Raw genomic sequence first — 57671 nt, 5'->3', positions numbered from 1 at the left:
GGGCGGCAGTTTAGAAGGATTTATTTTTATGATGAATCAAAAAGCGTCTGAACTAGGAATGGAGAATACGAATTTTCAAAATCCGCATGGACTCGATGATCATAAACATCATTATTCATCAGCCTATGACATGGCCATCTTAACAAAATACGCCATGGAGCATAAACAATATCAAAAAATTGCAGGCACGACTTTCTATAAAGCAAAAACGATGGAAGGCTATTGGAAAAATAAAAACAAGCTGGTCACCGGATTATACAAATATTCAACTGGTGGGAAAACGGGATATACGAAGCTTGCAAAACGCACACTTGTCTCTACAGCTGCCAAAGGGGATGCGGCACTGATCGCTGTGACCATTAATGCGCCAGATGATTGGAAGGATCATATCTCTATGTTTGAATATGCATTTGATCATTATAAAACGTACGTACTTGCTGAAAAAGGAAGACTCGCTTCATTAAAAGGAACCTTTTACGAAAAAAAAGCATTTATCAAACGTGATGTGGACTATTTTTTAAATGAAGATGAGAAAAAGCTAGTAGAAATTGAAACGGAAATGCTTACTCCTCAAAAGAAGTGGAAAAAAAACGCCGAAGCCATCCCTGATGTTGTAGGGAAAATGACGTTTTTATTAGATGGTCAGGTGATCGAGCAAGTACCGATTTTTTATGAAAATAAACGAAATCGAATGCCTCAAAAAAGCTTCCAAGAAATGTTTAAGTCTGTCTTTCAGACATCTATAGGCGGCTCTTCATGGTCAATCTAATTTGGGTATTCCTCACTGTCATCGGTCTTGTGTATGCGATGTTCAACGGAACGATGGAGGAAGTAAACGAAGCTGTATTTAAGGGATCAAAGGAAGCAGTGACCATTTCAATTGGTCTGATTAGTGTCCTCGTTTTTTGGCTCGGGCTGATGAAGATTGCAGAAGAGGCAGGCTTGTTACATTTCTTTAGTAAATTGTGCCGTCCCTTTATTTCAAAGCTATTTCCGGATATTCCGCCTAACCATCCTGCGATGGGATATATTTTGTCCAATCTGATGGCGAATTTCTTTGGTCTCGGGAATGCCGCTACACCGCTTGGGATTAAGGCAATGGAGCAGATGAAAGCATTAAACGGCGGGAAAAATGAAGCAAGCCGGTCCATGATTACATTTTTAGCGGTCAACACATCCTCTATCACACTCGTGCCAACAACCGTCATTGCGATTAGAATGACCTATGGTGCAGATCAGCCAACAGACATTGTAGGGCCAACCATTTTGGCGACACTCATTTCAGGCATTGGTGCCATTCTCATTGATCGCTATTTCCACTATCGCAGAAGCAGGCGGGGGTGATCTCGTGTCATTTATTAACTGGCTGTCACTTGCTTTGATCCCACTGATCATCGCAGGAATTTTAATTGCGGGAACCATTAAAAAGGTACCGACCTATGAAACATTTGTCGAGGGCGGGAAAGAAGGTATTCAAATTGCCTTTTCAATCATTCCTTATTTAGTCGGCATGCTCGTGGCCATTACGATATTCCGCGCGTCTGGTGCGCTTGATTTTGTCATGGGACTGTTAAAACCCGTGTTTACAGCGATCGGCTTCCCGGCAGAAGTAGTGCCGCTTGCGTTTATTCGTCCAATATCTGGCACAGCTGCACTCGGGATGACATCAGACCTCATTGCGACATATGGACCAGATTCTTTTATCGGACAGCTCGCAGCTGTCATGCAAGGGTCAACTGATACCACTCTCTACATTTTAACGGTCTATTTTGGGGCAGTCGGTATAAAAAAAATGGGAGATGCGCTGAAAGTAGGTCTGTTAGCGGACCTCATTGGCATCATTGCATCTGTCATCATCGTCAGTTTGTTATTTAGCGGCGCCTAATGAGGCGCTTTTTTGTCTTTCAATGGATGGAAAATTGCTTTTTAGCTGAAATTAAACAGACGAATCGCTTATTTTTCCACGAATGCTTGTTTGTTTTAAGTCAAGCAAGTAAGATAGTACATGAGGTGAAAGACAAAATGGAACGTTTACAGAAAGTAATTGCACATGCCGGCGTCGCTTCTAGACGAAAGGCAGAAGAATTAATTAAAGAAGGACGAGTTACCGTTAATGGTCAAACAGTGACAGAGCTCGGAGTAAAAGTGGGCTCTTCAGATAAAATTGAAGTCAACGGATTAAAGCTTGAAAGAGAAGAACCGGTTTACTTTATGCTTTATAAACCGCGCGGCGTCATTTCAGCTGCCGAGGATGATAAAGGACGTAAGGTTGTCACAGATTTCTTTGATGACGTCCCGCAGCGCCTTTATCCAATCGGCCGCTTAGATTATGATACGAGCGGTTTGATTTTAATTACAAATGACGGGGAATTTGCCCATAAGCTCATGCATCCGAAATACGAAATTGATAAAACATATGCAGCGAAGCTAAAAGGCATCCCATCAAAGGAATTGCTTAGAAAGCTAGAAAAAGGGATTATGTTAGATCATAAAAAGACTGCACGTGCTCGTGCCAAGATGCTTTCTATCGATAAACGAAAGCAGACATCTATCGTTCAATTAACCATTCATGAAGGCAGAAACAGACAAGTGCGCCGCATGTTTGAAGCGATCGGTCATGATGTGTTAAAGCTAAAAAGAGAGCAATATGCGTTCCTTCATATTGAAGGCATGAGACCAGGAGACCGCAGAGAATTAACACCGCATGAAGTAAAGCGCCTGAGAGCAATTGCAGATCACGGGAAAAGCGCTTTTTAATTTTCACATAAACTTCAAAAAATGAAGAAGCATCAAAAGAAGGAGAATGCTATAATTTACCTGAATGTCTATGGGGAAGGGGTACTTCAGATGAAAAAAAGACGGTTTTTCATACGGACGGGCATTCTCCTCGTGATGCTTGCTGCACTATGTTATACCATGTATAACTCAGTATTTGCCAAACAGGATCGGGTCAAAGAAGGATCTATTGCGCCAAACTTTGTCCTTCAATCTGTGGATGGGGAACGGATTGAATTAAAGGACTTAAAAGGCAAAGGTGTCTTTCTTAATTTTTGGGGGACCTGGTGTGGTCCATGTAAACAAGAATTCCCTTACATGGCAAATCAATATGAAGTGTTCAAGGATCGCGGTGTGGAAATTGTTGCAGTGAATGTTGGGGAATCCAATATTGCCGTGAAGAATTTTATGGGGTCCTATGGCGTGAATTTTCCTGTTGCCATGGACAAGGATCGTCAAGTGACAGAGGCATATGATATTACGCCGCTGCCAACCACATTTTTAATTAATCCTGAAGGCAAGGTAATCAAAGTCATAAAGGGAACCATGACAGAACGTAATGTCTATGATTATATGAATTTGATTAAACCAAAGGGGTCATAGAATGAAAGAGGTAAAATGCGAGTGTGGACATATTAATCCAATCGGTACTGTTTTATGTGAATCCTGCGGGAATCCTATTGCGGCTAAAGAGAAAAACTCTTCAAAGCTGCTTGATATGAGATATGACGGCAGTGCGAGACGCTCGCAAACATACAACAAAACGATTGTTGATAAAGTATGGAACTTTTTTTCTTCCGTTAAGGTGGGTGTGTGGCTGATTGTCATCACACTGCTTGCTTCCTCATTAGGAACGATTTTTCCGCAGGAGCGATTTATTCCGCCAGGTGCATCTGCTTCCACCTATTATGAAGAGCAATATGGGTCGTTTGGCAAGCTGTATTACACACTTGGATTCCATGATCTTTATAATTCTTGGTGGTTTTTAGCTTTAGTTGCATCCATCGGAATCTCCCTTGTCATTTGCAGTCTCGACCGGGTTATTCCTCTTTATCGAGCACTTAAAAACCAAGGGGTTATTAAAAAAGAAGGCTTTATGAGAAGACAGCGTCTGTTCAGTGAGACAGACAAAACGTTAGATCAGCATACATATGAAGGCATCAAGAAAGCAATGAAACAAAAGCGTTACCGCGTGAGAGAAGAAAACGGACATATTTTAGCGGAAAAAGGCCGCTTTTCACGCTGGGGCCCTTACGTCAATCACATTGGATTAATCATCTTTCTCATTGGATCAATGCTCCGGTTTGTCCCAGGCATGTATGTGGATGAAACGCTGTGGGTTAGAGAGGGTGAAACTGCCCCAATTCCAGGCACAGATGGTCAATATTTTTTGAAAAATAATGCGTTTTCAATTGACCGCTATGAAACTGGAAATGAAAAAGAAGTGTTTGAGAATGCGATTGAAAGAGCTGGCGACGGTCAAGTAGTGAAAAGTTATAAAACCGATGCCACTTTATACAAACGTGAAGGGGAAGTTGTGTTTGGTGAAAAGCCCAAGCTGAAGCAGGTATCAGAACATGATATTAAAGTGAACGAACCGCTCAAGTTTGATCATTTCTCATTATATCAAGTGGATTTTAAACAAAATGAACTCGATCAAATGGTCTTTCAGCTGATTCGTAAAGATACTGAAAAATCTTTCGGAACAGTGAAGATTAATCTGCTGGAGCCTAAGTCAGAATATGATCTTGGTAGCGGTTACAAAGTCAAAGTGATGAGCTATCTCCCTGATTTTTATTTTGACGATGATGGAACGCCGAGTACGAAAACAAGGAATCCGAATAATCCTGCTTTCGTGTTTGAAATGGTTTCTCCTGAAAAGCCTAAAGGTGAAAAAAGCTTTGTGGCGATTCAAGAGACAGTAGAGGGCTCTGATAATAACCTATATAAAATGAAGTTTGATCGAGTGGAAACGAAAAACGTCACGGGATTGACGGTGAGAAAAGATTTAACTCTTGGGGTGCTCATCGTAGGCGGGATCATCTTCATGATTGGTGTCGTGCAGGGGATGTATTGGCAGCATAGAAGAATTTGGCTGTCTGCAAAGGATGGAAAAGTATTTGTGGCAGGACACACAAACAAAAACTGGTTTGGGTTAAAGTCTGATCTTGGCGTGATCCTAAGTGACAGTGGCATCAAACAGCCAGTTGATCAAAAAGAACTGCCTGATACAACAAGTATCAGCAAAAGCAAGGGGGAAGGATTAGATGGCAGCAGTCAGTGAAAACCTGTTATTTGCAGCTTTTCTATTGTATTTAGCGGCAGTTCCTTTTTTTGGTGGTGCCATTAAAGGAAAAAAGAAAGTTGATGGACCGCGCAGAAATAAGGCGGCACTTATCGGTATTACGCTCACCATCATCGGTTTTTTAAGTCAATTTGGCTACTTTATTTCAAGGTGGATGGCGTCTGGTCATGCACCAGTCAGTAATTTGTTTGAATTCACAACGGCTTTCGGCATGATGCTTGTGCTCGCATTCATCATTTTATATTTTGTGTATCAAGTGTCTGTACTTGGTTTATTTACACTTCCAATCGCTTTATTGATTATTGCCTATGCAAGTATGTTCCCATCTGATATATCACCGCTAATTCCTTCATTACAAAGTAATTGGCTTTATATTCACGTGACAACAGCAGCACTAGGGCAAGCTATTTTAGCGATCAGCTTTGTGGCAGGTGTCATCTTCTTATTAAAACATGTCGATCAAACAAAACCAGGTAAGAAGACATTTGGTTTAGAGCTTGTCATGTTTATGATTGTTGTGACACTTGCATTTATCGCAGTCACGTCCATCTTTAGAATGACAGGATACGAAGCGAAATTTAATTGGGTCGATAAAAATAAAGAGGAAAGTGTGATGGTCTATGAGCTGCCAGCTCTAGTTGGACCTCATAAAGGAGAGCTTGTGACGCAAGATCGTTTGGAACCGTTTGTTGATTTGCCGCCTGTTTTTTCAGGAAGAAAGGTCAATACGGTGTTATGGTCATTCGGCACAGGGCTGATTTTGTATGGACTGATTCGCTTGATCATTCGCAAACGACTGAGTGCTCTGCTTCAACCGCTCGTGAAACAGGTGAACCTAGATTTAGTCGATGAAATTGGATACAGAGCTGTTTCCATTGGTTTCCCTGTATTTGCGTTAGGCGGGCTCATTTTTGCAATGATCTGGGCGCAAATTGCATGGACTCGGTTCTGGGGCTGGGACCCGAAGGAAGTATGGGCATTAATTACGTTTCTCTTTTATGCAGCCTACCTTCATCTTCGCTTATCCAGGGGCTGGCATGGCGAAAAGTCCGCTTGGTTAGCTGTCATCGGATTCGCCATCATTATGTTTAATCTCATCTTTGTCAATCTTGTGATTGCAGGGCTTCATTCTTACGCGTAATCACATGAAAAAGGCCAACTTTTTATGAATCGATTCGGCTTTTTGTTAAAATGAATGTAACAACGGAGAAAGCAGGAGGATTGTCTAATGGAACACACAACTCAAACGAAAATATTAGTCGTAGATGATGAGGCAAGAATTCGCCGCCTTTTAAAAATGTATTTAGAACGTGAAAATTATGAAATCGATGAAGCTGAAAATGGAGATGAGGCCATTCAAAAAGGACTCCAAACAGATTATGACCTCATTTTGCTCGATTTAATGATGCCTGGTACAGATGGGATCGAAGTGTGTAATCAAATTCGAGACAAAAAAGCGACCCCAATCATTATGCTGACGGCAAAAGGAGAAGAAGCCAACCGCGTGCAAGGGTTTGAAGCAGGTACGGATGACTACATCGTCAAACCTTTTAGCCCGCGTGAAGTTGTTTTACGTGTGAAAGCATTGCTCAGAAGATCTTCTCAAACGTCTTATCTCAATACTGGGACAACAACAAAAGACGTCCTTGTGTTTTCTCATCTTTCAATTGATCACGACGCGCATAGAGTGACAGCTGATGGCAAAGAAGTCAGTCTCACGCCGAAGGAATATGAGCTTTTATATTTCCTTGCGAAAACACCGGATAAGGTTTATGACAGAGAGAAGCTGTTAAAAGAAGTATGGCAGTATGAATTCTTTGGAGACTTGAGAACAGTCGATACCCACGTCAAACGACTTCGCGAAAAGCTGAATAAAGTGTCACCAGAAGCTGCGAAAAAAATCGTGACGGTATGGGGTGTCGGGTACAAATTTGAGGTCGGCGCTGAATGAAACTGTGGAAAAGTGTCGTTGGAAAGCTATGGTTAACCATTCTCTTCCTCGTCCTCATCGTTTTATCTATTTTAACCGTGCTTCTTTTAGAGTTCATTGAAAATTACCATGTAGAAGAAGCAAAGTCAGATTTAACGCAAATGGCAAATAAAGTGGCGGTCATTTTAGAAAGCCATGACGATCAATCACTCGCAAGGTCGATTACATCAGAGCTTGCTGACAAATTGACGAGTATTGCGATTATCCAAGAGGACGGGCTAGAGTGGTATTCGTCTGAAAAAGACGGGAAGCTTCCTGCGATTACAAAGAAACAAATTGAAGCAGACGGTGATTTGAATCAAGCACTAAAAGATCGTAAAAAAATCAGTAAACGTGCAGAACCAAATGCAGGCAATCATAAGGATGAACGAATTGTTGTCGGTGTTCCATTTGAGGCAAACGGAAAAAAAGGCATGGTCTTTCTTTCTCAATCATTACTTGCGGTAGAGCAAACAACAAAACATACGACGCGTTATATCTTCCTAGCAGCCGGAATTGCCATTGTTCTGACCACTATTTTCGCGTTCTTCTTATCAACACGTGTCACCTATCCTCTTAGAAAGATGAAAGAGGGAGCGCAGGATCTGGCGAAAGGGAAATTTGATACAAAGATTCCTATATTAACGCAAGACGAAATTGGAGAACTGGCCATCGCCTTTAACCAAATGGGCAAGCAGCTTAAATTTCATATCACAGCTTTAAATCAAGAAAAAGAGCATTTGTCCAATATTTTAAGCAGTATGGCTGATGGTGTCATCACCATCAATATTGATGGAACGATCCTCATGACGAATCCTCCTGCAGAACGATTCTTGCAGGCATGGTATTACGAGCAAAATATGAAGATCAAAGATGGAGATGAACTGCCTCCAGAAGCGCGAGAATTGTTTCATACAGCCGTCAGCACGGAAAAAGAGCAAATGATTGAAGTCACACTGCAAGGACGTACTTGGGTTCTTCTCATGTCTCCGCTTTATAATCAGCAGGACGTTAGGGGAGCAGTTGCGGTCCTTCGTGATATGACAGAGGAACGAAGACTTGATAAGCTGAGAAAAGACTTCATTGCCAATGTCAGTCATGAACTTCGTACTCCAATTGCTATGCTGCAAGGATATAGTGAGGCAATTGTAGATGATATTGCTGGCTCAGAAGAGGAAAAGAAAGAGATTGCGCAAATTATTTACGACGAATCACTTCGAATGGGGCGTCTTGTGAACGATCTTCTAGACCTAGCGAGAATGGAAGCTGGCCATATTACACTGAATCTTGAATCAACAGATACAGAAGAGCTGACCGAGAAGATTTACCGCAAGTTTCTTGGTATAGCAAAAGAAAAGCAAGTTGATCTCACATATGACATTCAAGTGGATGAACCGTACTTTGTACTCGATCCGGATAAGATTGAACAGGTGTTTACGAATCTTATTGATAACGCCATTCGTCATACACCAGAAGGCGGAGAGGTTCACTTCTCGGTTCAATCGGTGGAAAGCGGTCTGAAAATGGATGTGAAAGATTCAGGAAGCGGAATCCCTGAAGAGGATCTGCCATTTATTTTCGAACGTTTCTATAAAGCGGATAAGGCAAGAACAAGAGGGCGTTCTGGTACTGGACTTGGTCTTGCGATTGTGAAGAATATCGTAGAAGCACATCAAGGCTCCATTCATGCACATAGCAAAGCGGGTACTGGTACACACTTTACCTTTTATATTCCGAGAAAAAAGCAGGAACTCGTCTAATCCTGACGAAGAATCTTGTTACATGAGAAACACTTCTTTTCGAAAGAAAAAGAAGTGTCAGCGTGTAGACAAACCCTCGCATTCGTTGTCAGGTCTGCGCGCTGGTGCTCACGAATGTTCAATTCGCTCCGCGCCAGTGCTCGCCCTTCCTAGACTTCAAAGGTTTTCTATCACGCTGAAAAGAAGACAAAGTGCTAAAATAAACATCATTTTAGCACTTTGTCAACAATCTAACACTTCTTTTCGAAAGAAAAAGAAGTGTTTTTTTATTTTCATATTTTTAAGGAGAAGTTAAACAAAAAGCCCTTCCCAAATTGTCGAACTTGTAATATATTTGTCATAAAGTTGTAATGTAACGTTTTGTAAGAGTCACTCGACAAAAATAAGTGAACGGAGGGGTTTCCTATGCATGAAACCTTTCAAAAAATATATGATTCGTACCATCAAGATTTGTACCAGTTTTTATTTTATATGGTTAAAGATAAAAATCAGGCAGAGGATCTCGTTCAGGAGGTTTACATCCGGGTACTTCACTCATATAAAACTTTTGAAGGAAGAAGCAGCGAGAAAACATGGCTGTTTTCAATTGCGAGGCATGTGGCAATTGATTGGTTTCGCAAACAGCAAACCATTAGACAACGGGTACTCGGCACGTTTGATTGGGATAAGCAGGATGTAAAGGACCCAGACTTGCTCCCAGACGAACTGGCTGTACAGGATGAAAATGTGAAAGAAATCTATGCCGCACTTGATCAGTGCACGATTGATCAAAGAGCTGTCATCATTTTAAGATTTATCCAGGGCTACTCAATCATGGAGACGGCCAAGGCGCTAAAGTTCTCGGAAAGCAAAGTCAAAACAACGCAGCACCGAGGCCTGAAAGTGCTCCGAAAACATATGGAGCTTTTGAAGGAGGAGCTAGTGAATGAAAACGAACAGGTCCGATTGGAGCGAAGAACGAATCAAGGTGTTACTAAGTCAGCTTCCAAAGGTGGAGGACAACCGTTCATCTAAGCAGATATACCAGCAGATGCTGATGGCAAGCGGGCAGAAAAAGAAAAGTGCCAAATGGATCGGTCCAGCGGTCGCAACCGTTGTGGTTTTATTTATGGCGTTTTTAATTTCTCCTCATTTATTTCAGCCGGCTGCTCAAGATCATCATCAGCAAATGAAAATGGACTCAAGTGCTGACAAAAGTCAGGTAAACGCCACATTAGAGGCGGTCAAACAGACTAATGGCCCCTCACACGTTGTGTCTCGTAAGCAGCAGCAAAAGTTTATGACCATAGCATACATAGATGAATCGACCTCTCAAGTGGTTCCGATTAGCATTGAAAAAGAGGATGAGTATGATCATTTGCAGGATATGGTGAACACATATGAACAGGTGCAGCTGCCTGAAATGACAAAGCCTCTTCAATCTTATATGGATATGGTGGACCTTCGTGAAAAAGGAGATACACTTGTTTTTCAATTAAAAAGTGATTTGTCCCTTGATACGTTAAAAGAAGCCAGCAGGTTTAAAGATATGGTAAAAGAAACGCTAAAATGGAGCAAATATGAGCAGGTGCAAGTCAAGACAGCCAAAGGTTCTCACCTTCAACTAGGAGCAAATGGAAGCGTTGGAACAATATCGATTGAAAAACAAACAAAGCACGCTTATTATGTTTTAGAGAATAAGAGCGGGACTTTTTTGGTGCCTTCAAAAACGCATTATTCATCGTATGAAGATGCGGTAGAAGCTATGAAGCGTACAAGCGATGCAGGACTTAATCCATTAATTAAAGACGAACCGATTAAAGAAGTGACGTCTAAAGGAAAACATGTGACCATTACGTTTGGAGCATCAGCGCAATTATCGGACTCAAATGATCATATTTTACTCATTGAAGGTCTGCTGCTCTCAGCGAAAGATTTTGGTTTTACAGAGGTCACCATTCAACAGGCGGGAACAGATCAAGTTGGTCCGTATGAATTAGAAGAACCGATAGAGGTGCCGGCTCTGCCGAATCCAGTTGTCATAAAAGACCGTTAAAGGACGCAAGAAATTGCGTTCTTTTTTGATGTATAGAAAATAGCTTCCTTGCTGTATACTAAGCTGTCATAAAAAGAACCTCAAAGAAGGGGAGTCACTAATGAAAAGGTATTGCTTCATATGTGCCAGCTGTTTTTTGATGATCTTTTCACCTGTTGCTCATGCACAGGAAACAAGCGAATGGGTGGAGCCGATAAAAGGAGAAGTCACAGATTTGTTTGGGACAAGAGGCGGCTCGCACATGGGATTAGATATAGCTGCGCCAGAAGGAGAATCCATCTTTGCTGCAAGTGAAGGTGAGGTCTCGCGTTCGTATGTATCTGCTACATATGGCGAGGTTGTGTTTATCCAGCATCCAAATGGATATGAAACCGTCTATGCACATTTACACGAGCGTTTTGTTAAAAAGGGTGACCATATAGAAGCAGGACAGCCGATCGGCATTATCGGCAACACAGGGGCGTCTAGAGGCACTCATTTGCATTTTGAGGTGCACAGGGGGCATTGGTCAGTCAGCAAAGAAGATGCGGTAGATCCACTCACAATCATTGCAATGGATCGCTTCCAAGAGCCGGCTCTACATGTAAACGGACAAGAGAACAATACATATCTCATTAAACAAGGAGATACCCTTTGGTCGATTGCAAAGGCGCATGAGATGACTGTGGAACAATTGAAACAGATCAATGAGCTGACTACTCATCTCATCCGAACGGGAGATCGTTTAATGGTTTCAAAAAAATAAACCTCATGCATGTGCATGAGGTTTATCATGATTTTTTATAGGTCGATCAGACGGACAGAAAGTATATCGTGCACTTCGGTTAATTCTTTGACAATTTCGTCCTCAAGATGCTTGTCGAAAGAAAGCATCATGATGGCTTCGCCGCCTTTTTCTTTACGTCCTACCTGCATTGTCGCAATGTTGACATCGTGGTCGCCTAAAATTTGTCCAACCTTTCCAATTACACCAGGTGCATCAGTATGCTGGATGTAGACAAGGTGTCCATCTGGATAAAAATCAATATTAAATCCATTAATGGAAACAACGCGTTCTCCTAAATGCGGGATATAGGTTGCTTTTAGAGTAAAGGTTGAAAGGTCGCCTTTGACTTCAATAGAAATGCTGTTTTCGTAACCAGATTCACTGGAAGAAATCTTTTCACTAAAGCTAATGCCGCGTTCTTTTGCCACCATTCCAGCATTGACTTCATTTACAGTCGAATCAACACGCTCTTTTAAAAAGCCTGACAGAAGACTTTTTGTAATAAAGGATGTTTCGAGTTTTGAAATAGAGCCTTCGTAAGAGATGCCTACTTCTTTTACAGGTTCTCTCATTGATTGAGAGACAAGACGTCCGAGCTTTCCTGCAAACTGATGATAAGGCTGAATTTTTTTGAACTCGTCTTTTGTCATCGCTGGTAGGTTAATAGATGACATAACAGGGAGTCCTTTTGCAAATTGAAGTACTTCTTCAGATACTTGCGCCGCTACATTTAATTGTGCTTCCTTCGTCGATGCGCCAAGATGCGGAGTCGCAATGACGAGCGGATGGTCTACAAGCGGATTATCAGTAGGAGGTTCTACCTCAAATACATCGAGTGCAGCTCCTGCAACATGGCCGCTTTCAAGCGCTTCAAGAAGGTCACGCTCGTCAATAATACCACCGCGTGCACAGTTCACTAGGCGAACGCCTTTTTTCGTTTTTGCAATTGTTTCTTTATTGAGAAGTCCTCTTGTTTCTTTTGTTAACGGGGTATGTACAGTGATGATATCTGATACTTCGAGTACTTCATCAAGTGACTTGGCATTGACACCGATTTTTTCTGCGCGTTCCTTTGTCAGAAACGGGTCAAATACGTTGACTGTCATGCCAAATGCTCTTGCACGCTGGGCAATTTCGCTTCCGATTCTGCCAAGTCCAACAATCCCAAGAGATTTTCCATAAAGCTCTGCACCAACATAGGCACCTCTGTTCCATTCTTTTGATTTCACAGAAATGTTGGCTTGTGGAATATGACGCATGAGTGAAGAGATCATCGCAAATGTATGCTCAGCTGTGGAGATCGTATTACCGTTTGGTGCATTGATCACAATGACGCCATGCTTGGTTGCTTCATCAATATCAATATTGTCTACTCCCACACCGGCACGGCCGACAATTTTTAATGAAGTCATTTTTTCATAAAGCTCTTTGGTCACTTTCGTCGCACTTCTGACAAGTAAGGCATCAAATGTGTGTAATTCATCTTCTGCTTCTGTTACATTTTTTTGGACAATTTCAACAAAATCTGATTCTAAAAGTGGTAAAAGACCATCATTGCTCATCTTATCTGAGACTAATACTCGAAACATCGTAAGATTTCCTCCTAAAATAAACGTCATAAATATCTGATAATTTACCATATTCCTTTTCGCTGTGTCAATCAAATTAAAGCAGTAAAGCGAAAAAGAAAACACGAACATTTCTTAGTGTCTTTATAAAGAATGGACACCTTTAAACAAAAGATAACCAATTTTTTCGTATTTGTCATTATAATTTTTAAGTTTTTTGCGATTTCTTAAAACTGATGAAATTGCTCAGGATTTTTATCTGTACAAATGCTCATATATCATATATAATGATGTCGAATTGAATAATGATCAATCTTCGGGGCAGGGTGCAATTCCCTACCGGCGGTGATGAGCATAGTCTCTAAGCCCGCGAGCCTTTTTTGGCAGGATTCGGTGTGATTCCGAAGCCGACAGTATAGTCTGGATGGGAGAAGATGGAGGTTCGTAAACGTTGAAAACTTGGTTTTTCACACGTTTATTTGTCTAGCCTAAATTCCCCGCTCCTGTTTTCATGAGCGGTTTTTTTGTGGCTGAAATTGAACAATCCTCTTTTCGAAAGATTTGATCGAAAAGGAGAGAGAATATTGAATCAAAGTAAAGTAAAACGTTTAGTCGTCACCAGTATGCTTAGCAGTATTTCGTTCGTGTTAATTTTATTGGATTTCCCTTTCCCAGGGCTTCCAGCGTATTTGAAAATTGATTTCAGCGATATCCCAGCGATTATTGCGATTTTAATTTATGGGCCAGGTGCAGGAATTGCCGTTGAGGCATTAAAAAATGTTCTGCATTATCTCATTCAAGGCAGTATGTCCGGCGTTCCAGTTGGGCAAGTCGCGAACTTCATTGCAGGCACACTATTCATCTTACCAGTCGCCTTTATGTTCAAAAAAATTAAATCAGCAAAAGGAATGGCTTGGTCAATGATCATGGGTACATTACTTATGACTGTGATGATGAGCATTTTAAATTACTTCTTATTCCTACCAGCTTACACATGGTTTTTAAACGCACCTGAACTATCAGATCATGCGCTCAAGACGACCATTACAGCAGGGATTTTACCTTTTAACTTTATTAAAGGAATCATCATTACCATCGTATTTAGCTTCATTTTTGTGAAAATGCGTCCATGGTTTGAAAATAAACGCCGACTTCAAAATAGTTAATATAAAAAAAGCCCCTGCATAAGGGGCTTTTATACTATTCATGCTTAAGTGGGTCACCCTCGAAAGATTCGTCCGCAACTTTGATTGAGTCAGTTGGACATCCTTCAAATGCATCAAGCATATCTTCTTCAAGTACTTCTGGAACTTCTACAGTCCCTTGGTTGTCGTCAAGCGTAACAAATGCAATGCCTTCATCATCATAATCATAAATGTCTGGAGCAGCTGCACCGCATGCGCCGCAAGCAATACATGTGTCTTTGTCTACAATTGTATATTTTGCCATGTTAAAAAAATACCTCCCAAATAGTTCGATGGAACACATGGTTTAACCTTTTTAGTTTCACCGATAAAAAACAATTTCCTCAAACCTTATTGTAATGATTTTAAATTCACATTTCAACTGTAAAGTGATTGAGAATGCTTATCACATAAGGGTTTGTTCATAACTTTCCCCCATAAATTGAGTTTAAACATTTCTTCTTGTATGAAATCTGTTAAAATAAAGGGAGAAAATATTCGAATTTTGTCAGGAAGACAGGTGCTTTGATGAATGACTCTTCATTATTTGGATGTCATGTTAATGGACAGCGTATATAAATTGAACGGCGAACGCTCCATTAGTGCTGTCTACCATCTTTTTAAAGGAAAAAAATCATCTCAAACCATACAGGATGCCAGCTTGTTTGAGCTTTCCAGGTACTTCGGCTGTTACCCGGGGTTTACGAGGGATCAGCTGAATCGTTCTGCTTTAAAGCTTGAAGAGAAGCACTATATTAGAAAAAACGATGAGACACTGAGTATCACTGAAGCAGGGCAGCAAATGCTACACCAGCATTTCTCTGAAAAACCGATGCCTGCTTATTTTCATGGTGCCAAATACCACGATAAAGCAAAGATGCTATGGATGAGGCTCTCTTTACTTGTACAAGTGCTTTCTCACCATATGGCTGGATCACATCAATATGTTCCAATACAAAGAGATGTCTCAGTTCAAAGCTGGACGAAATCTTTTTTGAAACAGCATCAGCAGAAAAGCAAGCTTTCAGAAGAGCTGCATCATGAACTAGAAAAACTCCTAATGAACCTAAGTGATCAAGAGGCACTGATTTTTGTTTACTCATTGACCTCACATGAACGAATCGGGCGTACGTATCAGCAAATGGCGGAGTGGATGAAAGAAGATGTGTGGTATGTGTACTTGCTTTTTTGGAATGTACTCCATTACTTTATTCAAGCTGCCCAAAAAGGTGAGGCGCCGACTTTGCAGAAGCTCGTAGGTGACCTTGAATTTAAACGCGTGTTAACAACTTCTACTCACAAAACACTTGAGCTTGTCCAAAAAGGATTTGATATTGAACAAATTGCTCACATTCGTTCATTAAAAAAGGCAACGATTGAAGATCATATCGTGGAGCTGTCGATACATGAGCCAAGCTTTTCAATAGATCCCTATGTGAGTATAAAAGAGCAGCGGGAGATCCTTGCTGTAGCCAGAGAACTGCAAACAAATAAAATGAAGCTGATTAAAGAAAAACTCGAGCATCCATTTACTTATTTTCAAATACGATTGGCACTGACAAGGATGGTGAAAGCAAATGGATAAGCTTCATCAGACGCTCATGCGATACTTTGGCCACGATACATTTAAAGCAGGTCAAGAGGACATTATTCGAAGTGTACTGCATCAAAAAGATACGGTTGCCATGCTGCCTACTGGTGGAGGAAAGTCACTTTGCTATCAAATTCCCGGTTATATGACAGACGGGCTGGTTCTGATTATTTCGCCGCTTTTATCGCTTATGGAGGACCAAGTCGAACGAATGAAAATGCGCGGAGAAAAACGAGTGGCGGCGCTTAATAGCACATTGTCTTTTCAGGAGAGGCGACATATCATTCGGCATTTGCCATCATATAAATTTCTATTCGTCGCACCTGAGGCATTAATGTCAGAAGTGCTGCTTGAACAGCTCAAATCGATGCGTATTGGTCTGTTTGTCGTCGATGAAGCGCATTGTATATCAGAATGGGGGCATGATTTCCGTCCTGAATATTCGAAGCTCGGAGAATGGAGAGAAGCGTTAGGTCATCCTGTGGCTTTAGCTCTTACAGCCACAGCAACGAAACAAACGCTAAAAGATACTGTGCAAACGCTAAGGTTGCAGCATCCAGACTTTCATATTCATTCCGTCAACCGCCCGAACATTGCCTTAGTCAAAGAAGTGCACGAATCGAAAGAAGCAAAAGAGAAACGGGCCATTGAGCTTGCGGATTTTTTGCAAGGACCAGGCATTATTTATTGCCCAACCCGGCAAATGACAGAAGAGCTTGCTCTCTGTATGAAACAAAAAACCAATCAGCGTGTTGAGTTTTATCATGGCGGAATGGACGCAGGAGATCGTATGCTCATTCAGCAGCAATTTATTAGCGGTCAGCTTGATCTCATTTGCTGTACGAGTGCTTTTGGCATGGGAATTGATAAAGCAAATATCCGGTTTGTCATTCATATGAGCCCTCCGCAATCGATTGAAGCATTTATGCAAGAGATTGGAAGAGCGGGAAGGGACGGGAAAAACAGTGTGAGCATTCTTTTATATACAGAAGAGGATGCAGATATTCAGCTACACTTGATCCAAGCAGAAGGATTTGACGAACCAGAAATTGATTTCTACTTATCACAACTGACTCAAATGCAGACAAATGATGAAAAAAAATTACGTGAACGATTGATGGAAACAGGGCTTCAGGAGACGCGTGCAAGAATGCTGACGCACTATTACATGATGCATGAGTCCGAACAGCGCCCGGCAATTCTGATGAATCTAAAAGAAATATTGCAGGACAGACAAACAGAAAAGCTAAAAAAAGTGTGGCAATTTAAAGAGCGGATCATGGATCATGACTGCTTTAGACAATCTCTGTTATCATATTTTCACGAACAGCTTGATCAAACAGAGCGCGCGTCCTCTAAGCATTGCTGCTCTTCTTGCGGACTGAACCTGTCTGATTATGAAAAAAAAGAACAATCATTGGAGCTGAATGAAATGAAACACTGGAAGACTGTGCTGGATCGTATGTTTCATCTGACAAAAGAGGCGCAGCATTGATTGAACAACATCGCCGAATCATTGAAAAATTAACCGATCGACAAGTCGTAGAACAGCTGTATTTCACGCAGCTGCTCATGCTTATCGTTTCTTTTTTACTAGGCATATTTATGTTCGATCAATGGACGGATTTTACAGCCCTTTGGCAGATTCATGATATGCGCATTCTAACATATGGAATTGGCGGTGCATTGCTCGTCATTATTATAGATGCAATTGTCATGAAGGTGTTTCCTGCTCATATGTATGATGATGGTGGTTTAAATGAAAAGATGTTCAAAAACCGAAGCATCCCGCATATTGTTTGGTTAGCACTTCTCATTGCCTTTTCAGAGGAAATACTATTTCGCGGAATTGTTCAACAGCAATTTGGACTTGAGATTGCCAGCATCGTGTTTGCGCTTCTTCACTTTCGCTATTTATCAAAAATACTCTTGTTTATCCTCGTGGTTTCCATTAGTATTTTTTTAGGACTTTTATACGAGTGGACGGGGAATTTGTTTGTTCCTGTCATGACACATTTTGTCATTGACTTAGTCTTTGCTTGTCAAATTCGTTTGAAATATAAGGGGAGGGATGAACATGGAAGAAATGTCGAGAATGCAGAGAAAGAAGGAGCAGCTCACAAACAACCATGACGACAATGTAGAGGAAATTCTTGAAGAAAAAGTACATCCTTCTGATGACTCTCACTTTCCTACACGAGAAGACTTTCATGAATATAAGAAGCAGCGTACGAAAAAAGTGCGCAATCCTTTGTTTACGACATTGGCTATTATCTTTCCTATCATCGTCATCACTGTTTTCTTTCTATTGATCTACTACACTTCAAAGGAAATTAACGATAATAACAATCAAGGTGTCTACATTGATAAAACCTCAAGTGCTGACACAGACCCAGTTCCGTCAGCACTAGCCGAAACAAAAAATGACGCAAAAGCTGATAAAGCGGATGCGTCTGATGAAGAGAAGAAAAAGAAAGATGAAGAAAAAGAAAAGCAGCGATCAAAAGAAAAAGCAGAGCAAAAGAAAAAAGAAAAAGCTGCTAAAGAGAAAGAAGAGCGTGAAAAAGCCGCAGCTGCGAAAAAACGTGAGCAGCAGCAGCTAGCCCTCCAAAAACAGCAAGAAGAGAAAAAACGAAAAGAAGTCGAAGAGAAAAAGAAGCAGGAAGAAAAGCCAGTTCGTGTCGTCCAGCACACTGTTGGCCCAGAGGAAAACCTGTATCGAATCTCGATGAAATATTACAAAAGCCGATCAGGTGAAGAGAAAATAAAAGCCTACAATCATTTAAATGGGAACAGTGTATACAGTGGTCAAGTACTCAATATTCCATTGGAAAACTAATTACCTGACATGAACGAATGAAAAAGCACATACATATGTAGAAAAAAGGGACAGGGTGTATGTGATGACTTTGCACGCAATCAGCCGCTATATGGATCAGCCGACACAGAAAATGATGGAAACGTTGATCAAAAGAAAGCACAAATATGAGGGCTTTGCCAAGCAGTGTAGAAGGTGGCAATGGACAGCCCTTTTGTCACTGGCGATTCTTTTGTTTTATTTTGTGATAACGGCAAATAAGGGAGGCTCGCTTCAGCCGGAATCGATGATTGCAACGCTGCTCGGTCATGAGGTCTTTCTATTTTGGATAATGGCTGAGGTGTTTGCTTTTTATGCATCTTATTATTATAAGAAAAAAGAAGAAAAGGCTGAGGATGAATATCATCGCCTTAGATGTGAGATTATACAAAAAAGCACAGACTTATGGCCGCAATCAGACCAGTGGAAAGAGCGTGAAGCGGTTTTTCACTATATGCAGCAGCAATATGACATTAATCTCTATTATGAAAGTAAATAAATGTGTAAAAAGACGTTTTAATAGTTGAAACGTCTTTTTTCATTCAAGCGTCTTATGAACGACACATATGCAAGGGAGCCATTTATGATGAAATATGCCATCGGATTTACTGCCGCCATTGCGGCTGTTACAACAGGTGTGTGTGTAACGGCAAAAATGGTGAAAACGGCAAAACAAAACAACATCAAAAAGCATTACTTTACAATAGAAGCACTTCAATCAGATCGACCAGCAGTAATTTTCTTTATTTCTGATACACACCGGCGGCTGATTAGTGACTCATTATTAGCGGAAGTCACACAAGAAAAACCGGATGTCATTATGATAGGTGGGGACTTAGCAGAAAAAGGTGTACCCTACGCCAGAATTGAAGAAAATGTGAAACGTTTATCAAGAATTGCGCCCGTTTATTTTGTTTGGGGAAATAATGATCACGAGCTGCACCAGCAAAAGCTTAAAGAGATTCTTCATGCTTACGATGTGACGACCCTGCAAAATGAAACAGCTGTGTGGGATTTCGAAGGCCAGTCAATTAAAATTGGAGGCATCGATGATATTCGGCTTGAAAAGGCGGATTATGAAGCGATACGACCTGAGTTTGTGAAAGATGACGTAAATATTCTCTTATCACACAACCCAGATGTACATCATTTAATGAGTGAAGATGAGGGGATCGACCTTGTTTTGAGCGGTCATACACATGGAGGTCAGATTCGAATTGGGAAATTTGGTCCGTATGAAAAAGGAAGAACAGGTCAGGTCAAAGGCGCATTTTTTCTCATTAGTAATGGCTATGGAACAACAAAGATTCCAATGCGTCTCGGGGCAGAACCGGAAACGCATCTGATCTATTTAATGCCTGTAAAAACGCGATGACTGGCTGCGCCCTCAATATTTTCCATAAAAGTCACCGTAAGCATAGCTTCATGCTTGTCTTCCGTCTTGACACAGTGTAAACTGAATACAAAATTAAGAACCTATGACTCATCATCTCATATACTACAGTATGATGTGTGTTTAGAAGAGGCAGGAGGGAACGTTATGCGACTGGAGCGTCTGAATTATAATAAAATCAAAATTTTTCTCACACTAGATGACCTGACAGACCGGGGTCTTACGAAAGAAGACCTTTGGAAAGATTCGTTCAAAGTCCATCAGCTGTTTAAAGACATGATGAACGAAGCGAATCAGGAGCTCGGTTTTGAAGCGAGTGGACCGATTGCTGTTGAAGTATTTTCACTTCAGGCGCAGGGGATGGTCGTCATTGTCACAAAGAGTCAGCAGGATGATGCTGATGATGATGAGTTTGATGAAGATTACATTGAGATGCAAGTCAAGCTCGACGAGAGTCATCATGTGCTCTATCAATTTGCCTCGTTTGAAGATGTGATTCAACTGTCCCATAGTTTAAGTCGTATTGGACTTTTAGGGGGTACAGTTTACCATTATGAAGGTCAATATTTTCTCAGCCTAGATGATTTTGAAGAACTATCAGCTGATACCGTCATTTCCATTTTAGCGGAGTTCGGTTCACCAACGACATTAACGATCCATCGGCTAAAAGAATACGGAAAAGTGATCATGCAAGATGATGCAGTGAAAACGATTCAAATGTATTTTTAATCACTTTTTTCTATTATATTTAATACTGTTGTGATGAAACAACAGTATTTTTTTATATCCTTTTTATATTTATAAACGCTGATATTTTATTTTAATAAAAAACGTTTTTTACCTTTGCTTTACCAGTACGAAGGTGTATACTATTGCTTGAAAGGGAGCAGTAGATCATGAAAGATTTCTAGGGGGTTTATTTTAATGGCAGCCGATCAAAACGCCGCTCATAACGCAGAAGATAAGCTAGATGTTTTAAAGTCAACTCAAACCGTCATACATAAAGCGCTAGACAAATTAGGGTATCCGCAAGAAGTGTATGAATTGCTGAAGGAGCCAATTCGTCTATTAACTGTGAAAATTCCAGTACGAATGGATGATGGATCAGTGAAAATTTTCACTGGTTACCGCGCGCAGCACAATGATGCTGTTGGACCGACAAAAGGCGGTATTCGTTTCCACCCGAACGTTACTGAAAAAGAAGTAAAAGCGCTTTCAATTTGGATGAGTTTAAAATGTGGTATTGTGGATCTTCCTTATGGCGGAGGAAAAGGCGGTATTATCTGTGATCCAAGAGAAATGTCATTTAGAGAGCTTGAAAAACTAAGTCGCGGCTATGTTCGCGCAATCAGTCAAATCGTTGGTCCAACAAAAGATGTACCAGCTCCAGATGTGTTTACAAACTCTCAAATTATGGCATGGATGATGGACGAATATTCTAGAATGGATGAATTTAACTCGCCAGGATTTATTACCGGAAAACCAATTGTTCTTGGAGGATCACACGGACGTGATACTGCAACAGCAAAAGGTGTGACGATCTGCATCAAAGAAGCGGCGAAGAAAAAAGGAATTGACATTAACGGGGCACGTGTTGTCGTACAGGGATTCGGAAATGCAGGAAGCTACTTGGCTAAATTCATGTATGATGCCGGAGCGAAAATCGTAGGGATTTCAGATGCTTACGGCGGGTTATACGATGAAGATGGTCTTGATATTGACTACTTGCTTGACAGACGTGACAGCTTTGGAACCGTTACTAAATTATTTAACGATACCATCACAAACCAAGAGCTGCTTGAGCTTGATTGTGATATCTTAGTACCTGCAGCCATTGAGAACCAAATCACTGAAGATAATGCGGCAAACATTAAAGCTAAAATTGTCGTAGAAGCAGCGAATGGTCCAACGACACTTGAAGGAACAAAAATTCTTTCAGATCGTGGAGTACTGCTTGTCCCAGACGTACTTGCGAGTGCGGGTGGTGTAACGGTTTCTTACTTTGAATGGGTGCAGAATAACCAAGGGTTCTACTGGACTGAAGAGGAAGTCGAAACTCGTTTAGAAGATATGATGGTGAAATCATTTAATAATATTTATGAAATGGCGCAAAACCGCCGCATCGATATGCGTCTTGCTGCATATATGGTCGGCGTACGTAAAATGGCTGAAGCTTCTCGATTCAGAGGCTGGATTTAAGCGGCTTATTTGCATCGCGCCCAAAAATCTCCTATCCTTATATAGGAGATTTTTTTATGGAATGGGAACAAATCATCAACAGCTAGCAATTGTTATTGCATTGAAACGACAGGAGTGGAACAAATGAAACAAGAAAAAGCGATCATAATAGGAGGCGGCCCTTGCGGATTATCAGCTGCCATCGCATTCCAGCAAATCGGAATTGATGCACTAGTCATTGAAAAGGGGAATGTCGTTAACAGTATTTATCATTACCCAACACATCAAACCTTTTTCAGTACAAGTGAAAAGCTTGAGATTGGTGATGTCGCTTTTATTACTGAAAATCGCAAGCCCGTTCGTATCCAGGCGCTTTCTTATTACCGAGAAGTAGTCAGACGAAAAAACCTGCGTGTGCATGCCTTTGAAAAAGTAACCGCTGTGACGAAAAAAGATGGCCATTTTACCGTGAGCACATCAAAAGACGACTATTCATGTGATTATGTCGTGATTGCTACTGGCTACTATGACCATCCAAACTATATGAATGTCAAAGGGGAAGACCTTCCACATGTGTATCATTATTTTAAAGAAGGACACCCATACTTTGATAAAGATGTAACGGTGATCGGCGGGAAAAACTCAAGTGTCGATGCTGCGCTAGAACTTGTGAAATGCGGAAGCAGAGTCACTGTACTTTATCGAGGAACTGAATATTCATCTAGCATCAAACCTTGGATTTTGCCAGAGTTTGAAGCACTTGTGCGAAATGGAACGATTCGAATGGAGTTTGGAGCACAGGTGAAGGAAATTACAGAAGAAGAAGTGATTTTTACAAACCAGCAAGAGCAAACGGAGCGAGTGAAAAGTGATTATGTTTTTGCCATGACAGGCTATCATCCAGATCATTCTTTCTTAGAAAAAATGGGTGTGACAATTGATCAAGAATCAGGCCGTCCAGCATTTGATGAACAGACGATGGAGACAAACGTAGAAGGTATTTTCATCGCAGGAGTGATTGCAGCTGGAAATAATGCCAATGAAATTTTCATTGAAAATGGGAGATTTCATGGGGGGCTAATTGCAGAAGAAATCAACAAAAGAATGAACGCATAAAAAAAGAACTGGATCCTTCCAAGGGATTCGGTTCTTTTTGATATAAAATGGGATTATATAGAAAGTAATTTTCATAAAAATGGGCTCGAGTCATATAAAAAAAGGGTAAATCATGGTACGATAATGAAGGATAATGTAGGGAAAGAGGTCTGGTTATGATCGCAATCATCTCAGCAGGTTTAGCTCCCGGCATCGCACTTTTAAGTTATTTTTATTTGAAAGATCAGTACGACAATGAGCCGGTACACATGGTCATCAGATCTTTTATGCTAGGTGTTATACTTGTGTTTCCAACCATGTTTATTCAATATGTCCTTCAAGAGGAGCATATCGCAACGAACCCTATCTTGATTTCATTTGTGACGTCGGGCTTCTTAGAGGAATCTTTAAAATGGTTTATTTTAATGGTCAGCGTCTATGCGCATGCCCAATTTGACGAACACTATGATGGAATTGTATATGGAACGAGTGTCTCACTTGGTTTCGCAACACTTGAAAATATTCTTTATTTGGTCGGTCACGGGGTTGAATATGCATTCACCCGTGCTTTATTACCCGTCTCAAGTCATGCTTTATTCGGTGTTGTGATGGGATTTTATATCGGCAAAGCCCGCTTCTCTGATAAAAAGGAGCAGCGCAAATGGCTGATCCTTTCTCTAACGCTTCCTGTGCTTTTTCACGGCCTATATGATTTCATATTGTTAGGAATGAAAAATTGGGGATATATCATGCTGCCATTCATGATTTTTTTATGGTGGTTTGGCCTGCGAAAAGCAAAAAAAGCTCGTTCAGTGAAAATGGTGCAAAATTTAATGTAGAAAACGTCTTATCAGTTGATAGGGCGTTTTTTTGTCTTTTCATCCATTTCTCTCCTGTGATGAATGTATAAAAATAGGGATTGGAAGAAATATATATTCAAACATCAAAAGTACAGGAGGATCAAATATGGACAAAGCTCGTTTCGTGAAAAAAATCGTCCTTATCTTCTCAATCGTTCTACTCGCAACATCACTGATGACAACTGAAAAAAGTGAAGCCTTCACCAGTCAAGTCATCCAGCGAGGTGCGACAGGAGAAGATGTAGTCGAGCTGCAAGCACGGCTCCAATACAATGGCTTTTACAATGGCAAAATTGATGGTGTATATGGCTGGGGGACGTACTGGGCCGTTCGCAACTTTCAAAGCCAATATGGTGTAAAGAAGGTCGACGGACTTGTAGGTAAACAAACAAAAAGCCTATTAGTTCAAAAGACAAAATACTATAAAGACTTTGTTCAGCAGCAGCTGCAAAAGGGGAATGAGTTTACCCATTATGGCGGGAAACCTCTTGATCAGCAAACAAAAGCTCCTGCGAAAAGAAGCTCACAAAAAAAGACTGCTCAAGGTGCGAAAGAGAATCAAAAAAGTCAAAGCGGAGCACCTGGAAAGTCTGCGAAACAGTCAGGCAATCAGCAAGCAAATCAAACACCGAAACAAACGGCAGCCAACATGCCAGGTGGTTTTTCTAGTAATGATATTCAGCTCTTATCACAAGCGGTTTATAGTGAAGCAAGGGGCGAGCCGTATGAAGGACAGGTGGCGATCGCTGCCGTCATCTTAAACCGTTTGAACAACCCGACTTTTCCAAATACAATCGCAGGAGTTATTTTTGAACCGCTTGCGTTTACAGCTGTGGCGGATGGTCAATTTTATATGTCACCAAATGACACTGCAAAAAAGGCTGTGTTTGATGCCATTAACGGCTGGGACCCGTCTGAGAGCGCCGTCTATTACTTTAACCCTGATACAGCAACAAGTCCATGGATTTGGGGAAGACCACAAATTAAACGAATTGGGAAACATATTTTCTGCGAATAGAAAGAGGTGTAAATAAATGATCAGAGGAATATTGATTGCCATTTTAGGAATTGCTGTCATCTCAACAGGTTATTGGGGCTATAAAGAGCATCAAGAAAAAGACGCAGTGCTGCTGCACGCAGAGAACAACTATCAGAGGGCCTTCCACGATTTAACGTACCAAGTGGATCAGCTGCACGACAAACTTGGGGCAACGCTTGCGATGAACAGCCAATCGTCGATTTCACCGGCACTTGCAGATGTATGGAGAATGTCATCAGAAGCACATAACAATGTGAGTCAGCTTCCGCTCACATTAATGCCTTTTAACAAAACGGAAGAATTTTTGGCGAATGTCGGAGACTTTAGCTACAAATCATCAGTTAAATCCTTATCAGATGAACCATTAAACAAAAATACGCACAAAACCATTACGTCCTTATATCAGCAAGCATCTGATATCCAAAACGAACTGAGACAAGTGCAGCACCTCGTCCTCAATAAAAATTTAAAATGGATGGATGTTGAAATGGCACTTGCTGATGGTGACCGAAAAAATGATAACACCATCATTGACGGGTTGAAAACAGTCGAGAGAAATGCAGATGCATTTGCAGATGTCGATCTCGGACCGACAAATGTGTCCACAGAAGCAGAAACACGCGGCTACAATCATTTAAAGGGTAAAAAGATTTCAAAGAAAGAAGCGATACGCATTGCCCAGCAATTCGCACCTGATCATAATCAACATTTTAAGGTGAGAAAAAGCGGAAGCAAAACCAATCGAGATGTGTACAGCTTATCGATGTCAGATCCTGATAGTAAAGCGAATTTCTATTTAGACTTGACTGAAAAAGGAGGACATCCAGTCTACCTTCTTCAAAATCGAGACGTGAAAAAACAGAAAATCAGTTTAAACCAAGCATCAGAAAAAGCACTCAGCTTCTTAAAGAAGCAAGGATTTGATGCAGAGTCATTCCATTTAGATGAAAGTGCACAATTTGATAATATCGGTGTATTTACCTATGTACCTCTTCAAAAAAATGTACTGCTGTATCCAGATAGTATACGCATGAAGGTCGCATTAGACGATGGTGAAGTGGTTGGATTTTCAGCGAAAGACTATTTAACGAATCATAAAACAAGAGACATCAAAGCACCTAAAATCTCGCAAAAAGAAGCGAAGAAAACGCTCAATCAGCATGTGAAAATCGAAGATACTCATGTAGCGATTGTTCAAAACGATATGTCAGAGGAAGTTTTATGCTATGAGTTCCTAGGAACGATAAAAAATGATACGTACCGAATGTTCATTAATGCGGATACTGGAAAAGAAGAACGAGTAGATAAACTAAAAAACGCAGAACCTATATATAAAGACCTATAAAAAAGGAAACGAGGAAAAGGCGAATAAGCCTTTTCCTTTTGTTTTATACATGGTTTAATATAGGAGAGGATATGATTTCACAGATGAAAAGAGTGATGAGGAATGTTACAAATAGGGGATGCAATCACAATTGAATATGTCAATGAGAACAAAGAAGTGAAAACTGCAAAATCGAAAGTTTTGGAAAATAATAACGATGATATTTGCATTAATTATCCAGCTGATAAAGAAACGGGACGCACGATCTATTTAAATCAGCAAACAGAAATCACCGTTTTCTTTTTCGATGAAAATCAAATTCCATACAAATGCACAAGCGAAGTCATCGGCAAGAGGAAAGAAGATATTCCGATGATCGTCATTTCCATTCCGCCAAAAGAAGAAATGATTCGGCTTCAGCGTAGAGAATACCTGAGAGTCGATACAATGGTCAAAACCGCGATCACGCAAACGGGTGAAGAATCCTTTGACACGTTTATTGTCAATATGAGTGCTGGCGGCTTAGCAATTGCTGTTCCTGAAGGTGTCTCATTGAAAGAATACGGAGAAGTGATCACAGAGTTTGAACTTCCGCTGAAAGAGCCTGTTAAAATTAAAGCGGTTGCAGAGATGAGCCGAGTTTATCAAGATGAGCAGACTGGCAAAACAAGAGCGATCATGGAGTTTTCTGAGATCACAAATGATCAGCAGCAGCACATTATGAAGTACTGCTTCCAGCAGCAGCTTTTAACACGTGTGAAAAAAGCATAAGAATAAAGGATGTTAAAAGCTTCCATACTAGAGGTAATAGAATCTAGCGTGGAGGCTTTTTGTATGAAAACAATGGAAAGATGGTTATTTAAAGCGGTGCTCATTCAGCTTGTCTTATTATTAGCCATTCAGATCACACTTCATTTGACAAAAGGAGAACTATTTTTGTCAAAAGTCGTGCAATACGAGGGTGTAAATAACATGAGCATTGAAGATTGGATCGAGACGTTTAAGCAGAAGGATTGATAGAAAATTCCCCCGTTTGACCGGTGATCGTGTTACAATTCATAAGGGAGATTCAATCAAGGAGAGGTATTATGAAAAAGAAATTATCTATCGCAATTGACGGTCCTGCAGCAGCAGGAAAAAGCACTGTGGCAAAAATTGTCGCAGCAAAAAAATCATATATTTATATCGATACAGGTGCCATGTACCGCGCGATTACGCTTGCGGCACTTCACCATGGTGTAGATCTTGAAGACGAGCAGGCGCTTGATGCACTACTAAAGAAAACGGTGATTGAACTTGTCTCAACAGGCGAGGGTCAAAAAGTGCATCTAGACAATACCGATGTGACAGAAGAGATTCGCACAGACCGCGTGAGCAACCAAGTATCGGTTGTCGCAAAGCACAGAGCTGTTCGGGAAGAAATGGTCCGCAGGCAGCAAGAGCTTGGTAAAAAAGGCGGTGTCGTGATGGACGGAAGAGACATAGGTACTCACGTTCTTCCAGATGCCGAAGTGAAAATTTTCTTGCTTGCATCTGTAGAAGAAAGAGCAAAACGCCGCTTTGAAGAGAATCAGAAAAAAGGCTACGATGTCAATTACGATCAGCTGATCGAAGAGATTGCAAGACGTGACAAGCTTGACTCTGAGCGCGAAGTTTCACCGCTTAAGAAAGCGGATGACGCCATTGAGATTGACACAACTTCTCTTACCATTCAAGAGGTAGCAGGTAAAATTTTAGATGCAGCAGACCGTGTGGAGAAACTGTAAGAAATTTTAGAAAACTTTTATAAGTTAGAGGTTTATCTCTTGACAAACAAGGTCTTTTATTAGAAGTTTATACTAATACTATTTTTATTGATCATTCAAGCAATTCTGTTGATTTGAATGTTTCTATAATACATACTCGGCTGGCAATCATCATGCTTAAGACACATATTCACCCAGTCGTTTTAACTAAGCTGTGTAGGTTTGGACCAAGGAGGTTATCGAAATGACAGAGGAAATGAATCAAATCGATGTTCAGGTACCAGAGGTTGGAGATGTAGTGAAAGGGATTGTTTCTAAAGTTGAGGACAAGCATGTCAATGTAGATATCGTCAATGTGAAACAACCTGGGATCATCCCAATCAGTGAATTATCAAGTCTTCACGTTGAAAAAGCATCAGATGTCGTGAAAGATGGCGACGAATTAGAGCTTAAAGTAACAAAAGTCGAAGACGATGCTTTGATTTTATCGAAACGTGCTGTTGATGCAGACCGCGCTTGGGAAGACCTAGAGAAAAAGTTTGAAACAAAAGAAGTATTTGAAGCTGAAGTAAAAGACGTTGTAAAAGGTGGTCTTGTCGTAGACATTGGTGTGCGTGGATTTATTCCTGCATCTCTTGTAGAAGCGCACTATGTTGAGGACTTTTCAGACTACAAAGGTAAAACACTCTCACTTGTCGTGGTCGAACTTGACCGCGAAAAAAATCGTGTGATTCTCTCGCACCGTGCAGTAGTGGAGCAAGAGCAATTAGACAAAAAGCAAGACTTCTTGCAAAAACTTGAAGTAGGCAGTGTGATTGATGGTAAAGTGCAACGCCTTACTGATTTTGGTGCATTTGTAGACATTGGCGGCATTGATGGATTGGTTCACATTTCTCAACTATCCCATGCGCATGTTGAAAAGCCATCTGACGTAGTGGAAGAAGGCCAGGAAGTCCAGGTCAAAGTACTTGCTGTTGATCGTGATAACGAACGTATCTCACTATCTATTAAAGAAACATTACCAGGACCTTGGAGCCAGATTGGTGAAAAGGTAAAACAAGGTGATGTGCTTGAAGGAACTGTTCAACGTCTAGTAAGCTTTGGTGCATTTGTTGAAATTCTGCCAGGCGTCGAAGGACTTGTGCATATTTCTCAAATCTCTCATAAACATATCGGTACGCCGCATGAAGTCCTTGAAGAAGGGCAGACTGTGAAAGTAAAAGTGCTTGATGTGAATGAAGATGAAGAACGCATTTCACTAAGCATCCGTGATTTAGAAGAAAATCCTGAAAAACAAATCGAAGAGAATTATCGTCAATATCAGGCGAAAGAAGAAAACACAAGTGGATTCCAGCTTGGTGACCTGATCGGAGATAAGCTCAATAAATTAAAATAATTTGGTGATCAAAATTGACGCGAGCAGAAAGAAAGAAGCAGCATATTGAACATGCCTTGTCCACTGGACAGCATGCAGCAACAGGTTTAAAAGATGTTTCCTTCGTTCACGCCAGTTTACCAGATCTTGCAACATCACAAATTGATACACATTCAACAATTGGCGGACTGACTTTCGGTTCGCCAATTTTTATCAATGCAATGACTGGCGGAGGCGGAAAATCGACCTATGAGATTAATCGCTCTTTATCGATCGCAGCGAAGGAAACCAATATTCCGGTGGCAGTTGGATCGCAAATGGCTGCACTGAAAGATAAAGAAGAAAGACGTACGTATGAAGTTGTTCGTAAAGTGAATCCAGATGGAATTGTCTTTGCGAACTTAGGCAGTGAGGCAACGATGAAGCAAGCGAAGGAAGCCGTTGAGATGCTGGAGGCCAATATTCTCCAGATTCATTTAAATGTGATTCAAGAGATTGTCATGCCTGAAGGAGACCGTGATTTCAGGGGGGCACTTGAGCGCATCGCAGCCATCAATGAATCAGTTGGTGTGCCTGTTGTCGTAAAAGAAGTTGGATTTGGCATGAGCAAGGAAACGGCCAAAAAGTTATTTCATGCTGGGGTTGCGGCCGTTGATGTAGGCGGATTTGGTGGTACGAACTTTTCTAAGATCGAAAATCTTCGCCGCCAAAAAGCACTTCATTATTTTGATCAATGGGGGATTCCAACTGCAGCGAGTCTTGCTGAAGTACATACAAGTTTTCCAGATCAAACGATTTTAGCCTCGGGAGGTATACAAGACGCCCTTGATGTAACAAAATCAATCGCACTTGGCGCATCGGCTGCTGGTCTAGCTGGCTTTTTCTTAAAATCACTGACTGACGGAGGGGAGAGCGGTCTCATCGCGAATATCATAGATCTTCAAGAAGATGTGAAGATGATGATGACAGTTCTTGGCGTGAAGACCATTGAAGAGCTGAGACAAACCCAACTTGTCATTTCAGGTGAAACAAGTCATTGGCTCAAAGAAAGAGGCATCGACACAACGTACTATAGTTTAAGATCAAATAAGAAAAAGGACTAAAAGCAAGTTTAGCCCTTAAACATCTAAGGCATGTGGTCATCACATGCCTTTTTTTATTGATTTCTTTTTCGCGCACTATCTGGACCTTCTAATGCTGTTGCCCCTTTATAATGAATGGATTGATCACGGTCAGATTCCACTCTTTTTGATGCCTTTAAGCGTTTTTCCTGTCTATCTTTTCCCATCATACATCCCTCCTCAACCATTAGGGTGTCACCTCTTGTTTATTTCATACAATGCCCAAAGCGATCCCTTACGTTTAAAAATTGGGGATTTTCCCATAATGTAATTGAGGTGATGAGACGTTGGAGGCTTTGTACTATTATTGGTCCATATGGTTCGTTTGGATTATCGTGACATTTATTATGGAAAAAAGCTCATGGCGCAATGTGCTAGGCGTCTTTGTCCTTGTCCATATTATATGTAGTCATTTCATGATGTCCATATTTGATATGAGCCTGAATGCGGGGTACTTGATGACCTTTTTATATGCATGTGCGGGTTTCGTTATATTCCGGTCCGGGCATCAAATAATGAGAATCATACAATTAGGTTCTATGGTGAGCGCATATGCCTTTTTTATGATTTTTGCATTATATGATCCGGTTTGGTTCACGCTAATAAAAGTGGATTGGGTCGTATTTGCCTTGCTGATCTTGATGTCTTTGACATATGGACATCATTTTACAGAACGAGTCACCCTATGGATGATGGCTGTATGTCTTGGCGAAGCCCTTTATGCGCTCACAATTCACCGCCTGACATCATCGATTGTCATTGGAGATCTCTCTTTTCTGTCCCTTGTTGTTCAAGGGTCCATCTTCCTATTAGGTGTCGATCAGCTTGAAAAGCTCTTGAACGCCCGTTCATCAAGAAAACCAGTAAAAGGGGCTGCAAAATCAACATGACGGATTATACGTTTCCTGTGATTATTGGTGTCATCTTTGGGATGGCGGCCAGGCTTTATATGTTAAGAACAGATTACCGGCAATACCCTACGTATATTCATGGACAAGTGATTCACATTGCGCTTGGTTTTATCGCTTCAGGACTTGGTGCGATCATTATGCCTGCACTCATTCAGGAGGAATTTACGGCGATTACCTTTCTCACGCTGGCGGCCACGCAATTCCGAGATGTCCGCAATATGGAAAGAAATACGTTAACTCAAATGGATTCATATGAGCTAGTCTCAAGAGGCAGTACATATATAGAAGGCATTGCCATTGCCTTTGAAAGCCGAAATTATATTGCGATTCTCACGGCACTGATTACGACCACAGCCTGTATTTTCTTCTCGCTCGTTATTGGGACAGTGGTCGGTATTCTTTGTTTTTTCTTGGCAAAGCTATTAATGTCTGGCAGCCAATTAAAGGATATTGTCAACATACAAAAAGGAGAGCTTCGCTTTGATGGGGCAGGGCTCTATGTGAACGATATTTACATCATGAATATCGGACTGCCCGAAAAGCAAAAGCTCATATTAGAGCATGGGATGGGCTTTATTTTGACACCGAAAAATTTCAACGCAGCCACAACGATTGCCAACCTTGGGCAGCGGCAAGCCATTTTATTTGATTTATCCAATGTACTTGGTGTGTATCGCGACTCTGGTGAACCATCACTCTGTCCGCTCGCAAAGCGTGATTTGAATAACGGCACACTTGGCGTGTTCATTTTACCGCAATGGTATCGTGAAGATCTCGCTGTCCGTGTATTAGAAGAAGTACCCATTTTAGAAAATGCCATCAGAATGCCGACAGAGTTCATAAAAAAGAAAGTGAGGTAATAGGGCATGGCGAACACCATTGAACAATTTATACTCGCTGTGGCTACAACAAATAAAGAGCGGGTCATGGGCGGAACAGCCGTTTTTTTCTGTGAAAATAAAGAAGAACTCGACATGTACGCCATGAATTTAGAGGCCATTTTAGATGGAATTGCACACGGAATTGGAGAAGATCTTTACTTGATTGTCAAACATTTTTAAGTTATTCATTGTGGTCTGATTAAAAATTGATATAATATATAAGTTGAACCCTTCATGTTTGAAGGGTTTATTTCATAAAACTGAATGAAAATTTTAAATCCCGGTTGAAACATGATGATGAACATATTGAATCGCGGCTGGATTGAAAGGAAGGGTACTATGGGTAAACCTGTCGTAGCCATTGTTGGAAGGCCCAACGTTGGAAAATCTACAATTTTTAATCGAATCGCAGGCGAAAGAATATCGATTGTAGAAGACACACCTGGTGTAACAAGAGATCGTATTTATAGCTCTGCTGAATGGTTAAATTATGACTTTAACTTAATAGATACTGGTGGAATTGATATTGGAGATGAGCCATTTTTAGCGCAAATTCGCCATCAAGCAGAAATTGCAATGGATGAAGCGGATGTCATTATCTTTATGGTGAATGGCCGAGATGGTGTGACATCAGCGGATGAAGAAGTCGCAAAAATTTTATATCGCACGAAAAAGCCAGTTGTACTTGCTGTCAATAAACTGGACAACCCTGAAATGAGAAGTGACGTGTATGACTTTTATGCACTAGGGTTTGGCGAGCCATATCCGATTTCTGGAACGCACGGATTAGGTCTTGGTGATCTACTTGATGCTGTTGCAGAACACTTTAAGAACTTACCAGATACGCAGTATGACGAACAAGTTGTCCAGTTCTGCTTAATCGGTCGCCCGAATGTAGGGAAATCTTCTTTAGTGAATGCGATGCTCGGAGAAGACCGCGTCATTGTCAGCAACATCGCTGGTACAACAAGAGATGCTGTCGATACGATGTTTACGTACAATCAGCGTGATTTTGTCATTGTTGATACAGCAGGTATGAGAAAAAAAGGAAAAGTATACGAAACAACAGAGAAATACAGTGTGCTTCGTGCATTAAAAGCCATTGATCGTTCTGATGTTGTCGCTGTTGTTCTAGACGGTGAAGAAGGCATTATTGAGCAGGATAAACGTATTGCGGGCTATGCACACGAAGCTGGTAAAGCCGTTGTAATCGTTGTGAACAAATGGGACGCTGTTGAAAAAGATGAGCGTACGATGAAGGAATTTGAGCAAAACATTCGTGAGCATTTTCAATTCCTAGATTATGCTCCTGTCTTGTTTATGTCTGCTCTCACGAAAAAGAGAATTCATACGTTAATGCCGTCCATTATTACAGCTAGTGAAAATCATGCGATGCGCGTTCAAACGAATATTTTGAACGATATCATCATGGATGCAGTAGCAATGAATCCAACGCCGACTCATAATGGACAGCGCCTGAAAATTTACTATGCGACACAGGTGGCGATTAAGCCTCCGTCCTTTGTTGTATTTGTAAACGATCCAGAGCTTATGCACTTTTCTTATGAACGTTTCCTAGAAAATCGCATTCGAGATGCGTTTGGTTTTGAAGGAACACCGATTAAAATATTTGCGAGAGCGAGAAAATAAAAAGGGTGAGCAGAATGAAGAAAATTTCAGTACTTGGAGCAGGAAGCTGGGGAACAGCCCTTGCTCTTGTATTAGCTGATAATCATCATGATGTACACATGTGGGGACATAGACAAGAGCTCATTGACCAAATCAATGAGAAACATGAAAATCATGATTACTTGCCAAATGTCGCACTGCCGGTGTCTATTCAGGCGACGACAGACATGAAGCAGGCGTTAGAGGGGACAGACGCTATTATTGTCGCTGTGCCAACAAAGGCCATTCGTGAAGTGTTGAAGCAGGCAAATGAGCTGATTACGTCGAAAGTGCCGTTTGTCCATGTAAGTAAAGGAATTGAACCAGATACACTTCTGAGAATATCTCAAATGATTGAACAAGAAGTCCCGGATGAGAAAAGAGAAGCTGTCGTCGTCTTATCAGGACCGAGCCACGCCGAGGAAGTAGGCTTGCGTCACCCGACAACTGTCACTGTCTCATCAGAAAATATTGAAGCGGCTCAATTTGTTCAAGATTTGTTCATGAACAACAACTTTAGAGTTTATACAAACCCTGATGTGATTGGTGTAGAAATTGGCGGCGCACTGAAAAATATCATTGCTCTTGCGGCAGGGATCACAGACGGGCTTGGATATGGTGACAATGCAAAAGCGGCGCTCATCACTAGAGGACTCGCTGAAATCGCACGTCTCGGTACAAAAATGGGAGGGAATCCTCTGACATTTGCCGGTTTAACGGGCGTTGGAGATTTGATCGTGACATGTACAAGTGTTCATTCACGTAACTGGCGCTGCGGAAATCTGCTTGGTAAAGGGTATAAGCTTGAAGAAGTGCTTGAAAAAATGGGGATGGTCGTCGAAGGCGTCCGTACAACAAAAGGCGCTTATCAGCTCTCCAAAGAATACAAGGTCACCATGCCGATCACAGAGGCGCTTTACCACGTCCTGTTTGAAGGGAAAAAGGTCGACGATGCGGTCGAATCATTGATGGCACGTGTGAAAACACATGAAATGGAAGACCTTGTGAACATGTTTGAAAACCAAACAAAATAAATGGAAGACTGAACTTAGGCATGTAGAGGATGCAAGAAGGGGAAGACTTGCATAACATAGCAATGAAGTTTGAATAGAGCTTTGCCTCTACAGAATGAGGAAAAATAGTCGACCTAATGACTGAAGCGGAGTCCCCCTCTTTGCTTCAGTTTTTTTATGCGCTTTTTTCTGAATGATTGGAAAAATGATTGATATTTACCTTATTTTTGGTTTAGAATGAAATATAAACGCTTACAATTTGTTCGTTTTAAAGGGGGACAGGCACGATGAGTTTTGCTTTAATCAAGATGTGGTTTGCACTTGGTTCAATGGGGCTCATGTTTTTAGCTGTAGTAACCATTTATTTCAGTCGATTTAAGCTGAAGAGCCGGTTTCTTAAAATAACAGCCTCGACCGTCGCATACAGCTTGATGCTGATATCAGGTATCATTGTGTTTTTAGTTGTATTTAGCGGGCCGGTCAATGAATAAAGAAAAAGGAAGAATGTGATGATCAAAGCAAAAGTCAGTGTCACGTTGTTAGCACTTATTTTACTAACAGGATGTCTGTATCCAGAAAATCGCAAAACTGAAAACCGTGTGCCGTACGAAGAGCAACTGCAAAGCGTTCAGACAGCGATTGAGGAATTTCAAAAAGCAACAAATGGTCTTTTGCCGATTGAAACGAAAGAAGCAGACACGCCGGTTTATCAAAAGTACGTCATCGACTTTAAGCGCTTGTCACCAAGATATTTACACGATGTACCGTCTACATCCTTTGAAGGCGGAGGGGAATATATGTATGTCCTCACAGACGTCGAAAAAAACCCAACTGTGAAACTGCTTGATGTCAAAATGACGCAAACCATCAGTGAATTACGGCTTAGAATCAAAATATATCAAGATGAACATACATATCCGCCATACGGCAAAGTAGTATCAAACAATTTATATACGTTAAATGAAAAAAAGCTAGGCTTAAAATCGCCGCCTACGGTCATGAGCCCGGTGACAGGGAATTCCCTCCCATTACTGATTTCATCAAATGGCGAAATCTATGTGGATTACCGCAGTGATTTTGCTCATATTTTGAAGAATACGAAACGAAAGCTGAAACCAGGTGAAAACATTCAAGATGTCTATTGGCAGGAAACCCCGTTTGTACCCGCGTTTTCTGTCCCATATACCATCAACAAAAAAGGTGAGCCTGACTTTTTAGAAAAAAAGACGTCATAAACAAGAATGAACCTTTTTCCTCTGCATATAAATGAGGAGAAAGGTTTTTTTATGGCTAAACATACTCTCAAAACAAAAAAAGGTGTCATATTCAAATAGGACAACGTCATACACATATATTGTCCAGACACCTTTCAAGCAAGTTTGATTGAAGAATAGAGTATTTTATTTGAAAACGAGGATAGCAAGTCCGGGAGGGGATCACTTGGAAAAAGTCGATATTTTCAAGGATATCGCTGAACGAACAGGAGGCGATATATATTTAGGAGTCGTTGGCGCTGTTCGTACAGGGAAATCTACGTTTATTAAAAAGTTTATGGAGCTCGTGGTGCTCCCGAATATCAATAATGAGGCAGATCGTGCAAGAGCACAGGATGAATTGCCGCAAAGCGCAGCAGGAAAAACCATTATGACCACTGAGCCAAAATTTGTACCGAATCAAGCGGCATCGATTCATGTGAGTGACGGTCTTGATGTCAACATCAGGCTTGTCGATTGTGTAGGATACACAGTCCCTGGTGCGCGCGGGTATGAAGATGAAAATGGTCCAAGAATGATCAACACGCCGTGGTATGAAGAGCCAATTCCGTTCCATGAAGCAGCGGAAATTGGCACACGCAAGGTCATTCAAGAGCATTCAACCATCGGTGTTGTGATTACAACGGATGGTTCTATTGGAGAAATTCCAAGACATGATTATATTGAATCTGAAGAACGTGTGATTGATGAACTCAAAGAGGTAGGAAAGCCGTTTATTATGGTGATCAACTCTGTGAGACCCTATCATCCTGAAACAGAAGCGCTGCGGCAGGAACTGAGCCAAAAATATGATATTCCAGTACTCTCCATGAGTGTAGAAAGTATGAGAGAGCAAGACGTCCTTAGTGTGCTTCGTGAAGCATTATATGAATTCCCAGTCCTAGAGGTGAATGTGAACCTGCCAAGCTGGGTCATGGTGTTGAAAGAAGATCATTGGCTGAGAGAAAGCTATCAGGACTCAGTGAAGGAAACCGTAAAGGATATTAAAAGATTAAGAGATGTTGACCGTGTTGTTGGCCAGTTCAGTGAATTTGACTTTATTGAAAGAGCGGGCTTAGCAGGGATTGAAATGGGTCAAGGGATTGCGGAGATTGACCTGTACGCCCCAGATGATCTATATGATCATATTCTAAAAGAAGTGGTTGGTGTAGAAATTAGAGGGAAAGACCATCTTCTAGAGCTCATGCAAGATTTTGCGCATGCGAAGACAGAATATGATCAAGTATCAGATGCCTTAAAAATGGTGAAGCAGACGGGATACGGAATTGCGGCTCCGGCCTTGTCAGATATGAGTTTAGATGAGCCAGAAATCATTAGACAGGGCTCGAGATTCGGCGTAAGACTAAAGGCGGTTGCGCCATCTATTCATATGATTAAGGTAGATGTAGAAAGTGAATTTGCACCGATTATCGGAACAGAGAAACAAAGTGAAGAGCTCGTCCGCTACTTAATGCAAGACTTTGAAGATGATCCGCTTTCGATTTGGAATTCAGATATATTTGGGCGCTCACTCAGCTCCCTTGTCAGAGAAGGCATTCAAGCAAAGCTGTCACTGATGCCAGAAAATGCAAGATATAAACTGAAAGAAACACTTGAAAGAATTATCAACGAAGGATCAGGCGGTTTGATCGCGATTATTCTATAGCATGTGAGACCTCTCATTGACAGGGGTCTTTTTTTGCGTAAGGAATGAGTCATAAAAAGACAATTGTATAAAGATTAGTCAGATTCAGGCTGAAATTAGGAATATTCGTTCGTAAAAGTGCCCTTAATCCTTGACGAATAAGGATTCTTCCCTTTAAAATGCTTGATATGGTATTTCATATGTGTTAATCTACTTACAGAAAATCTTCACTTTGCTGGACAAACATTCCTTCAAAGAGTTGTTTTCTAATGAAAAGCCATGTATACCGCTTTCTAGACGCTCTTTTTTTCGAAAAAAGTGTATAGAAAGAAGATGAATTGTGAAGAAATGATAACAATCTACTGAATGCATATTTTTGGGAGGAGGTGAAAGGCATGAACAAGACAGAACTTATTAACGCGGTTGCTGAAGCAAGCGAGTTATCTAAAAAAGACGCGACAAAAGCAGTTGATTCTGTTTTTGATACAATTTTAGATGCACTTAAAAATGGTGACAAAATCCAACTTATCGGTTTTGGTAACTTTGAAGTACGTGAGCGTTCAGCTCGTAAAGGACGTAACCCACAAACTGGTGCAGAGATCGAAATCCCTGCAAGCAAAGTACCTGCTTTCAAACCAGGTAAAGCACTTAAAGACGCGGTGGCAGGTAAATAATCGTTATGTGTAATGATCCTATTGCAGGAGTTATACATATACAGTTTCACACTGGTCTAGAAAAGCCCCTTTCATAAGGGGCTTTTCCTTTTGAATCAAAAGGTTCGTTTAGAACGCTCTCCTTTGCTTTTAGGATCTGAAGTGTGCTAGAATCTGATTGAAATGTAATCGCCTTTGGAGGATATAATACATGAGTGAAATAAATAAAGAACTAATCGAACACGCAGTACGCGATATATTAAAAGCCATCGGAGAAGATCCAGATCGTGAAGGACTTCTTGATACCCCTAAACGAGTAGCAAAAATGTATGAAGAAGTGTTCTCGGGATTAAATGAAGATCCAAAAGAACATTTTAAAACCATTTTTGGTGAAGACCACGAAGAACTCGTTCTTGTAAAAGATATTGCTTTCCATTCAATGTGTGAACACCACCTTGTACCTTTTTACGGAAAAGCGCATGTCGCTTATATTCCGCGCGGCGGAAAAGTGACAGGACTTAGCAAACTTGCAAGAGCTGTAGAGGCTGTTGCCAAACGCCCGCAGCTTCAGGAACGCATCACATCAACCATTGCAGATAGTATGGTGGAAACACTCAATCCGCATGGCGTGATGATTGTCGTTGAAGCAGAGCATATGTGTATGACGATGCGCGGAGTGAAAAAGCCAGGCGCAAAAACAGTGACTTCAGCAGTACGCGGTACATTTGCAAATGATGCAGCGGCAAGAGCAGAAGTACTTTCCTTTATTAAAAACGACTAATTCAATAGATAGATGGAAGGTGAACAGATTGAGTGAAAATAAAGCATCTGATTTTGTAGTGATTAAAGCCAATGAAAATGGTGTAAATGTCATCGGCTTAACTAGAGGCTCTGATACAAGATTTCACCATTCCGAAAAGCTCGATAAAGGTGAAGTCATCATTGCACAATTTACTGAGCATACGTCAGCGATCAAAGTAAGAGGCGATGCTGTCATTCAAACAAGCTTCGGGGAAATTCAAAGCGAAGCAAAGAAATAAATACTTGAGTGCACTTGATAGCATAAAAGTGAGAGCTGATATGGTATAATAAATCTCTATACAATGTGCAGGGCTACATATGAAACTGTAATTTTTGGGACAAGGGTGATATCTTTGCAAGACATCTACGGAATTTTATCTAATCTAAATATAAAATTAAATAAAAAGCTTTCTCATCCTTATTTGGCGAAACATTTACGTGCGCCACTCATCGATGAAGATAAGCTCCTTCTTTTTCATGCAATGTTTGATGAAGCTCAAATTGATGCAGAGAAAAAAGAAAATTATATTTTAACGGCGATGCTTGTGCAAATTGCCCTTGATACCCATGACGAAGTCACAACTGCTGCAGCGATCAAACAAGACGAATTCAAAAATCGTCAGCTGACGATCCTGGCAGGAGACTATTTCAGCGGTCTCTATTATTCTCTTCTCTCTGACATGAAAGACATCTACATGATTCGCACGCTCGCAACGGCGATCAAAGAAATCAATGAACATAAAATTAGACTGTATGATCGATCCATTCAAGATGCGGCGCACTTTTACAAAAGTGTAGCAACGGTTGAGTCTGCGTTATTCCAAAGGGTTTCTGAGCATTTTCAATTAACGCATTGGAATGAGATTGCAAGTCGTTTCCTTGTTTATAAGCGTTTCATGAAACAAGCAGAAGATGACAAACATTTAAAACTTTTTTTGAACGATAGCTATACGGACGCCTATACATGTTTTGACAACTTTGAGAATGAAGGCTATGAAAAGGCCAAACGATCCATCAAGGAGCATCTTGTTTCATCTCCGGTCGTTCAAAAAGAGCTATTAAATCGCCTGGATCATATGAAAAATGAACCTGCGTATCATCAGAAAGTGGAAGAAGGGTAAGTCATGCAGCAATCAAAAGAACAGCGAGTACACGGTGTATTTGAAAAAATTTATAAAAACTATGATCAAATGAACTCCGTCATCAGCTTTAAGCAGCATAAAAAGTGGCGCGATAAAACAATGAAACTGATGAATGTTCAAAAAGGAGCCAAAGCATTAGACGTATGCTGCGGAACAGCCGATTGGACCATTGCGCTTGCTGATGCTGTTGGAGACAAAGGCGAAGTCAAAGGCCTTGATTTTAGTAAAAATATGCTGAGTGTTGGAGAAACGAAGGTGAAGACTGGGGGCTACAATCAAATTGAATTGCTTCACGGCAATGCGATGGAGCTTCCTTTTGAGGACAACACATTTGATTATGTCACCATCGGTTTTGGCCTACGGAATGTCCCTGATTACTTAACAGTGCTAAAAGAAATGACAAGAGTCGTGAAGCCTGGTGGAATGGTTGTCTGTCTAGAGACATCACAACCTGAAATGATTGGGTTTAAACAAGGCTACTATGTCTATTTCAAATACATCATGCCGCTCTTTGGTAAACTGTTTGCCAAAAGCTATCAGGAGTATTCATGGCTTCAAGAATCAGCCAAAGCGTTCCCTGGCATGAAAGAACTGGCGGCTCTTTTCGAAGAGGCGGGTCTGTCTGATGTCTCGTATCATCCATTTACAGGCGGTGTAGCAGCAACACATATCGGAAAGAAGCTTTGAATAAACGATATTTGGGTGAAAATAATGAAACTAAAAGCAATGATCTCTTTTTTAAATCATGATATCGATATTATTGAAAAAGAGCTTGAACAAACAGTTCGCTCTGATTATGCATTATTAAGTGAAGCGGGTCTTCATTTGCTGCAAGCGGGCGGAAAACGAATCCGCCCCGTTTTTGTTCTCCTTTCAGGCATGTTTGGCGACTATGACATTAATAAAATTAAATATGTTGCCGTTGCGCTTGAGCTCATTCATATGGCATCGCTCGTTCACGATGATGTTATTGATGATGCAGAGCTGAGAAGAGGCAAGCCAACGATTAAGGCAAAATGGGACAATCGAATTGCCATGTACACAGGAGATTATATGTTTGCAAGATCTCTTGAGTACATGACAAAGATCAATCACCCAATGGCGCATGAAATTTTGTCAAAGATGGTCGTCGAGCTCTGTCTTGGTGAAATCGAGCAAGTGAAAGACAAATACAATATGGATCAAAACCTACGTACATATTTAAGAAGAATCAAACGAAAAACAGCCTTGCTCATTGCAGGCAGCTGTCAGTTAGGTGCGATAGCAGCAGGTACAGATGAGAAAACACATAAAGCCCTTTACTGGTTTGGCTACTATGTCGGTATGTCCTATCAGATCATTGATGATGTGCTTGATTTCACATCAACTGAAGAAGAGCTTGGTAAGCCTGTTGGAGGAGACCTTTTACAAGGAAATGTCACACTCCCGGTCTTATATGCACTGAAGAATCCTACACTCGAAGGACAATTAAAGCTGATTAATAGTGAAACAACGGAAACCCAGCTAAAACCTGTGATTGAACACCTCAAACAAACAGATGCGATCGACCGCTCGATTCGAGTGAGTGAAATGTATTTGAAAAAGGCATTCGAACAGCTAGACAAACTTCCTCGAGGACGAGCGAAAACGTCACTCGCTTCCATTGCCAAATATATTGGAAAACGAAAATTCTAATCAACATATTGTTGATTGGTTTTTTTGTGAAATTTTTTGTCAAAAATTGATTATTATATAAAAAAATGATACGATCACTTTGTAACAATGTAAGCCTATACATACATAAACGACGGGGTGGAGAACGTATATGGACAAAACATTTCTTATGGTCAAACCTGATGGTGTGGAAAGACAATTAATCGGTGAAATTGTGTCAAGATTCGAAAAAAAAGGGCTTCAGCTTGTTGGTGCAAAACTAATGAGCATTCCAAAAGAAGTAGCAGAAACACATTACGGAGAGCATAAAGAAAAACCATTCTTCGGGGAATTGGTTGACTTTATTACGTCAGGACCAGTATTTGCAATGGTATGGCAAGGTGAGCAGGTAGTAGATGTCACAAGACAGATTATCGGCAAAACAAACCCGAAGGAAGCGCTTCCGGGTACAATAAGAGGAGACTATGGATTGACGGTTGGAAAAAACATTATCCATGGCTCAGACTCACCAGAAAGTGCTGAAAGAGAAATCAACTTATTCTTCAAACAAGAAGAACTCACAAACTGGGATCAAACCATCTCAAGCTGGATTTATTAAAATTCAAGCCAAGGTGTTCATCAAATGAGCACCTTGGCTTTTTTATATGAATATTTCTACACGAAATTTCGCATGAGAAGATACAAATTTTCGATAAAAACAGCTATACTAGGACAAAGATAGATGAGACAGGAGAGGACTTTGATGGATCAATATCAAGTGTTTGTCGGAAAATGGAAAAAACTAACCGGGGTGGATCTGAATTTATATAAAGAAGCACAAATGAAACGAAGATTAACGTCACTATATGATAAAAAAGGATATAGAGATTTTGAAGCGTTCGCGTCTGCCCTTGAAAAGGATAGAGCACTATTAGACGAGACGATGGATCGAATGACGATCAATGTGTCAGAATTTTACCGAAACTATCAGCGCTGGGAAGTGCTTGATCAAAAAATTCTTCCGCTGCTTTTGAAAAACAGCGGGACCCTAAAAATATGGAGTGCAGCATGTTCGACAGGAGAGGAGCCGTATACACTCTCAATGCTGCTATCAAGCCATCCGCTTGTGAAGGACTTCCAAATTATTGCAACTGATATTGATGATAAAGTGCTGCAATCAGCTCAAAAAGGAAAATATCATGAACGATCACTGCAAGAGGTACCAGATCAAATCAAGCAAAAATATTTCACAAAAGAAGATTCTTCATTTTACACTGTGAAGGATGAGGTGCGAAAGCACATTCAATTTAAAAAACACAACCTTTTAGCAGACCCTTATGAAAAACAGCTTGATCTTATCGTGTGCCGAAATGTCCTTATCTACTTTACAGAAGAGGCAAAAGAAGAGATTTACAGGAAAATGAGCAGCAGTTTAAAACCAAATGGCGTATTATTTGTTGGTTCAACTGAACAAATTTTTCATCCAGAAAAGTTTGGACTCACATCAGCTGATACTTTCTTTTATCAAAAGAAGGGGTTGTAGCTGACTTTTTAGTAGTAAGTGTGTTATCATAGTTTTACTTAAAAGCGTTAATGCGATGAAGGGAGATCAAGTCATGAGATACTTAACAGCAGGTGAATCACATGGTCCACAATTGACCACAATTATTGAAGGCGTTCCAGCGGGACTTTACATAGAGCAGGATGACATCAACTATGAATTGGCTAGAAGACAAAAAGGTCACGGCCGCGGCAGAAGAATGCAGATTGAAAAAGACCAAGCGAAAGTGTTAAGTGGTGTTCGTCACGGGAAAACATTAGGTTCTCCTATTGCACTTGTCGTTGAAAACAACGACTGGAAGCATTGGACAAAAGTGATGGGGGCAGAGCCGATCACAGAAGAAGAAGAGAGTGAAATGAAGCGTCAAATTTCACGCCCTAGACCAGGACATGCGGATTTAAATGGTGCGATTAAATATGGACATCGTGATATGCGAAATGTATTAGAGCGTTCATCAGCCCGTGAGACAACCGTGCGCGTAGCAGCAGGCGCAGTCGCTAAACAAATCTTGGCTCATTTAGGAATCAAGGTAGCTGGCCACGTTCTTGAAATTGGCGGAGTGAAAGCAGCTCAAACGGCATATGAATCAATTGAAGATTTGCAAAAGGTAACGGAAGAGTCACCTGTTCGCTGCTACGACAGTGAAGCAGGTCAAAAAATGATGGATGCCATTGATGAAGCGAAGAAAAACGGTGATTCAATTGGCGGAATTGTGGAAGTCATCGTTGAAGGAATGCCGGTTGGAGTCGGAAGCTATGTTCACTATGACCGCAAATTAGACAGCAAGCTTGCAGGTGCTGTTCTGAGTATCAATGCTTTTAAAGGGGTCGAATTTGGTATCGGCTTCGAGGCGGCTTCTAAAAATGGTAGTGAGGTCCATGATGAAATCATCTGGGATGAAGAAAAAGGCTATACGAGAAAAACAAATCGCTTAGGTGGTCTTGAAGGCGGAATGTCAACTGGTATGCCAATTGTCGTAAGAGGGGTCATGAAACCAATCCCAACGCTTTACAAACCGCTTCAAAGCGTTGACATTGAAACAAAAGAACCTTTCTCTGCAAGCATTGAGCGTTCTGACAGCTGTGCTGTTCCTGCCGCAAGTGTTGTCGCAGAAGCAGTCGTGGCTTGGGAAATCGCCAATGCTGTAGTGGAGCAGTTTGGCCTTGATCAAATTGACCGCATTAAAGAAAATGTTGACAAAATGCGCCAGCTTCAGAGGGAATTTTAATGAAAACACTGGAAGTTAAGACGTCTTCAGCCACTTATCCTGTATACATCGGTGATGGGATTAAACGCAATATCGTCGACTTGATGACTTCCACGGGGCATTCCTATACGAAGCTCTTAATCGTGACAGATACAGCGGTTGATGCCATTTACGGTGATGAAATGGTTCGATTACTTAAGCAGAAGTGGTCTGTGCATAAAGTGGTTGTGCCAAGCGGAGAGCAGTCGAAATCTTTTGCTGAGTTTGAGCATATTCATACGAAGGCCATTCAGTTTCAGCTGGATCGCTCCTCGTGCATCATTGCGCTTGGAGGCGGCGTAATTGGCGATTTGGCTGGCTTTGTTGCTGCTAGTTATATGAGAGGCATTGATTTTATTCAAGTTCCGACGACACTACTGGCACATGACAGTGCAGTTGGCGGGAAAACGGGGATTAACCACCCGCTCGGTAAAAATTTAATTGGTGCCTTTCATCAGCCGAAAGCCGTGATCTATGATACGAGCATGCTTGAGACACTATCTCAAACTGAAATGAGGTCAGGCTTTGCTGAGGTCATCAAACATGCCCTCATTTCAAGTGAAGACTTTTTATCAGAACTGATGTCTATTCGTTCTTTGGCGGAATGTTCAAAGAGCGAGCTGGCACATATACTGTATCAAGGGATTAAGGTCAAAGCGTCGATTGTTCAAAAAGACGAAAGAGAACAAGGCGTGCGTGCATTTTTGAATTTAGGTCATACACTTGGGCATGCCATTGAAGCAGAGTATGGATACGGCGTTATTACGCACGGAGATGCTATTGCAATCGGCATGCAGTTTGCGCTATATGTGAGCGAAAAGAAGCTGGGACTCAGCCTCAATCGGACGGAACTAAAAGAGTGGATGAAAGAACTCGGATTTCCGGTACAAGTCACTCAAGATATTTCCACGAAAACATTTGTTGACCGGATGATTGGTGATAAAAAGGCAAGAGGTGGAACCGTTCAATTTGTTTTATTAAAACAGGTTGGAGATGCTGTCTTGCAGTCTTTCACAAAAAATGATCTGCATCAATGGCTCGAAGAATGGAAACGGGAGGAGGGATGTCTATGATGTTTCGCGGGATACGTGGGGCTACAACAGTGAAAGAAGATACAGAAACAGAAGTATTAAACAAAACGAAACAGCTGCTAGAAGCGATTATTTCAAGAAATCAAGTAGATCCAGAACGTGTCGTGCAGATCTTAATTTCAGCTACACAAGATATTCACTCCGTTTTTCCGGCAAAAGCCCTTCGTCAGTTTGAAGGGTGGACGTATGTGCCTGTTACTTGTATGCAGGAGCTGGACATTCAAGGCGGTTTAAAACATTGTATTCGTGTGTTAATGACGGTCCAAACAGACACAAAGCAGGAAGATGTGCAGCATGTGTACTTAGAAGAAGCTGTGACGCTTCGCCCTGATTTACAGTTGACAAAAAACAAGGAATTATAATACGATATGAACAGCCGAAGTTTACACACAGGTGTAAACGGCATTGCAAGTTTAGAGAAGATGAGAATGAGACTAGGGTAGTTGAGATGAGTAGAGTTGAGCAGAGATACGATACGTCTATTTCATCATACTGCCTAAAAGAGCACCCCTCTTTTAGGCTTATTTCGTATACTCATACAAACCCTCTATATGTCCCCTCATTCTCCTTAATCCCATTTAAGGAGTGTGCTTATGAATTCCCAATCAAATTTGACCCGATTTTTAAGGGACAGCGAGTCCCACAAAACGATCCCGATTGTTGAAACCATTACAGTTGATACGCTCTCACCGATTCAAATTGTCGAAAAACTCAAGGCAGATATTGTGTATCTACTAGAAAGCAAAGATGAGTCTTCTAGCTGGTCGAGATATTCCTTCATCGGATTACATCCTTTTTTAACCTTACATGATGATCAAAACGAATATATTGCACGTGACGCGGCAGGGCAAGAGGTCATGAAAAAGCAAGAACTGAAAGACTTATTAGACTGGATGAAAGAGCAATATCAAATCAAGACACCAGACGTTGACATCCCGTTTACAGGCGGGGCAGTTGGGTACTTAAGTTACGATCTTATTCCAAGCATTGAACCATCTGTCAGACCGCATCTAAGCGCACCAACGACAGACAATTGTACTCTATTTGTCTGCCAAACGATGATTGCCTTTGATCATGAAACGAATCATGTTCATTTTATCCAATACACCCAGCTAACCGGAAATGAAACAGAAGACGAAAAAATACGAGCTTACAAAGAAAATCAAAAGCGGCTTGAACAGATGATTCACAAGCTCCACACAAAGATTGATATGAAAGAACTGATTTTATCAGGGAATATGAACGAATCACCGTCCTTTGAACATGTGACATCAACCTATGAAAAAACACAATTTCTAAAGGACGTAGAAAAAATCAAAGAATACATTCGAGCGGGTGATATTTTTCAAGGCGTACTCTCACAGCGCTTTGATATCCCAGTGTCAGTGAGTTCATTTGAATTATACCGTGTGCTTCGCATTGTGAATCCATCTCCATACATGTATTTTATGAAATTAAAAGACCGTGATTTAGTCGGAAGCTCACCAGAACGATTAATTCATGCCAAAAATAGGCACCTAGAAATTCATCCTATTGCAGGCACTAGAAAAAGAGGAGCAACAAAAGAAGAGGACGCCGCACTGGCAAGAGAGCTGCTAGAAGATGAGAAAGAAAAAGCAGAACATTACATGTTAGTAGATCTAGCCAGAAATGATGTTGGCCGCGTAGCAGAATACGGCAGCGTGTCCGTACCGACCTTTACAAAAGTTGTGAACTTTTCACATGTCATGCACATCATCTCCATTGTGACAGGGAAGCTAAAGCAGGATACACACCCAGTTGATGCACTCATGTCCGCGTTTCCAGCAGGCACATTAACAGGGGCACCGAAAATAAGAGCGATGCAATTATTAAATGAAATGGAGCCTGAGCCAAGGGAAACGTATGGCGGCTGTATTGCCTATATTGGGTTCGACGGCAATATCGACTCTTGTATTACCATTCGTACCATGAGCGTCAAAAATCAGATCGCTTCCATACAAGCAGGCGCTGGCATTGTCGCAGATTCTGTGCCAGAAAATGAATGGGAAGAGACATGTAACAAGGCAGGAGCGCTTCTGAGGGCCATTCAGCTTGCTGAACATATTTTTTCAGAAAAGGAGAGTGTGCAGGATGAATCAGCGACTATCAGCTCTTGTTAACGGAGGCTTCCTATCAGAAAATGAAGCACATAGACTAATGCATGATATGATGAGCGGCTCTTTAACAGATGCTGAAGTCGCTGCAAGTCTATCGATTTTAGCGCATAGAGGAGAAACCGCTGAAGAAATGACAGGCTTCGTGAGGGCCATGCGGCAAAAAGCAGAACCAGCGGAAAGATCGCTTGATGTCGTTGACACATGCGGCACAGGAGGCGATGGACTCTCCACATTTAATATATCAACTGCAGCTGCTATTGTAGCTTCCGCCGCTGGTGCTAAAATCGCAAAACACGGAAATCGCTCAGTCTCTTCAAAAAGCGGAAGTGCCGACGTGCTAGAGTGTCTTGGGATTCACATTCAATCTACTCCAGAAGAAACAAGAAGACAAATACAAGAGAAAAACATGGGCTTTTTATTTGCACCACTGTACCATTCATCTATGAAACAAGTAGCAGCAGTCCGCAAGCAGCTAGGCTTCCGGACGGTATTTAATCTATTAGGACCGCTTTGCCACCCGATGCAAGCCAAAAAGCAAATCATCGGTGTGTATGCAAAGGAAAAGGCAAAATTAATGGCGGAAGCCCTTGCCCCATTAGAGCCGGAGCATGTCCTGTTTGTATGCGGTGAAGACGGGCTGGATGAACTAACGATTACAGCCAATTCATATGTGATTGAACTCAAAAAAGGTGCCATGACAGAATATACGCTAAACCCAGAAGACTTTGGACTGGAAAAAGGATACTTATCAGATATTCAGGTCCAATCACCGGAAGAGAGCGCGAAATTGATTCAGAATATATTGAATCATCAAACAGGAGGGGCGCCGCTTCATATTACAGCTCTGAATGCCGGGGCGGCTTTATATGTCGCGGGCAAGTCAGAAAGCCTCATGGCAGGAACATTAAAAGCATTAGAAACGATTAAAAACGGAGCAGCCAAAGAACAATTGGCTCGTTTAAAACAAAAAACGAAAGAGGAAGAGATCTATGCTTAATCAAATCATTGCACGTAAAAAAGAACATATCCAAACGTTGCAGTTACCTGTGGATGGACACTTTGAAAGACGATCATTTAAAGAAGCACTCATGAACCCTCACCGCTCGATTGGGCTGATTGCTGAGGTGAAAAAGGCTTCTCCTTCCAAAGGAATCATTCAGCCAAATTTTGATCCTCTGCAAACAGCAAAAGCCTACGAAAAATCGAATGCTGATTGCTTATCAGTCTTAACAGATGAACCATTTTTTCAAGGGAAGAACGAGTATCTTTCCTTAATTAAAGAAAAAGTCGCACGTCCAATTTTAAGAAAAGACTTTATCATCGATTCCATACAAATAGAAGAGTCAAGACGTATCGGTGCAGATGCCATTTTATTAATTGGAGAAGTACTTGAACCGCAACAGCTTCATGAATTCTATGCTGAAGCGAAGGAAAAAGGACTAGATATTCTTGTCGAAGTTCATGCAGCAGATACACTGGAACATATCTTAAACCTATTCACCCCCGAAATCATTGGCGTGAATAACCGAAATTTAAAGACATTTAAAACAACAGTTGAGCAAACTAAAGAGATTGCACCACTTGTTCCAAAGGATGTCTTACTAGTAAGTGAAAGCGGTATTCAGACATTTGATGATCTGACCTTTGTCAAAAAACATGGAGCGAGTGCTGTCCTTGTAGGTGAATCATTAATGAGAGAACCTTCACAAGAAAAAGCCGTTCAGACGTTATTTGGAGAATGAGCACGATGAAGCCTTTTTTAAAATATTGCGGGGCAGTCTCACTAGAAGATGTAGAATGCATTGCGCAATCTCAAGCAGATGCGATCGGATTTATTTTTGCTCCAAGTAAAAGGCAAGTCGATCCAGATCAAGTGAAACAATGGCTCACCGATTCGCAGTGCAGGAAAAAGATTACTGGTGTATTTGTAAATGAAAAAATCCAAAAAGTGTGTGACATCACAAAGCATATTCCTTTAGATATTGTGCAGCTACATGGAGATGAAACAAGAGAGGATGCAAAAAAAATAAAACAACAAACAGGGGCGATAGTGTGGAAAGTCTTTCATCACGATCCCGATATAAAAGAAACACTTGATCAGATGACGGCATTTGCGCCGTTTGTCGATGGTTTTCTCATTGATGCGAAAGTAAAAGGGATGAGAGGCGGTTCTGGCACAGCTTTTACATGGGAAGCGGTACCTGTATACATTCAGCAGGCAAAACGACTGGAGAAAACATGCATCATTGCAGGTGGAATTACACCAGAAACGCTGCCAGAGCTTCTTGCCTATAGCCCAAAAGCGATTGATCTTTCAAGCGGCATAGAAGAAAACGGGAAGAAAAGCAGCGCTAAGATCAAAGCGCTCGAAGAAAGGATGTTAAACGAATGTACGCATATCCAAATGAGCTTGGCAGATATGGAGAATTCGGAGGGAAATTTGTTCCCGAGACGCTCATGCAGCCACTCAAAGAAATAGAACAAGCATTTAACGAATTAAAAGAAGACCCAGCCTTTAAGCAAGAATATCTTTCTCTATTGCAAAACTATTCAGGCAGACCGACTGCGCTGACATATGCTGATCAGTTATCTGCATACCTCGGCGGCGCAAAAATCTATTTAAAAAGAGAAGATTTAAACCATACAGGTGCTCATAAGATCAACAATGCACTTGGTCAGGCACTGCTTGCAAAAAAAATGGGGAAATCAAACATCATCGCAGAAACAGGCGCTGGACAGCACGGAGTAGCAGCTGCAACGGTGGCCGCCAAGTTTGGATTATCGTGCACGGTATTTATGGGAAAAGAGGATGTGGAGAGACAATCTCTCAATGTATTCCGAATGAAGCTCCTTGGCGCTGAAGTCATACCTGTCACAAGCGGAAACGGCACATTAAAAGATGCAACGACCGAAGCGATTCGTTACTGGGTCCAGCACTGTAGTGATCATTTCTATATGATCGGTTCAGTTGTAGGACCTCATCCATATCCCCAAATCGTCAGTGAGTTCCAGCGGATGATTGGTGATGAAGCAAAAGAGCAGATGCTGAAAAAAGAAGGCAGGCTCCCTCATAAAGTCATTGCTTGTGTCGGCGGCGGAAGTAATGCTATTGGATTGTACCGAGCGTTTTTGGATGATGAGATTGATTTGATTGGTGTAGAAGCGGCTGGAAAAGGAATCGATACGCCGCTTCATGCAGCAACCATTACGAAGGGGACAAAAGGGGTCATTCATGGATCTTTGACCTATTTAATCCAAGACGAATTTGGCCAGATTATTGAGCCCTATTCCATTTCAGCTGGTCTAGATTATCCCGGGATCGGACCAGAGCACGCATATTTACATGCGAGCGGACGCGTTCAATATGTGAGTGCTACAGATCAAGAAGCACTGGATGCACTAAAACTGCTGACAGAAAAGGAAGGAATTCTGCCAGCGATTGAATCAGCACACGCTTTAGCCAAGGCGTTTGAGATGAGCAGGACGATGAGTGAAGATGAAATCATCCTTGTCTGCCTGTCAGGAAGAGGAGATAAGGATGTGCATACATTAATGAATGTGCTTGAAAGTGAGGGCAAAACCAAATGATCACATTTCAATTAGAGGAAGACGAGAAATTATTCATCCCATTTATTACAGCAGGGGATCCGTCAGAAGAAATCACGATCGATTTAGCTTTGTCCCTTCAAGCAGCCGGTGCACATGCGATTGAGCTAGGTGTTCCTTATTCCGATCCGCTAGCAGACGGTCCTGTCATTCAAAGAGCCTCCAAAAGAGCTCTAAATCATGGCATGAATATCGTAAAAGCGATAGAATTAGCAGGGAAGATGAAAAAAAACGGTGTAAAAATTCCTGTAATTCTATTTACGTATTATAATCCTGTGTTACAATTAGACACAGAATACTTTTTCGCTTTACTGCGCAAAAATCATATTTCGGGACTCTTAACACCCGACTTGCCTTTTGAAGAAAGCAGTGAGCTGCAAAAGAACTGTCAAACATATGACATTTCATATATTTCGCTCGTTGCACCAACCAGTAAGGAACGATTAGTAAATATAGTAGAGCAGGCAGAAGGTTTTGTGTATTGTGTTTCATCTCTTGGTGTAACAGGTGTCAGACAAACCTTTGACGAATCGATTACTGATTTTATTCAACAAGTGAAACAGCTGAGTCACATACCGGTTGCGGTCGGTTTTGGTATCTCAACAAGAGAGCAGGTAGACGCAATGAATAAACTGAGTGACGGCGTCGTTGTAGGCAGTGCACTTGTAAAAAAAATTGAAGAACTTCAGGATCAATTGTTAGCAAGTGATACTCGTCAAGACGCTTTAAGAGAGTTTGAAACCTATGCAAAAACATTTAGTCCCCTCTATTCATTCAAATGAGGTGAAACTTTTGCAAATCAAAGATCAATTAAAACAACTAAAACCGTATCAACCTGGGAAACCAATTGAAGAGGTCAAAAAAGAATATCAATTAGACAAAATTGTGAAATTGGCTTCAAATGAAAACCCTTTTGGATGTTCCGCTCATGCAAGAGAGGCGATACAAGCTGAGCTTGAACATTTAGCGATCTATCCAGATGGATACAGCGCAAGTTTAAGAACAGAGCTCGCTGAGTTTCTTCAAGTAAATGAAAAACAATTAATATTCGGGAATGGCTCAGATGAACTTGTGCAAATTATTGCTAGGGCATTCCTTGACCAACATACAAATACCGTCATCCCAGCTCCGTCTTTTCCGCAATATCGTCACAATGCGATCATTGAGCGGGCAGAGATTCGAGAGGTGCCGCTTTTAGATGGAGGAGCTCACGATCTGAAGGGCATGCTGGATGCGATTGATGAGAACACGAAGGTCGTCTGGGTATGCAACCCGAATAACCCGACGGGAAATCATTTGTCAGAATCTGAGCTTGTGGCGTTTTTAGATCAAGTACCAGCTCATGTGCTTGTAGTACTAGATGAAGCATATGTCGAATACGTTCGTGCGGAAGACTTTCCGAACAGCTTATCTTTATTACACAACTATCAAAATGTTATCGTACTCCGTACGTTTTCTAAAGCGTATGGACTGGCCGCGCTTCGAGTAGGCTATGGCATTGCATCAGAAGAGTTGATTACTGCGATTGAACCAGCGAGAGAGCCGTTTAATACGAGTCGTATCGCTCAGGCAGCAGCTCGTGCAGCGATAAAAGATCAGGACTTCATTCAATCATGCAGACAAAAAAATGAAGCAGGTCTCAAGCAATATCAAGAATTTGCTGACCGTTTTGGACTATTTATTTATCCGTCTCAAACAAACTTCGTGCTGATTGATTTTAAAAGAGATGCAGATGAATTATTCAATGCATTATTGAAAAAAGGCTACATTGTTCGTTCTGGTAAAGCACTTGGTTTTCCAACGTCTTTACGTATTACGGTCGGAACAATGGAGCAAAATGCAGAAATTCTAAGTACACTTGCTGATTTAATGCAAGGCATTCGAGCGTAGCATAACCATAAAGTCATATCCTTTTACAGGATATGGCTTTCATTGTACCAACCTCATACATATAAGCTGTTGAAATGGCTTTTTTAATTTTCGCGAAAAAACAGGTGATGAACATGAATGATGCAAATGAAACAATATTAATCGCTGGACTTGGTTTAATTGGAGGTTCCATCGCACTGTCGATTAAAAAAGAGTATCCTCATAAAAAAATTGTTGGATACGATGTGTCCAAAGAACAAATGGTTGCAGCAACAAAGCTGGGTATCATTGATTTAGCAGCTGATTCATTTGCGGCAGGTTTGGCTGAATCTGCGACTATTATTTTGGCAACACCAGTTCAGCAAACAGTCAAGATGCTTCGTGATATTGCAAACTCTGGAATTGAGAGAGAGCTTACAATTACCGATGTTGGCAGCACAAAGCAAAAGGTTGTCCATTTTGCTGAAAAAACGCTTCCTAAGCACTATCAATTTATTGGTGGACATCCAATGGCAGGCTCTCACAAGTCAGGTGTTATAGCAGCGAAAGACTTTTTATTTGAAAATGCGTTCTACATTTTAACGCCGGCAAAGGAAACAAACCGCGAGGCTGTTGATCGTTTGAAGGACTTGTTAAAAGGTACAAATGCTCATTTTATTGAGATGACCCCAGAAGAACATGATGGTGTAACAAGTGTGATTAGTCATTTCCCTCATATTGTTGCAGCCAGCCTTGTGCATCAAGCACATCATTTTGAAGAACAATTCCCACTTGTCAAACGGTTTGCTGCTGGAGGCTTTCGTGACATTACACGTATTGCGTCAAGCAACCCTGCAATGTGGCGAGATATCCTTCTGCACAACAAAAACAAGATTTTAGACCGGTTCCATGAATGGAAAAAAGAGATCGATCGCATTGAGACCTTTGTACAGCAAGAAGACGCTGAAGGCTTGTTCTCTTATTTTCAAGAGGCAAAGGAATATCGTGATGGACTTCCTCTGAGGAAAAAAGGTGCCATTCCTGCTTTTTATGACCTTTATGTGGATGTTCCAGATCACCCTGGAGTCATTTCGGAGATTACAGGACATTTAGCAAATGAGAGCATCAGTATTACGAATATCCGTATTATTGAAACGCGGGAAGACATTAATGGGATTTTACGCATTAGTTTTCAAACAGAAGACGACCGTAAACGTGCAGAGATCTGTATAAAAAATAGAGCGAATTACGATACATTTTATGCTGACTGAGGTGACAAATATGAAAATTCATAAACATGCTCCTATGAATGGAGTCATTCATATTCCAGGTGATAAATCCATTTCTCATAGATCAGTGATGTTTGGTGCAATTGCTGATGGGACGACAGTGGTGAAAAACTTTCTCCCTGGAGCCGATTGTTTAAGTACGATTGATTGTTTTAGAAAAATGGGCGTTGAAATTGAACAAAAAGGGACAGATGTTGTGATCCGTGGGAAGGGACTGAAAGAGCTCAAGGAGCCGTCTGACGTCCTCGATGTCGGGAATTCTGGTACAACCATTCGATTAATGATGGGAATATTAGCTGGTTGTGAGTTTCACAGTACACTGATCGGTGATGAGAGTATTGCTAAAAGACCAATGCAGCGAGTAACAGGTCCACTTAAACAACTAGGAGCGAAAATAGATGGCAGAGCAAACGGCGAGTATACGCCGCTTTCTATTCGTGGCGGCCATTTAAAAGGTGTCTCATATGAGTCTCCGGTGGCAAGCGCCCAAATTAAGTCCGCTGTCCTTTTAGCAGGTCTTCAAGCAGAAGGAACAACAACATTAACTGAACCGCATAAATCAAGAGATCATACAGAAAGAATGCTCTCTATGTTTGGTGTGAAACTAGACGAAGATGAACAAAGTGTTTCTATTGAAGGTGGTCAAACATTAAAAGCAACAGATATATTTGTTCCTGGAGACATCTCCTCAGCTGCATTTTTCCTTGTTGCTGGATCTATTGTTCCTAACAGCCAAATTGTTTTAAAAAATGTCGGGCTAAACAAAACAAGAACGGGTATTATTGATGTTCTGAAACAAATGGGTGCGAATCTTGAGATCAATGAAGTAGATGCAAAAGGCGGAGAGCCATATGGAGATTTAACGATCTCTACCTCTTCATTAAAAGGCATCGAAATTTCTGGTGATATGATTTCAAGACTTATCGACGAGATTCCAATTATAGCGCTTCTAGCGACACAAGCAGAGGGAACAACGATCATTAAAGATGCTGCTGAGTTAAAAGTAAAAGAGACCAATCGAATTGATACAGTCGTGTCAGAACTTAAAAAACTCGGTGCTGATATTGAAGCAACAGATGATGGTATGAAGATTCATGGTAAAACCACGCTTCAAGGCGGCGCAGCCGTGTCAAGCTACGGAGATCACCGAATTGGTATGATGCTAGGGATTGCTGCTTGCATCACAAAGCAAGCGGTTGAGATTGAAGATACAGATGCTGTACGCGTCTCATACCCGAATTTCTTTGAACACATTGAATACTTAACCAAAACAGTCTGAGGATGTCCTCAGGCTTTTTCTTTCCTTATGCATATTTGTAAGGAATATAGCATAGCTTGTCTCAAGATGAAACCTGGAAAAAAATCATTTTATCTGATCAAAAAATGAATTTCAGGTGTTTTCAGTTTACAAAACTTCCGTTTCGTAAAGGATAAAATGAAAACCAGTCTTTAAAACACAAAAATGGGTTCATTTTAAAAGTGCAACATATTTGCTGGATGAGTACCTGTCGATTATGATATGAAGTAACAATAGTTTAGGTTTTTGGAAAACAGAAAGGAACGGTTTGATTTGAATAGTTCATTACAAGAAGCCATAAAATTAGTTGAGGCGGGTGAGACTGAAAAAGGACTTCAAACACTTGCTCAGGCAGAAAAGCATTTGCATGATGAAGAAAAGGCGCAGGCAGCTCAGTTATATTATGATTGGGGAGATATCGATAAAGCGAGAAATCTCATCAGTGATTTACATGATTTATATCCAGAGGAAACGGGGTTAACATGTTTTTATGCAGAACTGCTGATTGACTCTGATGAAGAAGAAAAGGCGATTTCGGTATTAGAGACGATTCCTGAGGATGATGATGCCTATCCAGAGAGCCTACTGTTAATGGCAGATTTGTATCAAATGCAAGGACTATTTGAAGTCAGTGAACAAAAGCTCTTAAAAGCAAAAGAGCTGCTGCCAAATGAAGCCATTATTGATTTTGCGTTAGGTGAATTGTATTTTTCGCAAGGTCTTTCAAAGAAAGCGGCCGACTATTTCTACAAGGTCGCAGATCAACAACATGAGGTTGGCGGCGTCAATGTTTATCAGAGGCTCGCTGAATCACTCAGCACAGCTGGAGAATTCGAAGATGCGCTTGAATGGTACGAAAAGGCAGTGAAAGATCAAACAGATCCGAATACACTTTTTGGCTACGGATTTACAGCGATGAGGGCTGGACGAACGAAAACAGCCATTCAGCAGCTTTCAGAACTAAAAGATATTGATCCATCTTATTCGTCTCTATATATGCCTTTAGCGAAAAGTTATGAGGAAGAAGGACTATATCACGAGGCTTTAGAGGTAGTA

At 41.1% G+C, this 57671-nt stretch carries 62 protein-coding genes and 1 riboswitch (2 of these 63 cut by a window edge); of the genes, 59 read left to right on the top strand and 3 right to left on the bottom strand.

Going from position 1 to position 57671, the window contains the following annotated elements; all coding sequences use genetic code 11:
- The 12 genes from MHB79_RS10605 to MHB79_RS10550 form a co-directional block, all read left to right on the top strand.
- Nucleotides 1-769, top strand: partial view of a D-alanyl-D-alanine carboxypeptidase family protein gene (locus MHB79_RS10605; RefSeq protein ID WP_106028747.1) — the 3' portion only. The gene continues 383 nt to the left of window position 1, outside the view; 769 of the gene's 1152 nt are visible here — the last part of the coding sequence; its start codon lies off the left edge, out of view; its stop codon occupies nucleotides 767-769.
- Nucleotides 757-1344: a nucleoside recognition domain-containing protein gene (locus tag MHB79_RS10600; RefSeq protein WP_003215919.1), complete on the top strand. Its 588-nt coding sequence runs from the start codon at nucleotides 757-759 to the stop codon at nucleotides 1342-1344. The genes MHB79_RS10605 and MHB79_RS10600 overlap by 13 nt, the downstream gene beginning before the upstream one ends.
- Nucleotides 1345-1348: 4 nt before the next feature.
- Nucleotides 1349-1885 carry a spore maturation protein gene (locus MHB79_RS10595; RefSeq protein WP_003216139.1) on the top strand — a complete coding sequence of 179 codons (537 nt, stop codon included), beginning with the start codon at nucleotides 1349-1351 and terminating at the stop codon, nucleotides 1883-1885.
- A 137-nt stretch (nucleotides 1886-2022) separates the two neighbouring features.
- Nucleotides 2023-2757: a 23S rRNA pseudouridine(2605) synthase RluB gene (gene rluB / locus MHB79_RS10590; protein WP_034620508.1), complete on the top strand. Its 735-nt coding sequence runs from the start codon at nucleotides 2023-2025 to the stop codon at nucleotides 2755-2757.
- Nucleotides 2758-2847: 90 nt separating this feature from the next.
- A complete protein-coding gene (gene resA, locus MHB79_RS10585; protein WP_253622460.1) occupies nucleotides 2848-3378 on the top strand; it encodes a thiol-disulfide oxidoreductase ResA in 531 nt (176 codons plus the stop codon).
- Between the two features lies 1 nt (nucleotide 3379).
- Nucleotides 3380-5059: a cytochrome c biogenesis protein ResB gene (resB, locus tag MHB79_RS10580; RefSeq protein ID WP_003215850.1), complete on the top strand. Its 1680-nt coding sequence runs from the start codon at nucleotides 3380-3382 to the stop codon at nucleotides 5057-5059.
- Entirely contained in the window at nucleotides 5043-6221 is a 1179-nt protein-coding gene (ccsB, locus tag MHB79_RS10575; RefSeq protein WP_050943828.1) for a c-type cytochrome biogenesis protein CcsB, read from the top strand. Before resB ends, ccsB begins: the two co-directional genes overlap by 17 nt.
- Before the next feature lie 87 nt (nucleotides 6222-6308).
- Nucleotides 6309-7031, top strand: coding sequence for a response regulator transcription factor (locus MHB79_RS10570; RefSeq protein ID WP_003215596.1), 723 nt, complete (start codon nucleotides 6309-6311; stop codon nucleotides 7029-7031).
- Nucleotides 7028-8809, top strand: a complete 1782-nt coding sequence (locus MHB79_RS10565; protein ID WP_003216141.1) for an ATP-binding protein — start codon at nucleotides 7028-7030, stop codon at nucleotides 8807-8809. Before MHB79_RS10570 ends, MHB79_RS10565 begins: the two co-directional genes overlap by 4 nt.
- 405 nt (nucleotides 8810-9214) lie before the next feature.
- Nucleotides 9215-9823, top strand: coding sequence for an RNA polymerase sigma factor SigX (sigX, locus tag MHB79_RS10560; RefSeq protein ID WP_003215976.1), 609 nt, complete (start codon nucleotides 9215-9217; stop codon nucleotides 9821-9823).
- The gene (locus MHB79_RS10555; RefSeq protein WP_327839391.1) at nucleotides 9735-10844 is read left to right on the top strand and encodes a sigma X negative regulator; all 1110 of its coding nucleotides are present in this window, start codon (nucleotides 9735-9737) and stop codon (nucleotides 10842-10844) included. The genes sigX and MHB79_RS10555 overlap by 89 nt, the downstream gene beginning before the upstream one ends.
- Nucleotides 10845-10944: 100 nt before the next feature.
- The gene (locus MHB79_RS10550; RefSeq protein WP_226803640.1) at nucleotides 10945-11589 is read left to right on the top strand and encodes a M23 family metallopeptidase; all 645 of its coding nucleotides are present in this window, start codon (nucleotides 10945-10947) and stop codon (nucleotides 11587-11589) included.
- Between the two features lie 35 nt (nucleotides 11590-11624).
- Here the strand turns inward: MHB79_RS10550 and serA are convergent, their stop codons facing one another.
- Nucleotides 11625-13199 (bottom strand): phosphoglycerate dehydrogenase, encoded by a 1575-nt coding sequence (gene serA / locus MHB79_RS10545; RefSeq protein ID WP_012010415.1) that lies wholly within the window; start codon nucleotides 13197-13199, stop codon nucleotides 11625-11627.
- A gap of 287 nt (nucleotides 13200-13486) precedes the next feature.
- A riboswitch (FMN riboswitch) is annotated at nucleotides 13487-13618 on the top strand.
- 144 nt (nucleotides 13619-13762) lie between these two features.
- Between serA and MHB79_RS10540 the strand changes: the two genes are divergently transcribed.
- Entirely contained in the window at nucleotides 13763-14344 is a 582-nt protein-coding gene (locus tag MHB79_RS10540; RefSeq protein ID WP_012010414.1) for an ECF transporter S component, read from the top strand.
- Nucleotides 14345-14378: 34 nt separating this feature from the next.
- Here the strand turns inward: MHB79_RS10540 and MHB79_RS10535 are convergent, their stop codons facing one another.
- Entirely contained in the window at nucleotides 14379-14627 is a 249-nt protein-coding gene (locus tag MHB79_RS10535; RefSeq protein WP_003215700.1) for a ferredoxin, read from the bottom strand.
- 267 nt (nucleotides 14628-14894) lie between these two features.
- Between MHB79_RS10535 and MHB79_RS10530 the strand changes: the two genes are divergently transcribed.
- From MHB79_RS10530 to fni, 17 genes are all read left to right on the top strand, one after another.
- Nucleotides 14895-15947, top strand: a complete 1053-nt coding sequence (locus MHB79_RS10530; protein WP_321999310.1) for a helix-turn-helix domain-containing protein — start codon at nucleotides 14895-14897, stop codon at nucleotides 15945-15947.
- The gene (locus MHB79_RS10525) at nucleotides 15940-17448 is read left to right on the top strand and encodes a RecQ family ATP-dependent DNA helicase (RefSeq protein ID WP_339160042.1); all 1509 of its coding nucleotides are present in this window, start codon (nucleotides 15940-15942) and stop codon (nucleotides 17446-17448) included. The genes MHB79_RS10530 and MHB79_RS10525 overlap by 8 nt, the downstream gene beginning before the upstream one ends.
- Nucleotides 17445-18086, top strand: coding sequence for a CPBP family intramembrane glutamic endopeptidase (locus MHB79_RS10520; RefSeq protein WP_137055032.1), 642 nt, complete (start codon nucleotides 17445-17447; stop codon nucleotides 18084-18086). The genes MHB79_RS10525 and MHB79_RS10520 overlap by 4 nt, the downstream gene beginning before the upstream one ends.
- Complete coding sequence (locus MHB79_RS10515) at nucleotides 18031-18792, top strand: LysM peptidoglycan-binding domain-containing protein (RefSeq protein WP_034620417.1); 762 nt, start codon at nucleotides 18031-18033, stop codon at nucleotides 18790-18792. The genes MHB79_RS10520 and MHB79_RS10515 overlap by 56 nt, the downstream gene beginning before the upstream one ends.
- Nucleotides 18793-18856: 64 nt before the next feature.
- Nucleotides 18857-19309 carry a YpbF family protein gene (locus MHB79_RS10510; RefSeq protein ID WP_340989702.1) on the top strand — a complete coding sequence of 151 codons (453 nt, stop codon included), beginning with the start codon at nucleotides 18857-18859 and terminating at the stop codon, nucleotides 19307-19309.
- An 87-nt stretch (nucleotides 19310-19396) separates the two neighbouring features.
- A complete protein-coding gene (locus tag MHB79_RS10505) occupies nucleotides 19397-20185 on the top strand; it encodes a metallophosphoesterase (RefSeq protein WP_050943977.1) in 789 nt (262 codons plus the stop codon).
- A gap of 165 nt (nucleotides 20186-20350) precedes the next feature.
- A complete protein-coding gene (locus MHB79_RS10500; protein ID WP_003215601.1) occupies nucleotides 20351-20932 on the top strand; it encodes a genetic competence negative regulator in 582 nt (193 codons plus the stop codon).
- 195 nt (nucleotides 20933-21127) lie between these two features.
- Nucleotides 21128-22402, top strand: a complete 1275-nt coding sequence (locus tag MHB79_RS10495) for a Glu/Leu/Phe/Val family dehydrogenase (protein ID WP_003215501.1) — start codon at nucleotides 21128-21130, stop codon at nucleotides 22400-22402.
- Nucleotides 22403-22525: 123 nt separating this feature from the next.
- Nucleotides 22526-23497, top strand: a complete 972-nt coding sequence (locus MHB79_RS10490) for a YpdA family putative bacillithiol disulfide reductase (protein ID WP_003215846.1) — start codon at nucleotides 22526-22528, stop codon at nucleotides 23495-23497.
- A gap of 155 nt (nucleotides 23498-23652) precedes the next feature.
- Complete coding sequence (gene prsW, locus MHB79_RS10485; protein ID WP_003215795.1) at nucleotides 23653-24315, top strand: glutamic-type intramembrane protease PrsW; 663 nt, start codon at nucleotides 23653-23655, stop codon at nucleotides 24313-24315.
- A gap of 127 nt (nucleotides 24316-24442) precedes the next feature.
- The gene (sleB, locus tag MHB79_RS10480) at nucleotides 24443-25354 is read left to right on the top strand and encodes a spore cortex-lytic enzyme (RefSeq protein ID WP_340989700.1); all 912 of its coding nucleotides are present in this window, start codon (nucleotides 24443-24445) and stop codon (nucleotides 25352-25354) included.
- A gap of 16 nt (nucleotides 25355-25370) precedes the next feature.
- The gene (gene ypeB, locus MHB79_RS10475) at nucleotides 25371-26720 is read left to right on the top strand and encodes a germination protein YpeB (protein ID WP_003215550.1); all 1350 of its coding nucleotides are present in this window, start codon (nucleotides 25371-25373) and stop codon (nucleotides 26718-26720) included.
- Nucleotides 26721-26822: 102 nt separating this feature from the next.
- A complete protein-coding gene (locus MHB79_RS10470; RefSeq protein WP_268458326.1) occupies nucleotides 26823-27470 on the top strand; it encodes a flagellar brake protein in 648 nt (215 codons plus the stop codon).
- Nucleotides 27471-27533: 63 nt separating this feature from the next.
- Entirely contained in the window at nucleotides 27534-27716 is a 183-nt protein-coding gene (locus tag MHB79_RS10465) for a DUF5359 family protein (protein ID WP_340989698.1), read from the top strand.
- Nucleotides 27717-27787: 71 nt separating this feature from the next.
- The gene (gene cmk / locus MHB79_RS10460; protein ID WP_003216003.1) at nucleotides 27788-28465 is read left to right on the top strand and encodes a (d)CMP kinase; all 678 of its coding nucleotides are present in this window, start codon (nucleotides 27788-27790) and stop codon (nucleotides 28463-28465) included.
- A 223-nt stretch (nucleotides 28466-28688) separates the two neighbouring features.
- The gene (gene rpsA / locus MHB79_RS10455; protein ID WP_003215529.1) at nucleotides 28689-29840 is read left to right on the top strand and encodes a 30S ribosomal protein S1; all 1152 of its coding nucleotides are present in this window, start codon (nucleotides 28689-28691) and stop codon (nucleotides 29838-29840) included.
- Nucleotides 29841-29854: 14 nt separating this feature from the next.
- The gene (gene fni, locus MHB79_RS10450) at nucleotides 29855-30922 is read left to right on the top strand and encodes a type 2 isopentenyl-diphosphate Delta-isomerase (protein ID WP_335365610.1); all 1068 of its coding nucleotides are present in this window, start codon (nucleotides 29855-29857) and stop codon (nucleotides 30920-30922) included.
- Between the two features lie 53 nt (nucleotides 30923-30975).
- Here fni and MHB79_RS10445 read toward each other — a convergent pair whose 3' ends face one another.
- Entirely contained in the window at nucleotides 30976-31107 is a 132-nt protein-coding gene (locus MHB79_RS10445) for a YpzI family protein (RefSeq protein ID WP_003215762.1), read from the bottom strand.
- A 120-nt stretch (nucleotides 31108-31227) separates the two neighbouring features.
- Here MHB79_RS10445 and MHB79_RS10440 point away from each other — a divergent pair, with 120 nt between their 5' ends.
- The 29 genes from MHB79_RS10440 to MHB79_RS10300 all read left to right on the top strand — a co-directional run.
- Nucleotides 31228-31830 carry a YphA family membrane protein gene (locus MHB79_RS10440; RefSeq protein WP_321999303.1) on the top strand — a complete coding sequence of 201 codons (603 nt, stop codon included), beginning with the start codon at nucleotides 31228-31230 and terminating at the stop codon, nucleotides 31828-31830.
- Nucleotides 31827-32711 (top strand): YIEGIA family protein, encoded by an 885-nt coding sequence (locus MHB79_RS10435; RefSeq protein ID WP_003215905.1) that lies wholly within the window; start codon nucleotides 31827-31829, stop codon nucleotides 32709-32711. The genes MHB79_RS10440 and MHB79_RS10435 overlap by 4 nt, the downstream gene beginning before the upstream one ends.
- Nucleotides 32712-32717: 6 nt before the next feature.
- Complete coding sequence (locus MHB79_RS10430; RefSeq protein WP_003215794.1) at nucleotides 32718-32912, top strand: capping complex subunit for YIEGIA; 195 nt, start codon at nucleotides 32718-32720, stop codon at nucleotides 32910-32912.
- A 159-nt stretch (nucleotides 32913-33071) separates the two neighbouring features.
- Nucleotides 33072-34382: a ribosome biogenesis GTPase Der gene (der, locus tag MHB79_RS10425; RefSeq protein ID WP_003215663.1), complete on the top strand. Its 1311-nt coding sequence runs from the start codon at nucleotides 33072-33074 to the stop codon at nucleotides 34380-34382.
- A 14-nt stretch (nucleotides 34383-34396) separates the two neighbouring features.
- The gene (locus MHB79_RS10420) at nucleotides 34397-35434 is read left to right on the top strand and encodes an NAD(P)H-dependent glycerol-3-phosphate dehydrogenase (RefSeq protein ID WP_340989693.1); all 1038 of its coding nucleotides are present in this window, start codon (nucleotides 34397-34399) and stop codon (nucleotides 35432-35434) included.
- Nucleotides 35435-35700: 266 nt separating this feature from the next.
- Nucleotides 35701-35904 (top strand): DUF2768 domain-containing protein, encoded by a 204-nt coding sequence (locus MHB79_RS10415; RefSeq protein ID WP_034318888.1) that lies wholly within the window; start codon nucleotides 35701-35703, stop codon nucleotides 35902-35904.
- Between the two features lie 18 nt (nucleotides 35905-35922).
- Complete coding sequence (locus tag MHB79_RS10410) at nucleotides 35923-36648, top strand: hypothetical protein (RefSeq protein WP_003215852.1); 726 nt, start codon at nucleotides 35923-35925, stop codon at nucleotides 36646-36648.
- A 205-nt stretch (nucleotides 36649-36853) separates the two neighbouring features.
- A complete protein-coding gene (gene spoIVA, locus MHB79_RS10405; RefSeq protein ID WP_003215616.1) occupies nucleotides 36854-38332 on the top strand; it encodes a stage IV sporulation protein A in 1479 nt (492 codons plus the stop codon).
- Nucleotides 38333-38706: 374 nt separating this feature from the next.
- The gene (gene hbs, locus MHB79_RS10400) at nucleotides 38707-38985 is read left to right on the top strand and encodes a non-specific DNA-binding protein Hbs (RefSeq protein WP_003215863.1); all 279 of its coding nucleotides are present in this window, start codon (nucleotides 38707-38709) and stop codon (nucleotides 38983-38985) included.
- Nucleotides 38986-39175: 190 nt separating this feature from the next.
- Nucleotides 39176-39745, top strand: a complete 570-nt coding sequence (folE, locus tag MHB79_RS10395; protein WP_003215789.1) for a GTP cyclohydrolase I FolE — start codon at nucleotides 39176-39178, stop codon at nucleotides 39743-39745.
- A 28-nt stretch (nucleotides 39746-39773) separates the two neighbouring features.
- On the top strand, nucleotides 39774-40004 hold the full coding sequence (gene mtrB / locus MHB79_RS10390) for a trp RNA-binding attenuation protein MtrB (RefSeq protein ID WP_003216082.1): 231 nt from the start codon (nucleotides 39774-39776) through the stop codon (nucleotides 40002-40004).
- Between the two features lie 114 nt (nucleotides 40005-40118).
- Entirely contained in the window at nucleotides 40119-40886 is a 768-nt protein-coding gene (locus tag MHB79_RS10385; RefSeq protein WP_003215666.1) for a heptaprenyl diphosphate synthase component 1, read from the top strand.
- Between the two features lie 3 nt (nucleotides 40887-40889).
- A complete protein-coding gene (locus tag MHB79_RS10380; RefSeq protein WP_003215527.1) occupies nucleotides 40890-41594 on the top strand; it encodes a demethylmenaquinone methyltransferase in 705 nt (234 codons plus the stop codon).
- A 24-nt stretch (nucleotides 41595-41618) separates the two neighbouring features.
- Nucleotides 41619-42581 carry a heptaprenyl diphosphate synthase component II gene (gene hepT / locus MHB79_RS10375; RefSeq protein WP_003215649.1) on the top strand — a complete coding sequence of 321 codons (963 nt, stop codon included), beginning with the start codon at nucleotides 41619-41621 and terminating at the stop codon, nucleotides 42579-42581.
- Between the two features lie 130 nt (nucleotides 42582-42711).
- Entirely contained in the window at nucleotides 42712-43158 is a 447-nt protein-coding gene (ndk, locus tag MHB79_RS10370; RefSeq protein WP_003216015.1) for a nucleoside-diphosphate kinase, read from the top strand.
- 144 nt (nucleotides 43159-43302) lie between these two features.
- Nucleotides 43303-44082 carry a CheR family methyltransferase gene (locus MHB79_RS10365; RefSeq protein WP_050943841.1) on the top strand — a complete coding sequence of 260 codons (780 nt, stop codon included), beginning with the start codon at nucleotides 43303-43305 and terminating at the stop codon, nucleotides 44080-44082.
- Between the two features lie 73 nt (nucleotides 44083-44155).
- Nucleotides 44156-45328, top strand: coding sequence for a chorismate synthase (aroC, locus tag MHB79_RS10360; protein WP_050943842.1), 1173 nt, complete (start codon nucleotides 44156-44158; stop codon nucleotides 45326-45328).
- Nucleotides 45328-46419 carry a 3-dehydroquinate synthase gene (gene aroB / locus MHB79_RS10355; RefSeq protein ID WP_340989691.1) on the top strand — a complete coding sequence of 364 codons (1092 nt, stop codon included), beginning with the start codon at nucleotides 45328-45330 and terminating at the stop codon, nucleotides 46417-46419. Before aroC ends, aroB begins: the two co-directional genes overlap by 1 nt.
- The gene (gene aroH / locus MHB79_RS10350; protein WP_058014812.1) at nucleotides 46416-46799 is read left to right on the top strand and encodes a chorismate mutase; all 384 of its coding nucleotides are present in this window, start codon (nucleotides 46416-46418) and stop codon (nucleotides 46797-46799) included. The genes aroB and aroH overlap by 4 nt, the downstream gene beginning before the upstream one ends.
- 231 nt (nucleotides 46800-47030) lie before the next feature.
- The gene (gene trpE / locus MHB79_RS10345) at nucleotides 47031-48578 is read left to right on the top strand and encodes an anthranilate synthase component I (protein ID WP_050943844.1); all 1548 of its coding nucleotides are present in this window, start codon (nucleotides 47031-47033) and stop codon (nucleotides 48576-48578) included.
- Entirely contained in the window at nucleotides 48550-49572 is a 1023-nt protein-coding gene (trpD, locus tag MHB79_RS10340; protein WP_003215742.1) for an anthranilate phosphoribosyltransferase, read from the top strand. The genes trpE and trpD overlap by 29 nt, the downstream gene beginning before the upstream one ends.
- A complete protein-coding gene (trpC, locus tag MHB79_RS10335) occupies nucleotides 49565-50317 on the top strand; it encodes an indole-3-glycerol phosphate synthase TrpC (RefSeq protein ID WP_137055038.1) in 753 nt (250 codons plus the stop codon). Before trpD ends, trpC begins: the two co-directional genes overlap by 8 nt.
- Before the next feature lie 5 nt (nucleotides 50318-50322).
- A complete protein-coding gene (locus MHB79_RS10330) occupies nucleotides 50323-51054 on the top strand; it encodes a phosphoribosylanthranilate isomerase (protein WP_445661253.1) in 732 nt (243 codons plus the stop codon).
- Nucleotides 50964-52163 carry a tryptophan synthase subunit beta gene (gene trpB / locus MHB79_RS10325; RefSeq protein WP_340989684.1) on the top strand — a complete coding sequence of 400 codons (1200 nt, stop codon included), beginning with the start codon at nucleotides 50964-50966 and terminating at the stop codon, nucleotides 52161-52163. Before MHB79_RS10330 ends, trpB begins: the two co-directional genes overlap by 91 nt.
- Nucleotides 52160-52963, top strand: a complete 804-nt coding sequence (gene trpA, locus MHB79_RS10320; RefSeq protein WP_340989682.1) for a tryptophan synthase subunit alpha — start codon at nucleotides 52160-52162, stop codon at nucleotides 52961-52963. Before trpB ends, trpA begins: the two co-directional genes overlap by 4 nt.
- A 10-nt stretch (nucleotides 52964-52973) precedes the next feature.
- Nucleotides 52974-54071, top strand: a complete 1098-nt coding sequence (hisC, locus tag MHB79_RS10315) for a histidinol-phosphate transaminase (RefSeq protein ID WP_003215818.1) — start codon at nucleotides 52974-52976, stop codon at nucleotides 54069-54071.
- Between the two features lie 113 nt (nucleotides 54072-54184).
- Nucleotides 54185-55300: a prephenate dehydrogenase gene (locus MHB79_RS10310; protein WP_310426097.1), complete on the top strand. Its 1116-nt coding sequence runs from the start codon at nucleotides 54185-54187 to the stop codon at nucleotides 55298-55300.
- 10 nt (nucleotides 55301-55310) lie between these two features.
- Nucleotides 55311-56597, top strand: coding sequence for a 3-phosphoshikimate 1-carboxyvinyltransferase (gene aroA / locus MHB79_RS10305; RefSeq protein ID WP_050943850.1), 1287 nt, complete (start codon nucleotides 55311-55313; stop codon nucleotides 56595-56597).
- 291 nt (nucleotides 56598-56888) lie between these two features.
- Nucleotides 56889-57671 carry the 5' portion of a tetratricopeptide repeat protein gene (locus MHB79_RS10300; RefSeq protein ID WP_034620428.1) on the top strand. It continues 489 nt past the right edge of the window, so only the first 783 of its 1272 coding nucleotides appear in the window; its start codon is at nucleotides 56889-56891; its stop codon lies beyond the right edge, outside the window.

The organism is Bacillus sp. FSL M7-0558 (assembly GCF_038003245.1).
Classification (GTDB): domain Bacteria; phylum Bacillota; class Bacilli; order Bacillales; family Bacillaceae; genus Bacillus; species Bacillus pumilus.
The sequence above is the reverse complement of the archived record's forward strand: the minus strand, read 5'-3'. Positions and strand labels throughout refer to the sequence as shown.

Bases quoted from the DNA above. Each gene is read 5' to 3' on its own strand.
- serA (WP_012010415.1), bottom strand. From the start codon at position 13,199: ATGTTTCGAGTATTAGTCTCAGATAAGATGAGCAATGATGGTCTTTTA.
- rluB (WP_034620508.1), top strand. From the start codon at position 2,023: ATGGAACGTTTACAGAAAGTAATTGCACATGCCGGCGTCGCTTCTAGA.
- trpD (WP_003215742.1), top strand. From the start codon at position 48,550: ATGAATCAGCGACTATCAGCTCTTGTTAACGGAGGCTTCCTATCAGAA.
- MHB79_RS10445 (WP_003215762.1), bottom strand. From the start codon at position 31,107: ATGGGAAAAGATAGACAGGAAAAACGCTTAAAGGCATCAAAAAGAGTG.
- resA (WP_253622460.1), top strand. From the start codon at position 2,848: ATGAAAAAAAGACGGTTTTTCATACGGACGGGCATTCTCCTCGTGATG.
- trpC (WP_137055038.1), top strand. From the start codon at position 49,565: ATGCTTAATCAAATCATTGCACGTAAAAAAGAACATATCCAAACGTTG.
- hbs (WP_003215863.1), top strand. From the start codon at position 38,707: ATGAACAAGACAGAACTTATTAACGCGGTTGCTGAAGCAAGCGAGTTA.
- resB (WP_003215850.1), top strand. From the start codon at position 3,380: ATGAAAGAGGTAAAATGCGAGTGTGGACATATTAATCCAATCGGTACT.
- MHB79_RS10365 (WP_050943841.1), top strand. From the start codon at position 43,303: ATGGATCAATATCAAGTGTTTGTCGGAAAATGGAAAAAACTAACCGGG.
- MHB79_RS10505 (WP_050943977.1), top strand. From the start codon at position 19,397: ATGAAATATGCCATCGGATTTACTGCCGCCATTGCGGCTGTTACAACA.
- MHB79_RS10530 (WP_321999310.1), top strand. From the start codon at position 14,895: ATGACTCTTCATTATTTGGATGTCATGTTAATGGACAGCGTATATAAA.
- MHB79_RS10565 (WP_003216141.1), top strand. From the start codon at position 7,028: ATGAAACTGTGGAAAAGTGTCGTTGGAAAGCTATGGTTAACCATTCTC.
- folE (WP_003215789.1), top strand. From the start codon at position 39,176: ATGAGTGAAATAAATAAAGAACTAATCGAACACGCAGTACGCGATATA.
- MHB79_RS10410 (WP_003215852.1), top strand. From the start codon at position 35,923: ATGATCAAAGCAAAAGTCAGTGTCACGTTGTTAGCACTTATTTTACTA.
- sleB (WP_340989700.1), top strand. From the start codon at position 24,443: ATGGACAAAGCTCGTTTCGTGAAAAAAATCGTCCTTATCTTCTCAATC.
- MHB79_RS10515 (WP_034620417.1), top strand. From the start codon at position 18,031: ATGGAAGAAATGTCGAGAATGCAGAGAAAGAAGGAGCAGCTCACAAAC.
- rpsA (WP_003215529.1), top strand. From the start codon at position 28,689: ATGACAGAGGAAATGAATCAAATCGATGTTCAGGTACCAGAGGTTGGA.
- trpE (WP_050943844.1), top strand. From the start codon at position 47,031: ATGAATTCCCAATCAAATTTGACCCGATTTTTAAGGGACAGCGAGTCC.
- MHB79_RS10535 (WP_003215700.1), bottom strand. From the start codon at position 14,627: ATGGCAAAATATACAATTGTAGACAAAGACACATGTATTGCTTGCGGC.
- ypeB (WP_003215550.1), top strand. From the start codon at position 25,371: ATGATCAGAGGAATATTGATTGCCATTTTAGGAATTGCTGTCATCTCA.
- cmk (WP_003216003.1), top strand. From the start codon at position 27,788: ATGAAAAAGAAATTATCTATCGCAATTGACGGTCCTGCAGCAGCAGGA.
- MHB79_RS10555 (WP_327839391.1), top strand. From the start codon at position 9,735: ATGAAAACGAACAGGTCCGATTGGAGCGAAGAACGAATCAAGGTGTTA.
- trpB (WP_340989684.1), top strand. From the start codon at position 50,964: ATGTACGCATATCCAAATGAGCTTGGCAGATATGGAGAATTCGGAGGG.
- MHB79_RS10470 (WP_268458326.1), top strand. From the start codon at position 26,823: ATGTTACAAATAGGGGATGCAATCACAATTGAATATGTCAATGAGAAC.
- ndk (WP_003216015.1), top strand. From the start codon at position 42,712: ATGGACAAAACATTTCTTATGGTCAAACCTGATGGTGTGGAAAGACAA.
- MHB79_RS10495 (WP_003215501.1), top strand. From the start codon at position 21,128: ATGGCAGCCGATCAAAACGCCGCTCATAACGCAGAAGATAAGCTAGAT.
- MHB79_RS10420 (WP_340989693.1), top strand. From the start codon at position 34,397: ATGAAGAAAATTTCAGTACTTGGAGCAGGAAGCTGGGGAACAGCCCTT.
- hepT (WP_003215649.1), top strand. From the start codon at position 41,619: ATGAAACTAAAAGCAATGATCTCTTTTTTAAATCATGATATCGATATT.
- MHB79_RS10330 (WP_445661253.1), top strand. From the start codon at position 50,323: ATGAAGCCTTTTTTAAAATATTGCGGGGCAGTCTCACTAGAAGATGTA.
- MHB79_RS10500 (WP_003215601.1), top strand. From the start codon at position 20,351: ATGCGACTGGAGCGTCTGAATTATAATAAAATCAAAATTTTTCTCACA.
- MHB79_RS10550 (WP_226803640.1), top strand. From the start codon at position 10,945: ATGAAAAGGTATTGCTTCATATGTGCCAGCTGTTTTTTGATGATCTTT.
- trpA (WP_340989682.1), top strand. From the start codon at position 52,160: ATGATCACATTTCAATTAGAGGAAGACGAGAAATTATTCATCCCATTT.
- ccsB (WP_050943828.1), top strand. From the start codon at position 5,043: ATGGCAGCAGTCAGTGAAAACCTGTTATTTGCAGCTTTTCTATTGTAT.
- MHB79_RS10525 (WP_339160042.1), top strand. From the start codon at position 15,940: ATGGATAAGCTTCATCAGACGCTCATGCGATACTTTGGCCACGATACA.
- MHB79_RS10490 (WP_003215846.1), top strand. From the start codon at position 22,526: ATGAAACAAGAAAAAGCGATCATAATAGGAGGCGGCCCTTGCGGATTA.
- aroH (WP_058014812.1), top strand. From the start codon at position 46,416: ATGATGTTTCGCGGGATACGTGGGGCTACAACAGTGAAAGAAGATACA.
- MHB79_RS10570 (WP_003215596.1), top strand. From the start codon at position 6,309: ATGGAACACACAACTCAAACGAAAATATTAGTCGTAGATGATGAGGCA.
- sigX (WP_003215976.1), top strand. From the start codon at position 9,215: ATGCATGAAACCTTTCAAAAAATATATGATTCGTACCATCAAGATTTG.
- MHB79_RS10435 (WP_003215905.1), top strand. From the start codon at position 31,827: ATGACGGATTATACGTTTCCTGTGATTATTGGTGTCATCTTTGGGATG.
- aroC (WP_050943842.1), top strand. From the start codon at position 44,156: ATGAGATACTTAACAGCAGGTGAATCACATGGTCCACAATTGACCACA.
- der (WP_003215663.1), top strand. From the start codon at position 33,072: ATGGGTAAACCTGTCGTAGCCATTGTTGGAAGGCCCAACGTTGGAAAA.
- prsW (WP_003215795.1), top strand. From the start codon at position 23,653: ATGATCGCAATCATCTCAGCAGGTTTAGCTCCCGGCATCGCACTTTTA.
- aroA (WP_050943850.1), top strand. From the start codon at position 55,311: ATGAAAATTCATAAACATGCTCCTATGAATGGAGTCATTCATATTCCA.
- MHB79_RS10310 (WP_310426097.1), top strand. From the start codon at position 54,185: ATGAATGATGCAAATGAAACAATATTAATCGCTGGACTTGGTTTAATT.
- MHB79_RS10600 (WP_003215919.1), top strand. From the start codon at position 757: ATGGTCAATCTAATTTGGGTATTCCTCACTGTCATCGGTCTTGTGTAT.
- MHB79_RS10510 (WP_340989702.1), top strand. From the start codon at position 18,857: ATGACTTTGCACGCAATCAGCCGCTATATGGATCAGCCGACACAGAAA.
- MHB79_RS10465 (WP_340989698.1), top strand. From the start codon at position 27,534: ATGAAAACAATGGAAAGATGGTTATTTAAAGCGGTGCTCATTCAGCTT.
- aroB (WP_340989691.1), top strand. From the start codon at position 45,328: ATGAAAACACTGGAAGTTAAGACGTCTTCAGCCACTTATCCTGTATAC.
- MHB79_RS10430 (WP_003215794.1), top strand. From the start codon at position 32,718: ATGGCGAACACCATTGAACAATTTATACTCGCTGTGGCTACAACAAAT.
- MHB79_RS10415 (WP_034318888.1), top strand. From the start codon at position 35,701: ATGAGTTTTGCTTTAATCAAGATGTGGTTTGCACTTGGTTCAATGGGG.
- MHB79_RS10380 (WP_003215527.1), top strand. From the start codon at position 40,890: ATGCAGCAATCAAAAGAACAGCGAGTACACGGTGTATTTGAAAAAATT.